Below are 40,976 nucleotides of genomic sequence, written 5' to 3' on the forward strand. Positions count from 1 at the left end.
ATGCAGCGCGTAGAGGGTACTGTTTGGGAAATGCCCGTTATTTTAGGCGGGCTTTACGGTATGCGCCGTTCTGAAATCTTGGGCTTGCGTTGGCGCAATGTTGACTTGGAAAACAACACCTTTGACGTTTCCGAACAGCTACCTTTTAAGGTGCCGCCGAAAACAAAAGTCATTGAGGAAATGGCACCGCCGAAATCCAACGGGCGAACGCTGCCTATCACAGAGCTTGCCCGCCCGTTCTTCCTCAAACAGTTTGCCATGCAGGAAACACAGCGCGAACAGGCAGAAAAGGACGAGAAACCTTACTATGACAACGACCTTGTTGTAGCGAAGCCGGACGGTGCGCCTATCGCCGCGTCGTGGGTATCTTCACAGTTTGGCAAGCTGCTTGAAGATTTAGAGTTGCCGCATATCCGTTTCCATGATTTACGCCATACGGCGGCTACGAATATGCACCAACTGACGGGCGACTTCTACACCGTAGGCGAAGTGTTGGGACACACGCTTGCGGGTATCGGCGTATCGCTTGGGCTGTCTATGAACTTTGAAGCTGTTACCGCCCGTTATGTGGACGTGCGGCTTGAACGCAAAAAAGAAGTCCTGGACGCTTATCATGGGGCTGTCAAACAGGCTGACCCGGCAAAGGCAAAGGAAGCCGAGCCGAAAAAAGCAAAAAGCGCGGCAAAGAAAAAGAGCAGTGAAATGGAGCTTTAACCGCCTTATCTCTTTACTGCTTCTTGCAGCCTTTTATAACCCCTCGTGGGATTTGGGCACCATTTGGGCACCATTCACCGAAAAAGCACCACCAACACAGGCGATAATAGAAACGCCGAGAACGCGCAAAAACGTAGTGTTTATGCGGGTTTCCGGCGTTTTCTAATCCCTCAACCGACCTAAAATCATCTTGTGCGAGAGAGAAATATTCTACTATTTTTTATTTTATCAGATGCCTTATTTATAAAATTTTTTCACATGTTATTAATCTTATTTAAATATTTATAATAATTTTTTATTCAGTGTAAGTAACATAAAATAAATAAGAAAAGTATCATTATTATCATAAAAATTCATTACATTTCGATTTTACTAATTATAAGTTGTAAATATCTAATTGTCTTTATAACAATTATTTGAGTAATAAAAATAATATAAATTGAGTAACAAAAAGAACATATACTTATAACCTAAAAGACTATAACTATATGTTCTTCATTTACATGTATAATTTATATTTATTTTGCAGTATATCCAGCTTTAACTAAAGTTTCAACTGCTAAATCCCCTTTAGCTTCATTTACTAAAACTATCGGACCTGTACAACCCATACCACTTTCAGCATAGATTCCATTTTTCCATAACTCAGACACTGCATCTTCTAAATCCATTATATCAACACCAGCTATTTGACGAGTAACAACTTCTTTATCTGGCATTTTAACTTCTACTTTCTCAGTTTTAACTTCTTTTTTAGTAAGAGATACTATAATATCATCAAATTTTGCTTTTTTAACCTTTGCAAATTCATTTCTTGCAACATTACTTATATCTCCCTTTACAACATCATAAGCATATTTTAACGCATTTGCTACTACTGGAGAACCTGATGCTCTTGATACTATAAGTACCTTTCTATCATAGTCTTCTCCAACCCCAGGACCATATCCAAATCCTTGAGCTTCATAATCCCCACCTGTAGTATATGAAGAGAATACTTTCATAAATATATTTCCAGATAACGTATCAGTAACCATAACATCAGGTGCACCCACAAGTAAATCATTACCTCTCATTACACATCCACCATCTGCTCTAATTGAATCAGCAAATTCCATATCATATCCATTATCTTTTAATTCTTTTAAACATTTCTCAACTTGTCTTGCTCCATCAACATTAAGTATTCCAACTTTTGGGCATTTATTACCCATTGATTTTGCTGTAACAATACCATAAATAGCATTTCTTACCATTGCTTCTATTCTATTAGTGGCACTTGTCCCTGTTGTTGTTGCAAGTATCATTTCTTTTCCTTTTGCTGGAGTTATTACTCTACCTACTGTAGACACTCCTATTGGAAAATTGTAATGCATAGTAACACAAGCATCAATATATCCTGAATCTAATAATTCTTCCATTTTTACATGCATTTCTTTTTCATCATTAACTTCAACCACTTCAAGGTCAGTTTCCACCTTTGGTCCAATAAGTACTATATCAAATAAATTAGATTTTGCTAATTGTGCACCATTAACCATGTTCTCTACACCATGTTCACTTCCAAGTGTAGTCACACCAATTTTTACTTTCTTGCCAAATTCGCCGCTTTCTATTGCATTAGCTACTTCTAAGAATACATCTGCGATTACTTTTTTTGACATATCCTCACCCCTATTCTTCTAACATATCTAATGCTAGTTTTTTCATAGATTCAGCTATTATCTTCTTAATTTCATCCTTAGATATTCCTGAAGTTTCTTCAATAATACCTGTATTTCTTTCAGCTATGAAAGATACTCCATCAAATAAGTTAGTCATTCTTCCTAAGAATAAGCTACCTTTTCCAACTATCATAGCTCTATTTCTATTTCCTGTAGTTAAATCATCTATTAAAAATCCTATATAAGGAGCTCCTGATGGTATATGACCTTGAGTTGGTGCCCATCCTGGTAATCCTTTATTAGAAACAAAATCTTTTAACGCTTTCTTTTCTAAATCTCCACGCTTAACAGCAAGTGCTCCTATCATTTTGTAGTTTGCTTCTGGAACATCTCCTGCTCCTGCTGGCTTAGTTATATCTGGGTTTTGCATTTCAACTGAATATACATCAACATCTGTTATTTTTAAATTAGCTCTATCAAGACCTGAAGTTATAAGTGCTGTCATAACTGCTTGAGGTGAAGAACCAGTTCCAACAGTATGCTTACCTGTTAAATCCGTTCTTATAACTGGATTTACACCATCATTTTCAGATACAAGTACTGCAAATCCTCCAACAACATCTTCAAGTACAGGAAGACCTTTTTTAACATGGTCTTTAGCATTCATTCCAAGTTTAGCACTTGCTCCACCAGCTACTACCATTACATTTTTATGTATTCCAGCTTTTACTAAAGCTGCTGCTTGAATTAATGCATGTGTTGGTGCTGCACAAAATCCTCTTGTGTCAGAGCCAGTTGCATTTTGAAGTCCTACTATCTCAGCTATTGATTTAGCAAAGTTTCCTCCACCTCTTTGGTTTATATCTCCACAAGCTTCTTCTGAACACTCAATAACATAATCTATTTCAGCAGGGTCTATTTTGCTATGTCTTAGCATTTGAATAGCAGATAAAACTCCAGATGCTTTTACTACTAGATTTTCAAACATTGTATGGGCATTTAAGTTAACATCTACGTCATGTGCTCTTTTTACATAACCAACGAATTTTCCATCATGGTATAATCCTTCTGCTATGTGTGTTGCTACTAATTCTTTACCTTCTTCTATATCATCACCCTTTAATTTGCCTACAAATGGTGCAATTTCAGGGTAGTTATTTTCAATTTTTGGTTTTACTTCATCAATAAATTCTTGTGATAATTTTACTAAATCAAATGCATCACTTATTTGCATTAAAGCTATGAACTCATCTTGAGGCATTATTTCTCCAAATTTACCATTTCTAGTTCCCTCAATCTTTTGTTCACACCATGGCATTGGTAAATCTCTTAATTCTTCTGGTCTTCTATTTCCTATATAAACTTGATTTGGCATGTAGTTAACTACATCTTCGTAACTTCTTATATGACTACTTACTTCTTTTAAAAATTCTGAATCTGGATTTGTTGCTCTTTCAACTGTACAAGTACTTCCATTTTGCACTATCATATCTGGAGTATGAATAAGTACATAGCCTGCCCCTTTTAAAACTGGATAAGTCATTTTGTGCACCTCCATAAATTTTATGAACACTTATTTTTTAATCTCATTAAAAACTCTAATTATTCTATTTTTATTATTGTATATTTAATTCTATTATTTTTATGTATTTTGGCATTTTTTAAGATTTCATGAATGAATAACTCCAATTTATCCATTCATGAAATCTATATTATTTTTTTGTGTATAGTTATTTTTTATTTTTAGTGTGTGTTTATATTTTTATCTATATAATGTATGTGTGTTATTTTTATTTTTCAAATACTGTTTGACCATCTACTTCTGTAGTTAAAGCATTTAATGCTTTTTCTACAAGGCCTCTTCTTAAGGCTTTTTCTTCTGTAGGGTCAAGTGCTGGATTTCCAAGTGGATGAGGTATTGCTATAGTTGGAACTATTCTATTAGCCCCTACTGTTAATGAAATAGGTACTACTGTACACATATGAACTACTGGAAGTCCAGTTTTTTCTATTTCTTTTACCATCGTTGCACCGCAACGAGTACAAGTACCTCATGTAGAAGTTAAGATTACTGCATCTACACCATCAGCCACTAATGCTGCTCCAATTTCAGAAGCATATTTTTTAGAATTTGCAACAGATGTACCATTACCTACAGTTGTATAGAAAGTCTCATGTAATTTTCCAATTACACCTTCTTTTTCTAAATCTCTAAGAACATCAACAGGTAATACTCTATCTGCATCTAAGTTTGCATACACTGGGTCATATCCACCATGTGCAGTTTCATAAGTCTCTTCTGTTAAATCCATAACTCCTGCTATAGAATAAGTTCCATATTTAGAAGCTGAAGAAGACTCTATTCTATCTGGATTTCCTTTTGGAACTATACCACCAGAAGTAACTAAAGCTATTTTGCATTTTGATAAATCTTTTATAGCTTTACTTGGGTCAACTCTATCAAAGTTTGGCATTGGGTATTCAGTTTCAAACGGTTCACCTTTTATTTTCTTAACTAACATGTCAACAGCTCTCTTAGAACCTCTGTCTTCATGGAAGTAGTTAACTCTTATTCCTCTAGCTATGTATCCTTCATCTTTAGGAGTTCCAATTTCTTCTCCATTAGCAAGTTTTACTGCAAGTTTAGCTATCTTAGGAAGTGCTTTTCTCATACCTGCTGCAGAATCAGAAGTTTCTACTACATAAACATCCTTTTTAAACATATCTGCTCCTGGATTTTCAATATACATACCTGTTAAAGCTGGTATATTTAAAGCATCTTTTACAACTTTAGTTATTGTTCCAGCAGCAACTCCATATCTACCAGCATTAAATGCAGGACCAGCTATGAAAAGTTGTGGTTCAAAACCTTTTACCATTGATAAAACTTCTTCACTTGCACTATCAATATTTTCATTAAAATAGCTATCTCCACAAACTACCGTTCCAACTATTTCAATATCTTCACCTAATAATTTATCAAGTTGTAAACTTATTGGAGGTAAAGTTTCTGCCACATGTGGCTTAGTATCAGCTTTCTCTTCTCCACCTATACCAGCAAAGAACTGATTAATATAATGTACTGCTTTTAGTTTTCCCATCTTTTAGTTTCACCCCTTTTGCTTTTAGGCATTAAAATTTACAAAATTCTTCTCTTATACCAGACATTTCTTCTTCTATTTCTTCAACTTCTAAAACCATTTCCATCATACTTATTTGGTCTTCATATACACTTTCATCAAATAATGATTTTATTGGTTCCTCAACAACGTGGTAAACACTTAATCCTAAGGCAACTCCAGCAAGTGGTCCAGCGAAAGTTGGATCTCCAGCAGTTACTGTTTCGGCTGCAAGACCTGCAGCTTCGGCTTCAGCAGCACCTAGTAAAATCACAACATTTTCAGCTCCGAATTTATCAGCAGCATCTTTAACTCTGTTTTGATTTTCTAAGTCCATAGCCCCAGCAGCTGTTCAGACAAAGCATTCTGTAGATGAGAAAACAACCTCTGCTCCTTCTACTGTTTTTACACATTCTTCTATCGCAGGTCCTGGTATACCATCACGGTCACCTATTATAAGAACCTTTTTATTACTAAGTAAACTCATAATAATCCTCCTTATTATATTTCTAATATATTTTTTTACATCTATAACACTTATTATAATATATCTATAATATGTTTAATTAACATTACTCAATCGTTTAATGGAATACTTTTTAATATCCTTTAGCAGTTAAATGACCAAATCCTGTTTCATTAGTTGCACCTGTTATAGCTTGGATTTCAACTTCAATAGTTCCATCAGCTTTTAAACTTCCATCAGAACCACCAGCTATTACATCCACTACTTCTAAATGACCAATTACTTTATCTAGCTTAGGAAGCACTACAACTTGGTTAGCATTTCCACCTGTTACAACAGCATCAGCTCTTACATCTGCATCTGCAAGTGATTGAGAACCTCCATCACGTCCAGCATATTCATCTGTAACTATAACTGTTTTAACACCTTGCATTTCTATCTTCTTACAGTTCATTATAAGGTCAGTATCAGGATTTCCAAAACCTTCTTGTGAAACTATAACTGCATCTAATCCTAAATATTTACATAATTTAGAAGTCCAGTTTGAAGATCTTTCTTTATCTGCTAGGTAAACATTTTCATTCGTTATAATTACACCCACAAAGTTTATATCTTTGCCATGTCTTGCATATAAATCTTCAACAACCCCATTATTTATGTGAACATAACTTGGGTTTTTATCACATGCAGAAACACAGTTACCACTTACAATTGCTCCGTCCATTAATTCTGTTGGATATAATAAAGTTGGTACTATTTGTTTTGCATCTACTCCATACACATAAGTATCATGTAATAAACCTTGAGTCTGAAGCATATAAACATATCCTACTTTTGGAAGCTCTGGATATTCTTTTATTGATTCAAGAAGAGGTTTAGTTTCATATACTGAAACTTCATCTGGAGTAAGATTTCTTGCTACTTCTCCTAAATACATTGCTGCTTTGAATCCTATCATTCTAACAGCTTTTTCATGAACATATTGTTTTAAACCATCAATAGGTTCAGCTATTACTACTACATTATTTAATTTAGAAAATGGAGTGTACTTAGCTCCTTCTCCAGTCATATCTATTATACCTTCTTGGAAACCTACTATTTTTCCAGTAGTTACAACAGCTACACCTTTTAAAGCATGAGTTTTTCCTTCTCCTACAGTGTCAACTTTAGACATGATGCCTGGGAATATTCCCCCATTACCTTCAACTTTTACTCTTGGCTCAATAACATCTTTTACAGGTGTTATTCTTACGCTTTCACCTGGACGAGCTAATTCTATATCTATAGATTTGATGTGCTCATCTCCACCAATTTCTTGTAGCATCTCTTGCTTATTGATGAATAATACTCCATCTTTTACTTCTGTTACATCACCAAATTGAATATCTTTTATAAAGATTTTCCCTAATTCAAGACGCATACTTGCACCTCCTGTTATTTAATTTGTGTATATGCATTTGAGTTTTTCTCAAAATTATATCATTTTACAACTTATCTTAAAGATATTTTTATATTCTGTTTTTATGTTTCAAATATTTATTTCATTAATAAAAAATATTTATTGTAAAAAAATTATTTTATCTAAAATTATTTTTTTAACAAACTTAGACATAAAAACACTTTTCTTTTATCTTCAGACTAAAATAAATTTTTTCTTTTGATGTTAATACTTTATCAATATATTAAAGATATTTTTTAATCATTTCTTCTATATTAGAAACTGTAGCATCATCCTTAGTAACTTCGTCTACTTTTTCCCCATCTTTGTATATAGCCATAGTTGGAAGACCTAATACTTTTTGTTTTATAGCTAATCTTCTAGCTTTTGTTGTATCCATCTTACAGAATTTTATCTTATCTCCATAAGTCTCAGCTAATTTATGAACATCTGGCATTAAAGCTTTACAAGGCTCACAACCTTCACTCCAAAAATCAACAAATACAAAACCTTCTGCATTTAAAACTTCTTCTTCAAATGTAGCCTTATCTAAATCTAACATTTTCTTATTCCCCCTTGAAATTTTTATTTTATTTTAAATATTATTTATTGAATTTAATTTACAGACTCTAGTTTCCAAATTTTTCGTCAATATATTTCTCAGCTACTATAGATGCAATTGCTCCATCATTAGTTGCTGTTACAACCTGTCTTAGAGTTTTAGATCTGCAATCTCCTGCTGCAAATACTCCTGGTATATTAGTTTTCATATCTTCATCAGTTATTATATAACCTTTTTCATCCATATCAACTTTGCCTTTGAATAAATCAGTTTGAGCATCTAATCCAACGAAAACAAATACTCCCATTGTTCCATCTTCTTCATCTGCAAAGTATTCATGAGTTTCTCCAGTAACTTTGTTTTTGAATACAACTGACTCTAATATTCCATCACCTTTGATTTCTTCTATTACTGTATCTAATAAAAATTCTATCTTTGGATTAGCTTTTGCTTTTTCTTCAACACTTTTAGCACATCTAAATCCTTGTCTTCTATGTACAATTGTTACTTTTCTAGCAAATTTAGTTAAATACATCGCTTCTTCTAATGCACTATCTCCTCCGCCTACAACAAATACTTCAAAATCTTCAAAGAAATCTGCATCACAAGTTGCACAGTATGAAACCCCTTTACCAGTAAGTTCTTTTTCTCCAGGACAACCAATTTTTCTTGGAGTTGCTCCTGTTCCTATTATTACTGCTTTTGCTCTATATTCTGCTTTTTCCCCTTTTAAAACTTTTATATCTCCATCTAGTTCAGTATCTACAATGTTGTCTCTTAGCATCTCTGCTCCAAACTCTTTACATTGTTCAACCATTCTAGCTATTAAACTTGGACCTGTTGCATTTGGAACTGACCCTGGATAATTTGCAATCTCATGTGTTATTACAATTTGTCCACCAGTCTTGTCTTTTTCTAGGATTAGAGTTTTCAACTTTGCTCTTGCTCCATAAAGACCTGCTGCAAGCCCTGCTGGTCCTGAACCAATTATTACTAAGTCATACACATTTTCCATTTTGACTTATCCTCCCCAATTAAATTTCTCATTTTATTTAATATTAAATTAGATTTAATATTTAGGCTACTTTAACAACTTTTTAACAAACTTATTTATTCATACTGCATTCTTTGTATTGTATTATAGAATATATCATAATCAATTACTCTAAAGTCATCTTGAACACTTTCTGTCCATTTTGGAGTCTTTTTATTATTCTGAAATTTACTTGCAGTGATGATTGCTTCTTCAATTAAGGTCAAAGAGTTTATATCCAAACGATTTCCTTTCTTTAGTATAACAGTTCTGTAAGGTGTTTCATTTGGTTTTACACTCCCATAGAGTGGATGAGATAAAAGTTCATACCCTTCATGTATCAAATCTCTACTTGCTTCTAAGATACCAATATAAGTTGTATCTTTAAACAAAACTTCTCTGTCTTGAACTTCTTCTTTTACTTTTGGATTATTTGTAATTATTATCATTTTTTACTCTCTTTCAAACTTTTATTTATTACTTGATAAATAAAAAACAGGAAAAACAAATCTCCCAATTTGCCTTCCCTGTTAAAATCATTTTCAGAGCCCCGTCCAAGTACAGTCATCTTTACCTGAGAATTTCATCTAATCTTTTGGGTAAATAAGATTAAATTTGTCCCTTCGGTCGCTTTTTTATAAAGCAGTCTCCCATACTCTTCAGCCGGATTATTATTTTTTCAGAAAATTGAAAATTAAGCAATTTATCCTTGTGTTTTTTATAAATAGCTTTTTTCTATCTCTGTTGACTTAAGTATATAAACATTCTATAAAATTTGCAATAGTTTTTTTATATGTATTTTGTATACATTTTCACTTTTTTTTCCAAGTGTTGATATTACATATTTCCTGTATTTTCTTTTTTTTTAAAGTTCAAACCTTTTTTGGTTTATTTTATCAAATTGGTTAAAAATAAGACTATTTTTAAAACAAATATTTATTTTTTATGTATTTTTTAATTTTTCACATTTATACAATAAAATTCTCATAATTTTTTATAATTTGCTGTCATTTACTTCATCAAACCAGGATTTAACATCACCTATAATAGATTTAATACAGTCATCATCAAATGGAGAATACAAATTTCCCATACTCACAATGTCTAAAAATGATTTTGTTCCTCCAACTTTACAGATATTTATATAATCTTGCCATCCTGCATCCCTATCTTGAATCATTTTTTTCCAAAATTGTAATGCACAAATTTGAGCTAGTACATAATCTATGTAATAAAACGGATTTTTAAATATATGACCTTGCTTAAACCACCAACAACCTCTCTCTAAAAAAGAATTATCATCATACTTTCTATGAGGTAAGTATTTTTTCTCTAAAAATTTCCAAATTTCTTTTCTTTTTGACTTATCCATATTAGGATTTTTATAAACATAATGTTGAAATTCATCAACAATTACTCCATAAGGTATAAATTTAATTGCAGATGATAGATGAGTGAATTTATATTTATCTGTATCTTCTTTAAAAAATAAATCCATCCATGGCCATGTTATAAATTCCATACTCATTGAATGGATTTCACAACTGTCAAGTGTTGGAAAATTAATTTCCGGCATATCAATCCATCTAGACATATACAACTGAAATGCATGTCCTGCTTCATGTGTTAATACATCTATATCATCAGCTGTTTGATTAAAGTTAGAAAAAATAAATGGTGACTTGTAATCTGGTATATAGGTGCAATACCCTCCAGCTCCTTTTCCTTTCTTTGTTTCTAAATCCATAAGTTCATTTTCTAACATAAAATTAAAAAATTCATCTGTTTCTTCTGACAACTCAGAATACATTGTTTTACCATTTTGAACTATGTATTTTGAATCTCCCTTTAAACTTGCATTTCCTGTTAAAAATTCCACGCCTTCATCTATGTAACTTAAATACTCTAGACCAATCCTTTTAGCTTGTTTTTCATAAAGTTCATTGGCCATTGGAACAACATATTTTAATACTTGTTTTCTAACATTTTTTATCATATCTTCTCTGTAGTCACTTCTCATCATTCTAATGTATCCAAGCTCTACAAAATCTTCAAAACCTAGTTTTTTAGATATCTTATCTCTAACTTTAACCAATTTATCAAATATATCATCAAATTTAGACTCATTTTCTTCAAAGAAATTATAATACGCTTTATTTGCTAGTTCTCTCGTTTTTCTACACTTAGAATACATGAATTTCCCCATACCAGATAAATTTCTTATTTTCCCATCAAACATTATCTCAGCTGATGCTAAAAGTCTGGTATACTCTGAGCACAATTTATTTTCTTCCTGCATTTCACTTATTACTTCTTTAGAAAAACTTTTTAAAGAATAGTCTACTATTGTGAAAAATTGTTCTCCAAACTCTTTTGTCAAATCATATTTAAAATTTGAATTTACTATTGCATTATAAAAACGTGAATTTAATTCTTCATATAAAGGCATATATTCATCCCAATAATTTTTTTCTTCTTGGTAGAATTTATCAAGTGTATCTATACTGTATCTTATTGATGCTATGTTTGACAACGTTTCTATTTTATTTCTCAATGAATTAATCTTATGTATATTTTTTTTCTGCTCTTTATAGTCATTAGAGTTATTTATATCTTCTACACATCCCAAAAACTCTTTTTTTATACTGTCATAATTGGGTCTTTCATACTTAAACTCTGAAAATTTCATTTAAAACACTCCTTTACAACTTTATTTTATTATATTTATAGATATAGCTTTACATATCCTATGTAACACAGTTTTATAAATTATTATATATATATTAAATATTCTTTATATTGTAACCCTGTTGAATAATAACATATGATTAATGGAATTACAATATTTTATAATATAAAACTAATTACTATAACAAATTCTCATCAATATATTTATTTAAAACTTTTAACTCTACAAAATAGATTTACATTAAATATGCAAACGATACCATTATTTGTAATTAACAATTCTGGAGTTATCAAAAATAAAATTTTTACATTATCATCTCACATAAGTAATATTTTTATCAAAAAATTAATATTATTAAACTTTCTAAATTGCTTATCTCTTGATATAATAGTATACAAAACAAATCATATTTTCCACTGAAATTTTGTTCAACACTAGTTGTGTCAACGTTTTCACAGGAAAATTGAGTATATAATTTATTGGAGGTTGATATGTACAAATTAATCGCACTAGATATTGATGGAACAATATTAAACACACAAAAAAGGATTACTCCTGAAGTATTTGAATCCATTCAAGAAGCAAAAAAGGCTGGAGCTAAAGTAGTTATAACAACAGGTAGACCTCTTCCTGGTGTAAAAGGGCTTTTAAATCAATTAAATCTAACAGATGAAGGTGATTACGTTATATGTTTTAATGGAGCCATTATTCAAGAGGTTAAAAGTGAGAAAATTATACACGATGTAGAAATGACTTTAGATGACTTTGATTTTATATATAATAACGTTTGTAAAAAATATAATACTAAAATACACATAAATACAATGACAAATTTAATTACACCAAATGAAACTCCTGGTAAGTATACACTTCATGAAGCGAAGTTAAATGATATAGAAGTCAAATATATACAAAAAGATAAAATTGATGAATCTATTAAAATCTGCAAAATTATGATAGTTGATGAACCAGAAAGATTGGAAGAAATCATACAGCAGCTACCTAAAAATTTATTCAATAAATATACTATAGTAAGGTCTGCTCCTTTTTATCTAGAATTTTTGGGTAAAACTACTAATAAAGGAACTGCACTTAAAACATTATGTGCTAATCTAAATATACCTATAGAGAAGGCTATTGCTGTTGGTGATGAAGAAAATGACCAGCACATGATAAGGTATGCAGGTCTTGGTGTGGCTATGGGAAATGCACGCAATAGCATAAAGGAAATTGCCGATTATGTTACTGATACTAATAATGAAAATGGAGTTGCAAAGGTTATAAATAAATATATACTTAATAAAGCTATCTAATCATGTAAAAAACTAAAAATATTTTTTATGTTTAAATATATTTAATGAGAGTGTCTCAAAATGAACTTTTTAGTTTATGAGACACTCTTTTTTGTATGAAATCAAATATATTTTCATCATTTCAACAATGAAAAAGAGGCTTATCTCTATTTTGAGACAGCCCCATATCTATAACTTTTATCTAAAGTTCATTTTTAGTTTTTCATATATGTATATCTATAATAATACTTTTTGTTTGAGTTTAAATATTTTATAGGATTCTACTATTGCTTCATTAATATCTAAGCAATATATATCTTCATCATCTGATAATCCCGCTTCATTTGTCCAAGCATCAAAATCACTCTTCGTCCAGAAGAAATTCATTATATTTCAACAGCTAGCAGCCCAATTTGAATGCTTATCAAGATTTATATGAAGCACTCTTAAGTTCGGATTATTCACATACTCAATCTTTTCATTTTTTATAACTATTTCTATTTCTTTACCTGTAGCACTACAAATAGAGTTTATTCTTACATCTTGGTTAAATGTGCAAGAAGTTCCTATAGCATCTATAGCACACATTGCACTAAAACTCCGATTATCTCTCAAGGTTACTTTATGATTAGTTGGCAATGCTGATACAGGATATATAAAATTTATACTATCTCCATCAACAACCATTATATTTTTATCAATAAAATATTGTAGTGTATTTTTCATATATTGTTTTTCTGTCTTCAACTTTTTACTTATATATTCAGTCGCTTCTTGAAGCTTAATACTAGAACCCTTATCTATTATCATATCCATAATAGAGATTCTTATTTTTTGTTGTGTGTTATCCAAACTATTATATTTTTCTATTTGACTCATACCTACTCCTCTTTAAACCTCATAACACTTTGATAAAGTATCAGTTAATTTATTTTTGTACTCTTCATATTTTTGACTTCCTCTAATCCTAGGTCTTGGAATATCTATATTTATGTCATCAAGAATTCTTCCTTTATCTCTCGACATTACTATAACTCTATCACTCATATATACAGCTTCATCAACATCATGAGTTACCATTAAAGCAGTTATTTTCTTTTTTATCCATATTCTTTCTAGTTCTTCTTGTAAGTTTTGTCTCATTTGAAAATCCACAGCTCCTAATGGTTCATCCATTAGTAATACCTCAGGATTACATGCTAAAGCTCTTATCATGGCTACCCTTTGTTTCATTCCTCCTGATAATTGATGAGGAAACAGGCTTTCTTTTCCTTTCAAGTCTGACATAACCAAAAGTTCTTCTAACATTTCTTCTCTCTTTTCCTTTGGTATTTTCTGCTGTTTCATAGGAAATAGGACATTGCCTCTTATAGTTTTCCAAGGAAATAAAGCATAATTTTGAAATATAAAAGCTCTATCTATTCCCGGTTTTTTAACTTTTTTATCATTTATAAAAACGTCTCCACTTTCTGACTTTTGAAACCCACCTATTATAGTAAGTAAAGTTGTTTTTCCACAACCTGATGGTCCTAAAAGGCAAACAAATTGTCCATTATCTATATCTATACTTATATCTTCTAAAACCTTTGTATGTACTTTATTATTTACAAATGTCTTATTTATCCCTCTTACACTTAACTTCATTAATCTGCAAACCTCCATCTACAAAGGATTTTGTTTATAAACTTTAATACCCTATCTATCATAAATCCTATTAAAGCTGCAAATATCATAAGTCCAATTAATACGTCTGTGTGCATTAATGTTTGGGCTTGTACCATTGAGTAACCGAGACCGGCACTCGTAGCTATAAACTCAGCTCAGATAACAGACATCCATCCTGTGCTTATAGCAATTCTCGAACCAGTTAGTATATCTGGAAGAGACGCTGGAACGATTACATTTGTAAATATCACAATTGGTGATGCTCCCATACTTCTAGCTGCATTATAGTAATCTTTTGATATCGCTCTTACTCCCTGAATAGTGTTTAAAATTATAGGAAAAACCCCTGAAAAAGCTATTAAAAATATTGTTGGCCCATCTCCTATACCAAACCACACTATAGTAAGAGGAACCCATGCCATTATAGGAACTTGTCTTACAGAATCTACTACTGGGGATAAAACTCTTTCAAAAGTTTTAGAAAATCCCATAATAAATCCTATTGGAAGTCCAAACAATAGTGCATACATAAACCCTTTAAGCACTCTCTGTAATGTTATAAAAAGATTCGTAACTGTCTCTGCATCTGTTACACAATAGAAGAAACCTTTTATTACATCTACTGGCATAGGAAGTAACAAAGAACTCCCTATATCTTTTGCTGCAAAATGCCAGACTAAAAATATAATAACTAATAGTATTATTTTATATAAAATATCCATACTACCATCAGATTTTTTCTTAGTTAATCTATCACTTTTATCTTTAGAAATTTTAATTTCCAATTGTTTATTTCCTCCATATCTATATTTCTTATATTCTTGTACTCTTTTAATGCTTTCTTAAATGTAGCTTTATTATTTAAATCATCAACACTTTTATTGTAAAGTTTTATAAAATCACTATACGCTTTACTTTTTTTAAACTCTTTACTTACAACTAATACATAGGTATCATAATCTCCTAATTCGGTCGTAGATTTTCTTTTACCTTCTAACCCAATCGACTTTATACAATCTATTACAAGACCATCTACTAAATTACTTTCTAATCCATATGCTAGTGCAGTCCCTAATAAGGAAGCTATTTCCACATTCTTGTAGTATTTTTTCACTAATTCTGACTGGTAATCTCTATTTTGAGTAACTCCCATTTTATTAGGATTATTGTCACTTAATAGAAATATATCTGAATTTTGAACTACTGTACCAACAATTTCAAATCCACTATTTTTATTTACATACTGTTTTGCAGCATCTTTACATATGATTGCTATATCTATTTCCTCTGAACTCAGAGCCCACTGCATTGTACTTGCTCAGCAATCATTAATTGTAAAAATATCCATTATATCGCTTACTTTTATATTTTCAAAATAATCTCTATTTTCCATATAATTTATTACAAAACCAGAGGTATCATCGGATACCCCTATTCTTAATTTTCCTTTTATTTCTTCTTTATCTTCAAAATTAAAAAATATTATAAATATACTTCCCAAAATAACGATAAAAAGTATTATTATATTTTTTATATTATCCATTTATTTATAATACCTTTGCTTTCCAATCTTCATAGCTCATACCTTCAGGAAACTCTGGATTAACTTTTTCTTTTATAAATTTGTCAAAATCATCAGCTCCACAAGAATCTAATAAACTTGTATCAATTGTATCTTCATATTTAGGTATATCATCTAATGCCTTTAAATCCTTATACATTTGTAAATTGTTTTTATACTCTTCTCCTGTAACTTTCCAAGTAAGAGTTCTACCCTCTCCAACTGTCTTTTTATAAATAGTTCTAAGTGCAACTTCTTCTTCTACATTATAATATTTTGCAAATATTTTAGCTGCTTCAGCTGGATTTATATATATATATTCTATTGCTTTTGTATGGGCTAAAACCAATTTTTTTGCTAAATCTGGATGCTCTTTTATAAAATTTTTATTTAATGAAAATGAACAACAGTTATATTCTTTACCATTAGCTTTTTCTTTATATTGAGTAGAAGCTATTATTTTTCCTGCACCATCATTTTCAGCTACAGAACCCCAAGGGTCACAAGATGTAAAGGCTTGTATTTTCCCAGTTTTAAGAGCTAAATATTTATCTTTATCTGAATCCATATTTACAACTTCATATTTTGATGGGTCAGTTGGTATACCTGTTTCTGGACCATAATCACTTGTCCATAAAAAATCACTCATATCTGTTGCAATTTTTTTACCTATCAAATCTTTAGGTTCTTTTATATCTTTTGAAACTATTAAATATTCAGAACCACCAGTATGATTATTAGCTGCTATTGTTATTGGCGAACCCTTAGGTATAGCTCCCACTAGACCTTTAGTTCCTATATAACCAGCATCCATTTTCCCTGCTGCCATAGCTTCAGGAACTTTACCATTTCCAACAGTTTTTACATTAAGACCTAAGTCCTTATATATTCCTGCCGCTTCTGCTACTGGTCCAGCAGTCATATGGTCACAATTATAATACCCTACTGTTATCGTATAATCATCCTTTCCAGCCTTTGCTTCTTCCTTTTCTTTTGGTTTACTACTACATCCTGTTAGTATAGATGCTCCCATTACACTAACTAATATCAATGCTTGAATCTTCTTAGATACTCTCATCTAAAATTCCCACCTTTATGTATTATTTTTATTTTTAGCAACATTTGTCCATATCTTCACCAAATAAGTCAACAAACTTCTTACCTTCTACTCTGTAAATAGCATATCCTACATTACCATTTTTAGAACCTGAAACTATTACTTCTATTGGCTGCTTATCGTCAATATTTTTAAAGGTTATAGTTTGATTCTCTATAGGTGCTGGTATTGGTTTTGTCATATAATGGCTATTTTTATTAGAAACTACAACTACCATTTCATTTGAACTATTGCTTTTTTTATATATAACTACTAAATCTTTTTTCTCATCGTCATTTAAGTCTTCTTCAGCACAAGTTATTATATCTTCTTTATAATTTTTTCTAAAGTATTCTAATGTTTCTTTACTTACATTTGGAATAGAGGCATCTTCTTTAAGATTATCATCCAATATTTTTGATAAAACTATTAATACAACTACTATACAGGATATTATAACTATCTTTTTAAGCATGATTTCCTATGACCTCTTTCATCTTTGGTATTATTGATTTAAGTGCAAATAAAATAATCAAAATCGTACACACATATTCAAAACTATTAGGTATATTTAACATTAGTTTATTTGCCAACTGTATAGAAGAATTTGTTGTATCTAAATTTACTGAATTGTTGTCCACTAAAAGTAGATTTGTTATATATCCAATTATTATTGAGGATAGTGTCAAAGTTACTGAATATATAATAACAGTTCTTTTTCCAATAAGTTTAAACATACTTATAAGTTCTGGTAAGTTTGTAGCTGCTCCAGCTATTAAAAATGTTATCGCTATCCCAGGAGCTGCTCCACTTGCAACAAGAGCTGCTATAAATGGGATATGTCCTACAGCACATACATACATGACGCAGGCAAGTATTGATATACTTCCAAGAGATAGTAAACCTGGGTTACCTAAATATTTTTGAATTATACTATCTGGAAAAATTGTTGTTATAAAACCTGCAAAAATCATTCCCATTACCACATATTTACTAATAGTAAGAGCTAACTCTCCAAAAGACCATTTAAGACCATCAATCATATTTTCTATAAAACTTCTTTTTTCTTCTTCTAATTCTATTACGTCTTCATCTGAATCACTATGCAAAGATAATTCTTCTTTCCCAAAACAATTTCCTAAAAATCCTACTAAAAACGGCACTAAAAAACCAGATATTAGATAAATGATTGTAACTTTAGGTCCTAAAAGACCCAGACAAAGAACTACAGCTATTGGATTTATTATTGGAGTTGATGTCATAAAGGCAAGTACTGGTCCTAAGTATGCTCCTGAATAATACATACTTATACCTAATGGAATTACCCCACAACTGCAAATTGGTAAAAACATTCCTGAAATAGTACTTTTAATCAACGAAGAAAATTTCTTATTTCCAAGTTGTTTTTGAAACCTTTTGGGAGTTAAAATATTATGAAGGACACCTGCCAATATAAAACTTATCATAAGCCATCCTGATGCTCCATTCAATGTAACTATAGAAGCTACTATAGTCTCTTTAACTCCGTTTAAAACAATTTCTAATATATTCATTTTGCTGCTCCTAATTTTTAACTATTATTTATAGCTTCTACTATTGCCTTTTCAATTGTATCTTTATTTAATCTATCATATTTCTTTTTTTGATTTATTATTAAAGTTCCTTTTGTTATAATTCCATATTTTTTTACATATGAAAAATCTTTACCTACTTGATATAATTTTATTTCCAATTTGTCAGTATACTTTTCTGACATTTTTTTTATAAACACTCCATGCTCATCACAAGACGGTCAAGTATTTATAAATTCAACTAAAATTTTAGACATTTATTCATCCCCTACTCTAAATAATTTTCCTTTTACTTAAAATAATCCACAGAAAATAAATTTTTCTATGGATTGTATGCTTCACTATTTTATAATGTTATAACTTGGTCTACACCTGCACTACCTAAACAAGCATATAAGTTTGGGAAACATCCAATTGTAGCTCCATCAACCAAATTATTCTCTATACCTCTCTCTATAGCACACTGATCACAAGCCATTATTATCATATCTGTTTTTTCATGTAATTTACTTAGTTTTTCTCCTACAGGATTACCTTTAGATAAAAATAAGGTGTTATCCATAAAGAAAAACATCCCTAAAACATCTACTCCGTGAGTTCCTTGTTCCAATTGTGGTATTATCATTTTGTCTAGAATTTTATGTGTATTAGTACTATTAAAAATATACGCTACTTTCATTTTTATTCCCCCTATATTTTTTACATTTATACAAAATTTTACATATACAAGTATATTATAAGTTTATTCTTATTTATCTGTAAAATAGATAATAACTATATCATCAAAATACAACATAGCATTTATCTATATATATTTAATTATTTTTTAATTTTCGTTAATTATAGTAAATAAAAAATAGATTACTTAAAGGTATATAGTGCCCTTAAGTAATCTATTTTTTATTTACTATATCATTAAACTAAATCCATTTTAATATAAAATTTATATATTTCTTAAATTTTTCATACTTATATCAAGAGCTTTAACAGAATGTGTAAGTGCTCCTACAGAAACAACATCCACACCAATTTTTCCTATAGATTCTATAGTATCTAAATTTACATTTCCAGAAAATTCTACAATTGCTCTTCCATTTATAATATCTACAGCTTGTTTTGCCATTTCTAAACTCATATTATCCAACATTATTATATCTGCTTTTGCTTCTATAGCTTCTTTTACCATATCTAAAGTTTCCACTTCTACTTCTATCTTTCTGACAAATGAAGTGTTTTTTCTAGCTAATTCAACTGCATTCTTAACACCACCAGCAGCTCCAATATGGTTGTCTTTAAGCAATATTCCATCAGATAAATTAAATCTATGATTGCATCCTCCACCTACTTTAACAGAATATTTATCTAATATTCTAAGATTGGGTATCGTTTTTCTACTATCTAACAACTTTGTATTTGTACCTTCAAGCTTTTCAACATACTTACTTGTAATAGTAGCTATACCGCTCATTCTCTGTAAATAATTTAATGCTACACGCTCTCCTACAAGTAATTTTCTAGTATTACCAGTTAATACAGCTATTTTTTCACGATTCTTTACCATATCACCATCATTTTTATATAATTCTACATCCACATCTCCAAGTATCTCAAAAACCCTCTTAAATACGCCTAGACCAGCTATTATACCATCTTGTTTGCAAATTAAATCTACAGTAGATTTAGAATTTTCATCCACAATAGAATTAGTTGTTATATCTTCACTTGGAACATCTTCTATTAAAGCATCCTGTATCATTCTATCAATAATCAAATAATTCATCGCCAAAATCCTCACTTGTTCTTTCAATTTCTTTTATAACTAATATTTTATTCTCTTTTTTTACCTGTTCTATATCTATATCCATATCTGGTATATCCATAAATTTAACTTTTATATTATCTATAACTGAGTTTATATTTTTAGCTGCTCTCTTTGAAAATACAAGCCCTTCAAGTAATGAATTACTTGCCAATCTATTTGCTCCATGAACACCTGTACAACTAATTTCACCAACTGCATACAAATTTTCCATAGATGTTTTTGAATCCAAATCTACATGTATCCCACCCATAAAATAATGTTGTGCAGGAGATACCTTTATATATTCTTTCGTTATATCTGTTCCTCTAGCTAAACATTCATTGTAAATGAAAGAAAATCTATTAATTAAGTACTCACTTCCTAGATGCGTTGCATCTAAACACACATAAGGCAAATTGTCTTTTTCCATTTGTTCAAAAATAGCTTTTGAAACTACATCTCTAGGAAGAAGTTCATCGACAAATCTTTCTTTATTTTTATTTAAAAGCTTAGCTCCCTCTCCTCTTAATGATTCAGATATAAGCATTCTCCTACCTTCACTATTCTCTTCATAAAATGCTGTAGGGTGTATTTGAATATACTCTAAATTTTCTATTTTAATATTATTTCTTAGGGCTATGGCAATTCCATCCCCTGTAAGATGTCTTTGGTTAGTAGAGTTTTTGAAAAGCCCACCAATTCCACCTGTAGCTAAAACTACTACTTTTGAAAAAACATGAATCTCTTTTTGGGACTTGAAAATTCTAGCTCCGATACATTTATTGCCATCTTTTAATATATCTAAAAGATAGGCATCTTCTATAAGAGTTATATTTTCTCTAGCTCTAGCTTCTTTTAATAGAGTCTTAAAAACAACCTCTCCAGTATTATCCTTGCTATGAACTATTCGATTTACACTATGAGCTCCTTCTCTTGTGTAATCTATCTCTCCATTTTCTTTGTCTAAAGGCATACCATACTCTACTATCTGCCCTACATTTTCTATAGATTCATCTGCGAGTACTTGAACTGCCTCAACTCTATTTTTATACTGTCCAGCCTTCATTGTGTCTTCTACAAAAGATTCTATATCATCAATATTTCTAGCAGTTGAAATTCCACCTTGTGCAAGATATGTATTGTTGTTTTCAATTGTTGATTTTGATACTACTAGTACATTTAAATTTTCATCTAAATTTAATGCACAATATAATCCTGAAACACCACTTCCAACTATTAAAACGTCTTGTTCTAAATTCATAAGTCTATCCCTCTATCCTTCTGCTAATCTGTGCATGTTAAGCAGTGAATTTAAAGCCTTTTCCATAATTTCATCTTCTACAATAACTTCATTTTCCATATTTTTAAGTATACTGTATAGATTTTCTAATGTTGTCTTTTTCATATCTGTACATAATATTTTCCCACCAGGAATATAAAAGTTTTTATTAGGATTCTTTTTCTTTAATTCATGTAATATCCCTTCTTCAGTTGCTATTATAAAATCTTTATTTCCACTATTAGTAGCATATTTTATTATTCCTGATGTACTACCTACATAATCTCCTAAATCCCTTATCTCTTTTTTACATTCTGGATGCACTAATACTTCTGCATCTTTATACTTATCTTTTAACTCAATTATTTCTTCTACCTTTATATTGTTATGGTATTTACAATATCCGTCCCAAAATATAAAGTTTTTATCTGGAAATTTCTCTGCAATATATCCTCCTAAATTTTTATCTGGAAGGAATATGATTTCTTTATTATTTATATTTTCTAATATTTTAATTGCACTAGACGATGTAACGGAAACATCACAATGTGCTTTAACTTTAGCTGTAGAGTTTATATAACATACAACCAAAGCATTTGGATACTGTTGTTTTAGTTTTATCACGCCTTCTTCATCTACCATATCTGCCATAGCACACCCAGCGTTACTTACTGGCATCAATACAGTTTTTTCAGGTGATACTATCTTAGCACTTTCTCCCATAAATCTTACTCCACAAAATACAACCACTTCTTCTTTACAATCTCTAGCAATCTCACTTAAATAATATGAGTCGCCAACTGCATCTGCTAATTCTTGTATTTCTGGTGGTTGATAAAAATGGGCAAGTATTATTGCATTTTTTTCTTTCTTTAGCTCTTTGATTTGATATGTTAAATCTTTATCCATAATTGCACCGCTTTCTATATGTACTAGTGTATATACACCTGTAAACTCATTATATCACTTGACTATTCTTTCTTCAATAATTTTAGACCTCTTAATATTGTTAAGATATAGACATTTACATTATCAATTGATTTATCTTTTTTCCTTGTCTATTTAAACTATTTTTTATGTTTTTTAATTTTTTTGTAATATATTATCAGAATTTTGTTTATATTCTTTATTAGTATAATATTGAAAATTTTACTAAATACATGTATACTAAGTACATGGTTATGTATATGTATTTATTCCTGAAATTATATTAGTTTTAATACTTTATAGAATTTGTAGCTTGTCTAGAATTAAATTTTATATAAGCCTACACATTTAGACAATATGTATACAGAATCCAAAAAATTTTATAAATGGGGTGATATTATGACAACATTCTTAATCGGCTTGGCTATACTACTAATAGGAGGTGCTTTATACGGCGCTTATTGTGAAAAAGTATTTGACCCAGATGACAGAAAAACACCTGCACTTGCTCAAAGTGATGGAGTAGACTATGTTCCAATGAAAAAGTGGAAAAATAGTCTAATTGAGTTGCTTAATATAGCTGGTACAGGACCAATTTTAGGGCCTATCCAAGGTATATTATTTGGTCCAATAGCATTTATACTAATCCCAATTGGTTGTGTATTTGGGGGAGCTTTACATGACTATATGAGTGGAATGATTTGTATAAGAGAAAAAGGAGCACAAATGCCTTCCCTTATCAGTAGATTTTTAGGTAATAAAGTATTTCAAGTCTATAATATATTCCTTTGTCTTTTAATGCTTTTAGTTGGTGCAGTTTTTATTTACACACCTGGGGATTTAGTTGTTACTCAAATATTAAATATGAAATCAACTATAAATAATCCAGTTGTCTGGATAGTTTACGGAATTATCTTTCTGTATTACCTATGTGCAACACTATTTCCAATTGATAAAATTATAGGAAAGATATATCCAATATTTGGAGCCATTCTGCTTTTGTCTGCTGCTGGTGTTGGAATTGGTATATTTACACAAGGTTATGATTTAGCTAATCTAAGCATTGCAAATTGGAAGGGTATTCATCCTGAGGGAATTCCTCTTATACCTACATTCTTCGTTACAGTTGCTTGTGGTATAGTTTCTGGATTCCACTCAACTCAAGCTACTCTTATAGCAAGATCCGTTTCAAATGAAAAAGAAGGAAAGACTACTTTTTATAACATGATGATTTTAGAAGGTTTAATTGCAATGATTTGGGCTGCAGCTGCTATGGGTATTTACAATAAAGGAATACCTAAAGAATTAATAGGTTCTCCTGATGTAATAGGTTTAGTTGCAAGAGATTTACTTGGCTCTATTGGGGGTATCATAGCTATAATAGGCGTTATTGTTTTACCAATAACTTCTGGAGATACAGCTTTAAGATCTCTAAGATTGATGCTTGCAGATTACTTTCATTATGACCAAAAGGAAAAGAAACATCGCGTTATATTATCAATCTGTATATTTATTCCTGTCATAGCCATCCTCATATTTGCAAAGCTTAGCGCTTCTGGATTTAATATATTGTGGAGATACTTCTCATGGAGTAATCAAACTATTGCTATATTCGCATTTGCAATGATTACAGTTTACCTTATAATAAAAGGAAAGAATTATATTATAAGCTTAATTCCAGGCATGTTTTATTCTTTTGTTATATTCAGTTATATATTTAATGCTCAAATTGGATTTAATTTAAATATAAATATATCATATGTTTTAGCTGCTATATTTACTGTATTGTATGCTGTTTTAACTGTACGCTCTGGTAGAAAGTTAAAAAGCAAAGCAGATACCAAACTAGCTGACTAAAGTTAGGTAAAATAACATTTAGACTAAATTTTAATAAAAAATGATAAAAAATAGGCATCTCAAGTTAGAGATTGCCTCTTTTTTATTTAATACAGCAATAAATATTTAAGTATTTACTCCTTGTTGGAATATTTATCCTATATTTCTAATATAAATAAATAAAAGTTTTAAAATAATCTATACATTTATATACTTAAAATAAATTTTTTGGAGGAATACTTATGAATAATAAATTACATGAACTAGAAAAAAATCTACCAGAAACATCTTGCTCTTTTTGCACACATCTTTCATTTAAGGGGCCTAGCCTAGACTATAGATATGATATTAGATGTGTTATTTCAGATACAAAACCTGACTTTAGAGGATGTTGTGAATATTTTGAACCAGAATATACAGAGTTAAATACAGGAGATTTAGACAATTTATACATAAACTTTCTTGAGACATGCCTCAAGGTAAATTATAATGATTACATCAATTCTATGTACTGGAAGTTATTTAAAGAAAGAACTTTACTAGAAAACAATTTTAAGTGTTCTATATGTGGCTCAACTGAAAATGTTGATGTGTATCATGTTAATAAAAATTTAGGAAGGGAAACTTCCGAAGATGTAGTTGTTAAATGTAATAAATGTAATTGTAAATAAGTGTATAAAATTTAAATAACTTCACATAATAAGTTTAAATAAAACTTAGGAGGTTATTTATGAAAAATAATAATTTAAATTGTGCTGCTACTAATTGTGCTTATAATACTAGTGGATACTGCTATGCTGGTAGCATAAAAGTAGACGGAATGCAAGCAACTACTACAGAAAATACTTACTGTGCTTCTTTTGAAGACAAATATACGTCTGGAATAACTAGTCGTTCTAATGAAACTAACCAAGTTGACACAGATAACATTCATTGTGAAGCTGTAAAATGTAAATATAATAAAAATGAACTTTGTAAAGCTGAAAAAGTTCATATAAATGAAAGAAATGCAAGTTGTGAAACTTTTGAAATGAAATAAATTTCTTTTTATTTAAATTTATAGTGTTATAAAAATCAAAATGGAACCTATCAAATAGACGTCTTTATTAATGATGCCTAATTATAGGTTCTTTTTTAAAGCGAATCATAATCCATATATACAAATAAATTATTATTTTGATATATTACCTAGAAGTAAATTTAACACCCAAAATATCCATAAGGAACATAAATATTGGAACTCCAATTAATAATCCCCATACCCCTAAATAGCGCTCTCCACAAGTAAAATAATAAAAATACTTATTAATTTTTCATAAAACAATATTAAAATTTAGAGAAGATAAATTTTAAATACTCATACTTATACTGAAATCTGCTCCACATCATATGTTTAATTTATTATTATCTATATCAGATAGTAATTCGTATATTTCTGGATACTCAAAAAACAAACCATCTTTTAGCAATTGTCTTATTTCATCTGTACTTACCCATTTTATGTCACTTACCTCTTCTTCCTGTAAAATAGCTTTTGATATATCATACTCCTTTTTAACTAAATATACATCCCAAAAAGTATCACCATGAATCATACTCCTAAAAATCTTCATTTCATCTTTAGATATATCTATCCCTATCTCTTCCTTTGCTTCACGAATTGCACCTTCTAAACTATTTTCGCCAGAAACAATACATCCTGTTGTCATTCCCCACATGTTAGGTAGTGTCTTTTTATTTTTAGACCTTTTCTGAATTAAAATTTGAGAGTCGTTATTTAAAATCCATACTTCAACTGCTAAATGGTAATAACCTTTTTTAATAGAATTACCTCTCTCTATAACATTTCCTGTTTTAATTCCATCAGCATTATATAAATCCCATAACTCCATTCTAAAATCTCCTTGCCTTTACTATAAATTAACTAAACTACAAATATATTTTATACTAATTAATTTTGCTCATTTTTTATTACAATACTTGATTTACATTTATGCTCATCACTTTTCTTTTCCTTCCATTCTTTTATATCATCTATAATAAATCTATGTTTCAGCGATTTTGTATCAAATTTAAATATCCTAAATACTATTTGCAATACATATCCTAACCCCAATGCACTTACAAGTGTACCAATACCTACAGAACCTCCCAACAACCAACCAACAACTAGTGCTAGTATTTCAAGAATCGTTCTAACAAGACGTACAGATTTATTAGTTTTTTTCTGAAGAGCAATCATAAGCCCATCTCTCGGTCCACTTCCAAGACAAACACCTAAATATAGAAAACTTGCTATTGCTGCCAAAATAATTCCTATAACAACCATAAATACACCTACATAAGTGTTACTTGCATGAGGTATCACTCCAGAAAACATTACTAAATCAATAAAAATTCCTATAAATGTCATGTTAAGTAAAGTACCCCATCCTATATTCTCACCAAAAACTGCATCCAATATAACGATTATAACTCCTGCCATTATAGAAGCCTGACCTATAGTTATACCTAGCTTTATAGATAAACCTTGATGAAGTACATCCCAAGGCATAAGACCTACATGTGCATTAACCATAAGCACAGAAGAAATTGCAAATATAAAGAAACCTGAAAATAATCTTATCATACTTTTTAAATTTATTTTTCCCATCAAAAATCACTCCTTATAATAATAATAACAATAAATACCAATAAAATATATATATAAATACGAAATTTTACAGAATTCTTCATTAGCTTAAGATAAAATTTTAATTATAAAAAAGTGGTAATCCACATTTTATACATTTTCACCTATACTCTAAGCTTTCGTGTATAAAAAACGGATATACCACTTTTTTAGTATATAAACATTTTTAGTTTTTCTTATTAATTTTCACTATAAACTCTAGCTTCTTCTTCTCCATTTAGTACTCTTAGAGTTCCAAAAGCAAGTGATTCCAACTCATTTTCTCCTGCCATAATTTCTACAGGTGCTATAAATTCAACTTTCTTTTTGACCATTGAAGTAAACATTTCAGAATATGCAATTCCACCTGTTATAATTATAGCATCTACTTTTCCATCTACTACAGTTGCCAACTCTCCAATACCTTTTGCCAATTGATAAGCCATTGCTTCATAAATAATTTTTGCTTCTTGATTTCCTTCTGCTATCATTTTTTCAACTTCTCTAGCATCTACAGTATTTAAGTATGAAACTATACCACCTTTACCTCTTATCTTTTTAGTCATTTCTCTTTCTGAATATTGACCTGAATAACAAACAGCCACTAATTTTGTGGCAGGTACTCTTCCTGACCTTTCTGGAGAAAATGGTCCTTCATCATCAGATAGCATATCAACCATTCTTCCTTTTTCATGAAGATAAATACTTACTCCTCCACCAATATGAGCTACTATTAAGTTTAAGCTCTTATAATCTTTTCCATTATCTTTAGCATATTTCAAAGCCATGGCTCTAGTATTCAATGCGTGCCCTGCACTTGCTCTATCCATCCCACAAAGACCAGATATTCTTGCTACATCTATTAGCTCATCTACTGCAACAGAATCATAAATATATGAGTTTATTCCAAGAGGTTCTGATATTGCATGTGCAACAACAGCTCCTAAATTTGAGGCATGTTCAAGCACGGGTCTATGTCTAAGTACATCAATCATTTCTTCATTTACTAAATATGCTCCTGATTTTACTGGTGGTAAAACTCCACCTCTTCCTACTATTGCACTAAGAGATTTTAAATCTATACTATTTTCTTTAAGAATATTCAAAACTGCTTCTTTACGCATTTCAAATTGGTCTTGTATTGTATTATATTTTGCAATCTCTTCAGCTGGATGGTCTATTGTCTTCACAAGAATTTGTTCTTCTCCATCATATACTGCTATTTTTGTAGAAGTAGAACCTGGATTTATGGCTAATATTCTGTAAGTCATAATTTTCTTCCTTTCACCTTAATTTCTATAGTCTATTTATATCTATTATAAACTATTTGCTAACCATTTCCATACCTTCATGGAAAGCTTTTATATTTAATTCAACAAATTTTGGTTTAACATTTTCACTTATAATTTTTTCCCAATCAATAGACTCTAGTTGCATAGATTTAACTAGACATCCTAATAAAATAACATTCATTATTTTTGAATTTCCTAATTCTTCAGCTTTATCAGCAGCATTTATAACTTTTGCATTTAATCTATTCAACTCTGCATCTATATCACTCTCTAGATATTCAGCTCCTCCGATTAAAACAGTCATAGAGTCTATTCTATGATTATTTACTAAAGCTTTTCCTTCTGGTCTTAAATAATTGAACCATCTTAAAGCTTCCATCTTTTCAAAAGATACTAATATATCTGCTCCACCAATTTCTATAACCGGAGAATGGACACAGTCTCCATATCTAACTTGTGAAGAAACTGAACCGCCTCTTTGACTCATTCCATGTATTTCACTCATTTTTACATCATATCCAGCTTCCATCAATCCCATAGTTAATAATTTACTAGCAAGTATAGTTCCTTGACCTCCTACACCTACCAAAAGTATACTCTTAGTCATATTATTTTTCCTCCTTAACTATTGCTTGTTTTGGACAAACTTGTGAACATACTCCACATCCTACACACTGATTTCTATCTATATTTGATAATTTATTTTCTTTATCAAATGATAGGGCTGGACATCCAGTTTTCAAACATAATTTACATCCTATACATTTATCATGGTTAACTTTACACTTAGTCTTAAATGGATTATTGAATTCTTCTATATCTTCTTTAGAGAATTTCTTAAGCACACATGGCCATCTTGTTATTATTACTGATGGTTCATCTTCTATAGCTAAAGCCCAATCTAATGCTTCATTTACTTCTTTTAGATTGTTAGGGTCTATAACTCTTACATGTTCAACTCCACAAGCTTTAACTAATCCTTCTATATCAACTTCTTTAGTTTTAGCACCTTGTAAAGTATATCCTGAACCTGGATTTTCTTGGTGACCTGTCATTCCAGTTATTCTATTGTCTAATATAATTGATATAGAATTACCTCTATTGTAAACTACATCTAAAAGTCCATTTATTCCTGTATGGAAGAATGTTGAATCTCCAAGTACACCTACTAATCTTTTTTCATTACCATCCTTCATATTAAGAACTTTTTGAGCTCCATGTGCAGTTCCAAAAGCAGAACCCATACAAACAACATAATCTATTCCATTATATGGAGGAGCAAATCCAAGAGTATAACATCCTATATCTCCACCAACTATTAAATTTTTTCTTTTTCCAAGTTCATAAAAGAATCCTCTATGTGGACATCCTGCACAGAAACTTGGTGGTCTTGGCGTTACTAATTCAGCTTTGTATTCTATAGTATCATTTGTTTTTCCAAATATAGCTTTTCTTAAAACATCTGGTGTCATTTCTCCATATGGAGGTATTACATCTTTTCCAATACAATCTATTCCATACGCTTTTATTTGTTCTTCTATAAATGGGTCATTCTCTTCTATAACATATATTTTATCAACTTTATCTGCAAATTCTTTTATTTTTTCATAAGGTAATGGATTTGTAAATCCTAATTTCATATATGATGCATTTTTTCCAAAGACTTCTTTAGCAAAATTACAACACATACCTGAAGCTATAACACCTATTTTTGTATCATTTATCTCATAGTAGTTTAAATCAGTTTCATTTGAGAATTTTTTAAGAATTTCCATTCTTTCTTCAACAACGCCTCTTCTTATTTGAGCATTTGCTGGAACAGTTACCATCTTCTTAGCATTTTTAATATACTCTTTAATTTCAATTTCTTCTCTATCATAGCATTCTACTAATCCTTTTGAATGACAGAGTCTTGTTGTAACTCTATATAAAACTGGTGTATCATATTTTTCACTAACTTCAAAAGCTTCTTTTATCATATCTTTAGCTTCTTGACTAGTTGATGGTTCAAATAAAGGTATCTTTGCAAATTTTGCATACATCCTATTGTCTTGCTCATTTTGAGATGAATGCATTCCCGGTTCATCTGCTGTAATAAGTACCATACCACCATTTACTCCTGTATATGCATAAGTAAATATTGGATCAGCTGCAACATTCACACCAACATGTTTCATAGAAGCCATTGTTCTTGCTCCTGCAATTGAACCCCCTATAGCAGCCTCAAGTGCTACCTTTTCGTTTGGAGCCCATTCTGCAACTATTGCATCTTTATATGTTGCTATATTTTCTAATATTTCTGTACTTGGAGTCCCTGGATATGCAGATGCATATTTAACACCAGCCTCATAGGCTCCACGTGCAATTGCTTCATTACCTGTCATCAATTGTTTCATATAAAATTCCCTCCATCTACAATTATTAAATTCATAGTCCACCCAATTTGTTCAATGAAATTAATTATTTATTTTTACTTCTAAACTTTCAAGTGCTTCTTTTATAATACTTGGAGCTTTCTTACATTTTTCTTCTGAAACTGCACAAACTGCAAATCTTAAGCCCATTTTTAATGGAACTGCAAATAAATTATGTTTAGTCAATTCTTCACATACTTCTCTTGGATTATCACATGGTATACTTACAAAGAAACCTGCTATATATGGAAGAATTTCTAATCCTACTCTTTCAGCTTCTTTTACAAATACATCTGCTCTTCTAGTAAGCATGTTTTTGTATATTTCTTTTTCATCCTCATATTCTTTGAATTTTTTAGGGTCATTTACAATGTTAGATAATACTGCCATAGCACTTCTATTACAATTTGACCAGTTTGCTCTACATGAATGAACACATGAATAATGGAACTCTTCAGCTACATCCTCACTTGAAGAGATACAAATTATAGCACCCATTCTCATACCATAAGCTGTAAATCCTTTTGACATACTGAATCCAACTAATACGAGAACGTTTTCAGGTAAATTAGAAAATTTCTTAAAAAACTTTCTACATACATCATCATCACCTGCAAAGTCAATATATGCTGAATCTACGAAAAATATTATCTTTTTATCTTTATCTTTTGCAACTTCTTTTGATAAGTCTAATATTTTATCCCATTCATCATCTGCAACACTATATCCAGTTGGATTGTGAGCTGGTGTGTTTATAATTGTAAAAACTCTATCTTGTTTTTCTGCTATATTTATAAAATTTTCTTTAAATGATTCAAAATTAAACCTTCTATTTTCATCAAACAATTGGTAATTAACTACTTTTCTATTAGCTTCTTCAGCTATACTTACATATGGACTCCAGAACCAATCAGATGTTAAAACCTCATCACCTTCATTAGTATAGTTCCATACAGCTAATTTTATTGCACCACTTCCTCCTGGTGAAGCTAATACTCTTATATGTCCTTCTGGTAAGTAATCTCTGAAAAATACTTTTTTAACTGCTTCTAAGTAATCTGGCTGACCTTCAAGAGCCGCATATGCACCTATCTCACAGTTGTCTAATGCCTTATATTCTTCATATACAGTTTTCATTGTTATTAATTTTCCTGAATCATCCATTAGAGCACCTATTGTTGCATTTATTACATTATCCATGCCCAAAGCTTTTTCTGCTGCTTGAGCTCTACCAGATAAGCTAAATATAACATCATTTTCTTTTGGCCACATTGCATGCTTACCAACCATACTTTGACTCATACCATCACCCCTAAAATTGTATTTACTCTCACATTATATATTAAGCAATTAGCATGCCAATAAATTTTATTTTATGTAAAACTGGTTTTGTTTAGAATTCTGATTTTTTTCATTATTAAATTAAGTATTTTAGTTGTTTCTCTTATGAATATATATGCTTGTCTAAAAAAATAAAAATTAAGAAAAAAATAATGTTAATTTTTATTAACACTTGTTTCAAAAAATTAACATTATTTTTAAAAGAATATATGTAGTTGTATTTAAATATTTTTGTTATATTTTTTCCATAAAGATGTCCTGCTTATTCCAAGAACTTGTGCAACTTCATTTTTAGAAAGCCCCTGAGCAAAAAGCATATTTATTATTTTTTCTTCAACATACTTATTTACTTCTTTTATATCAATACTTACCTTACCATCATGTATTTTACTTATATCTATAGCCTCATCTTGAACTTCTGCACTTGCTGTCGTTTCAGAATTAAATTTATCTATTTCAGAATCAGGTGACATTTTTTTAGTTCTAAAATCTTGATTTTGTCTTAATTTAATTTTACCTGTCACAACATATTTTTGAGCTATTGTCTTTAGCTCTCTTACATTCCCAGGCCAACTATAATTATATAGATTATCCATTTCATCTTTGGGCAAAACAAAATTTTCATCTATGCTGTTTATTCCATTAAGACCATCATCTTTTAACACTTCATTTACAAAATTATTAAATAATGGTATTATATCTTCTCTTCTATCTCTTAAAGGAGGTATATTTATCTCTAAACTACTCAATCTATAAAATAAGTCTGCCCTAAATGTGCCCATAACTATTTTTTCTGTTAAAGATTCGTTCGTTGCTGCTATGATTCTTATATCTAGAGGTATTATATAATCAGAACCTATTCTCATTATTTGACGTTCCTCTATTACTCTTAGTAGTTTGGTTTGAATATTAAAGGATAGACTATTTATCTCATCTAGAAAGAGAGTCCCTCCATGAGCAAGTTCAAACAATCCTCTTTTTCCACCTTTTCTAGCTCCAGTAAATGCACCTTCTTCATATCCAAAAAGTTCACTTTCAAGTAAATTTTCTGCTATAGTAGCACAGTTTATAGCAACAAAAGGTCTGTCTTTTCTTTTACTTATATTATGTATACTGTGGGCTATAATTTCTTTACCAGACCCACTTTCTCCATAGAGTAAAGTTGTGTAATCACTTTTTCCAATTTTTTTAGCTTCTTCAATAAATTCTTTAGTTAATTTATCTTTAAATAAAAAATCATCAAAAGTATATCTAGCATAAAGACCTTTTTTATTCAAATCAAATCTTATTTTTCTTTCTAGGTTTTGTAGTTTAGTTATATCTTGTATTATTCCTAAAACTCCATAAGTACTATTGTCAACTTTTATCAATGTCGTTCTAGTATTAACAATTAAGTTGTTTATATTTCTTATCTTTCTATCTTCTACATCATCTTTTTCATGTAAACAGTCTAACATCCACTCCATTTTTGGGAATACATCTAGTATATATTTATTGAGTGCACATTTTCTCTCTACTTTAAGCATGTTTTTTGCACTTTCATTGTATAAAATTATACTACCATTACTATCTATTGCAATTACTCCATCTTTTATACCATCAAGTATATTCCGTAACACTTCATTATTAAATTTTTCTTCACCTAATGTATCTAATAATTTTTTGCAATACTCGACAGCTTCTCTTATAGATTCATCACTAGCAGTTGCAAATACACTATCAATTCCATATTGTCTTGCAAAAGAACATGCTAGACCTCCACCTACTATTACGACTTCATCTTTTTGGTCTATATATTTTACAACTTTACTTCTTATCTCATATTTAGATTCAAACCATTCTTCAGTTATTTCAGTACTTATAACATTTCTCCAGCCAACATAATCAAAAGAAACTTCATTATCTCCCAAAATTAATACTACTTTTTTGGAATACCTTTTTGCTATTTCTATCGCTCTTAAAAGGTCAGTTGACTTCATATTCATAGGTATAACAGGTACATTTACTGTATCTATTACTAAACTATAACCTCCTCCTCTACCAATTATAGCTTGAGCACCTTTTTCAACAAGTATACGTCCTTGATTTTCCATTAAGTCTAGATTAAGTATGTCGATTATTATAGTTCCATTTTCTACGTCTTCTCTATATAATTCTTCTATTCTTTCTTTTAATTCAATATCAGAGGCTATAATTCCTATTTTTTTTCGCAACAAAATCACCTCAATTTTAAATTATAATGTATTGATTTCTACCTGCTTTTTTTGATTTATATAGTTTTTTATCTGCATCTTCAATTAATAGTTCAATATCTTTTCTACTACGACATCTTTTTATACTTACTCCAGCACTTATAGTTATATAGTTTTTTATTTTAGAATATATATGTTCTATACTCTCAAATTCAAGAAGTTTAAAAACTCTTTTAATGTATAATTCTATTTTATCAATCTCTTCAGCATTTATTGATTCTATAGAATCTACTAGTATTAAAATTTCTTCTCCTCCATATCTGATTATGTGTTCAGTAATATCTATAAATACATTCCTTATAATATCAGTTACCTTAATTATAACTTTATCTCCTGCTATATGACCATAGTTATCATTATAACTTTTAAAATAATCTATATCGACCAGTATTGCGACCATATTTTTATCTCTAGTCCCATTAAATAAATCCAACTGTTGTTCCAAATACCTTCTATTATACAGTTGAGTGAGCCCATCTTTTAAAATGTCATTTTCTAGTTTCTTATTATCATCCACAAGTACTCTTAAACTTTCTTGCTTTTGTCTAAGTTCATATTGTTTGTGAATTCCTTGAGACGTTTTATAGGAATTATTTTTTTCCCATTTATCAGAATACCAATCCATACTTTTATAATATTCTATTGCAAGTTTAAACTCTTTTTTTAACTCATATCCATTTGCTATCAACCCATAAAATATAGACATTTTTTTAGGATTTAATGAACTCTTTTTAACTAAATTTAGACCCTTTAGGTAATAGCTTATACCTTCATCTATATTACCAAATTTTATATATAAATCTCCATACAACTTATATATATAATCTAGTTTGGAATTATATATAAAAACATCTCCAAAGCTTTTATATATATTTTTTGATAAAATTAAATATGCGTTTACTCTTTCAAAATTACAATTATCTTTCTTTAACTCAATTTCTGCTGAATATAAAAATATAAATGAATACAAGTAATCCTTATACACACCTTCAACAACTTTCATCAATTTTATAGTCTTTATTAGAACAGCTTCTGCTTCTTTATTCATATCTTCTTTTAAATATGCCCAGATAAGGTCTATTTTTATAGCCACTCTTTCAGTTAGTGATATTGAGTTATTATTATGTGCAACATCTAATACATTATTTATATATTTTATAGCTTCTACATTATTTCCACTTTCTAAATAACACAAGCTTATTATACATTTACAAAAAGCTTCTATAGAGTATAAGTTATTTTCTTGAGCTAGCCTTAAACATTCAATCAGGTACTCCATACTCTTTATAAAGTTATTAAATAAATATAGATAAACTCTTCCAAATATATAGTTTGCTCTACTTACAAGGGGTTTATTTTTTAAATTTTTAAAAAAAGATACTTCTTCCACTAAAGCTATTATATCAGTTTTATTCTGATATAATGCACTTATTTCTACACACAAATTCATATTAAACAAGACCAACAACTCATTCAGGTTATTTTGTCTTATAATTTTTTTTGCTGATAAATAAAAGTTATTTGCCTTATCATATTTTCTTATAGAAATAGATGATAGAGTAAGATAAATATAAATCTTAGATATTATATCTGCATCATCTTTCAATGATAATTTTTTAATATATTCTAATGACTCTGTCAAATAATTGTATGATGCTTCTCTATCTTTTTTTATATAGTTTATAAGACTGATTAGATACAAAACATAGACTCTACTCTTATTTTCTAGTTTTGTACTTAAAAGGTCTTCGTGATAATCCAAGATGTAGTTTAAATCTGTCAAATTTAGATAAAATTTAGTCAACATATCATATTCTATCTTGTTTATATTTCTCTTTAAATCTTCTATTAAACTCCTTTTCAAGTAAATCACCAATCCTATTTCAACAGTTAAAAATTCTTAAAATCATGATAATGCAAACATCTATTTCGCCCACTTTGTTTTGCTTTATATAAGGCTTTATCAGCATTTCCAATTATTTCTCTTATATCTATACTACTATTTTTACATGTATCAATACCAATACTAACTGTCAAATTATTTTTTGAAAGTTTTTTTACAATCCTACATAACTTTCTTCCAAATATTTTACTTTTTTTATAATCTTTACATATAGATAATATCAAAAATTCTTCTCCACCATACCTTACCATAAGCATGTCTTTTTTTAGATATTTTTTTATTATTATAGCTATATTTTTAAGAGCAATATCTCCACTATAATGTCCATAAGTATCATTATATTCTTTAAAATAATCTATATCTATCATAAATACAGTACTGTATTCACTGACTTCTTGTTTTTCTAAAAACTCCTTCAAAAAAGCTCTATTATATACACTTGTTAAATGATCAATATACTTTTTCTTATCTAAATCAATCTGTACTTTTCTCATGTTATTTATTTCTTTTTCTATATATTCATGTCTATAATTTAAAGAATCTATATAATTTCTATTTCTAGCTTTTACATACATCATTTTTAATTCATAATACATTTTAAAATATTTCATACTCATCTCATAATTTTGAATCTTTTCAAAACACAAATATATATTCTTGTATGCTAACTTCACATAATTATAGTTTGTAGCATTTTTAGATTTTTCAAGGAGTTTTTTATTTGTACTTAAGGCATTCTCATAATCTCCAAAGACATAATATATTTTTGCCTGATGATAAATTACTTCCAAAGCATACATTGTATATTCTTCTATATTTTTTATCATACTTAAGATATTTTTAGCCCTATCTAAATAGCAAATTGACTGTTCAAACGATTTCTCATTACTTTTTGCGTAATACATGGATAAATTTATAAATAAATCAAACTTTTCTACTTCTTTTAAACTTTGATTCTTAATTTTTTCCAAATATACTTCAGATTTTGCTAAATTATTTATTGCTACAGAATAATTTTTAGTCTTTATTAATATTTTGGTTATATTATTTGACGCTCTATATTTTTGAATTATATTTACATTTCTATATTTTTTATTGCTTATTGCTTCATTAAAATATTCTATCGAACATTCATAATTTTCAAATGAACATTCACATTCACCTATCTTTATATTACATAATGAAGACATTTCCATGTCCTTTAGTAAATCTGCATATTTTCTTGCTTTTAAAAAATTTACTTTAGCAATTAGAGCATCATCTAAAAACAAAAAATATATTTTACCAATAATAAAAAAATATTTTTTTTTACAATTAAAATCGTTAATTTTTTTTACCTTTATATACAAATCTTCTATTTCTTTAATTATTATAGAAGATTCTATGCACTTACTTGCCTTAATGTAAATAAGTTGTGATTTAAAAATAATTTCTTCAACTGGACAATTATTTTCATCACAAAGAAGGTTAAATTTGTCTATATACAAATTTGCCCTATTTACATCTTCATTTTTTAAACTTAAAATAGCTACTTGTGAATAGAATCGTGCTAAAAATTTATAATCTTTAGGTAAGTATTGCTCAATATATTTATAGGAAATCAAAATATACTCTTTCATTTTTTCACTAAGACCTTGAATACCGTATAATAAAGCTAGCAAAAAATTTGATTTTAATAACATCAAACTATTTTGTTCAGTTTTATAGCAATCGATTGAATTCTTTACTATATCAATTTCATTTTGAATAAAATCATTATTATTCAATAATCTTTCATTCAAGGTTAGCTTAAACATTGAATCTAAAATTGTATCATCTATCTCTTCCAAATATTTACTATATATTGTAACTCACCTCCGACTTACATTATCTCATAAATTTAGTACTTTTCCATACTATTTTTGAAAAAAGTTGATGTCTCAATTTAGAAATTTCTCTTAAATTAAGACATATATTACACTAAACTATACAATTTTCTATCTGAACTATATAATCCTGACAATTTTCACAAATTATCAAACTTACAATATAACTATTATCAACTTTATTTGACCTTGATAATTTATTAAAAGATAATCCTTTGTAATCAATAGATATATTACTTATTACATATTCTCCATCTTTACTGAAAATATAAAAATGATATTCTAGAAAAGGAAAGAATTTTTTCTTTTCTTTTACTCCTTCTAAACATAATGGACATGCTTCTTGATAATATTCTATATCAAAATCAACTTCTTCTGCTTCATTAAGTATATCAATTATTTTTGAAATACTTACTCCTTGAACTGGATTTTCTTCATCATTTATTAAAGCACTACAATTTTCCTCTTTTAATAAATATTCTTTATCATCATATATAAATTTGTATAAACTCATATTATATCCTCCTTACAATTATTAATCTCCAAGTTATTCTACCACTTAAACAAACTTAATAAAAGTAATTGTTTAAAATCTTTACAATTAATTAAGTCATATGTACCATATGTCGCTATATATCTACCTTAATTAATTCTTTTAAAATCCAAGTTTACGTTTTGAGCATCCAGTTTTCCAAAATCCATTGTCAAAACTCACTTTAACTATTATTATAAGTATATAAATATAGAACTGCATAGATGTGACACACTTAACTATTTAATATGATACGATTTAGTATCTAAATTTATATATTGTATATAGGGGGAGATATATATGTATAAAGATAAGAGTGATGAATGTATACACTTAATGACTGCATACATAGATAGTGAAAGTGGATATTATTCATTTATTGACACACAATTAGAAGATTTTATTGTTAAATATGGTGAAAACATTGTTGATTCAAATTTACACAGCATAATGATGTTGCTCTGTAAATGGGGATTGTCTTAGCATTTTGAGAAATTTTTTTATATATTGTATTCTGTATTATTTATTCATTAGTAAAAAAAGATTGTCACAAACTTAAAGACTATATATAGATTTTTAAAGAAATCTATATATAGTCTTTTTAAATTTCCACAAAATGTATACTTGAATAAGTTAAATTTATTTTTCTAAAATTTACCTATATTATATGCTATAATTTAAGTACCTACAACAATAAAAAATATCTAATATGTATTATCTAGTTTAACTCATCATAATATCATCTCTACATTTACAATTAAGATATTTTCAATATAGTAATGCTTAATTTTAATATTATAAAAAGGAGAGTTTTTGTATGAATTATAATGACTTATTAAAATCAGCTAGAGAGAACTTTAATGGAACATGTAAAGTCTGTAAAATTTGTAATGGATTAGCTTGTGCTGGAAATGTTCCTGGTATGGGTGGTAAAGGAAGTGGTTCATCTTTTATTGAAAATAGAAAGAGTCTAGAAAAAATAAAGATAAATATGAGAGTAATACATAATGTTTCAAAGCCAAATACATCAATAGAATTATTTGGTAGAAAAATGAGTTCTCCTATATTCGCTGCACCTGTTTCAGGAACTATATTGAATATGGGTGGTAAAGTTTCTGAAAGAGAATACATAGAGCCTGTTGTTAGAGGTTGCTCCAATTCTGGAATTTATGCTATGGTTGGAGATACTAATGTAGATACTTTTTTATTGGATAATTTAGATGTGTTAAAAGATAATGATGGAAATGGAATTGTATTTATAAAGCCTTGGAAGAATTCAAGGATAATAGAAAAGATTAGATTGTCTGAAGAAGCAGGTGCTTTTGCAGTTGGTGTAGACCTTGACGCTTGTGGATTGATTAATAATCAGCTTCAAGAAAATCCTTTTTCTCCTAAGACAATTGATGAAATTAGAGAATTGGTTGAGTCTACTAGATTACCTTTTATTATAAAAGGAATTATGACTGTAGATGATGCTTTGATGGCTGTAGAGTCTGGTGCTAGTGCTATTATAGTTTCAAATCATGGTGGAAGAGTGCTTGATTATACTCCTGGTACTTGTGAGGTACTACCAGATATAGCTAAGGCTGTAAAGGGAAGGATAACAATACTTGTTGATGGTGGTGTTAGGACTGGTGTTGATGTAGTTAAGATGCTTGGTTTGGGTGCTGATGCTGTTTTGATGGGAAGACCTTTTGTTACTGCTTCTTTTGGTGGTGGTATTGATGGTGTGGAGTTTTTTATAGATAAGATTAGAAATGAGTTGTGTGAGACTATGATTTTGACTGGATGTCAAGAGGTCAAGGATATTGATGGTAAGGTTATATGGAAGTGATTGTAAAATAAATTTATAGCATTTATATTTAAATATTATGTCATTTCACATACACAAAATAGTGTCTCATTTAGTATTTAAGAAATCCTATTGAGACACTATTTTTATATATTTTTTAGATTTTAAGGTAATGTAAAATAATTTGTGCTTCAAGGTTAA

The 40,976-nt window shown here is 29.4% G+C and carries 38 protein-coding genes and 1 riboswitch; of the genes, 7 read left to right on the top strand and 31 right to left on the bottom strand.

The window, feature by feature from the left end; genetic code table 11:
* The coding region (gene xerC / locus KGF39_RS11140; RefSeq protein ID WP_227822359.1) for a site-specific integrase at positions 1-714 on the top strand (714 nt) is incomplete at its 5' end.
* Positions 715-1,232: 518 nt separating this feature from the next.
* On the opposite strand, the gene grdD is transcribed toward xerC, so the two are convergent.
* The 9 genes from grdD to KGF39_RS11185 form a co-directional block, all read right to left on the bottom strand.
* Complete coding sequence (gene grdD, locus KGF39_RS11145; RefSeq protein WP_227822360.1) at positions 1,233-2,378, bottom strand: glycine/sarcosine/betaine reductase complex component C subunit alpha; 1,146 nt, start codon at positions 2,376-2,378, stop codon at positions 1,233-1,235.
* A 10-nt stretch (positions 2,379-2,388) separates the two neighbouring features.
* Positions 2,389-3,921, bottom strand: coding sequence for a glycine/sarcosine/betaine reductase complex component C subunit beta (grdC, locus tag KGF39_RS11150; RefSeq protein ID WP_227822361.1), 1,533 nt, complete (start codon positions 3,919-3,921; stop codon positions 2,389-2,391).
* Between the two features lie 247 nt (positions 3,922-4,168).
* Positions 4,169-5,479 (bottom strand): glycine reductase complex selenoprotein B, encoded by a 1,311-nt coding sequence (gene grdB / locus KGF39_RS11155; protein ID WP_227822362.1) that lies wholly within the window; start codon positions 5,477-5,479, stop codon positions 4,169-4,171.
* 31 nt (positions 5,480-5,510) lie between these two features.
* Positions 5,511-5,984 carry a glycine/sarcosine/betaine reductase complex selenoprotein A gene (gene grdA / locus KGF39_RS11160; protein WP_011861535.1) on the bottom strand — a complete coding sequence of 158 codons (474 nt, stop codon included), beginning with the start codon at positions 5,982-5,984 and terminating at the stop codon, positions 5,511-5,513.
* A 112-nt stretch (positions 5,985-6,096) separates the two neighbouring features.
* Positions 6,097-7,383 (bottom strand): glycine/sarcosine/betaine reductase component B subunit, encoded by a 1,287-nt coding sequence (locus KGF39_RS11165; RefSeq protein ID WP_227822363.1) that lies wholly within the window; start codon positions 7,381-7,383, stop codon positions 6,097-6,099.
* A 262-nt stretch (positions 7,384-7,645) separates the two neighbouring features.
* Positions 7,646-7,963 carry a thioredoxin TrxA gene (gene trxA, locus KGF39_RS11170; protein WP_107595020.1) on the bottom strand — a complete coding sequence of 106 codons (318 nt, stop codon included), beginning with the start codon at positions 7,961-7,963 and terminating at the stop codon, positions 7,646-7,648.
* Between the two features lie 67 nt (positions 7,964-8,030).
* Positions 8,031-8,978, bottom strand: coding sequence for a thioredoxin-disulfide reductase (gene trxB / locus KGF39_RS11175; protein WP_054274358.1), 948 nt, complete (start codon positions 8,976-8,978; stop codon positions 8,031-8,033).
* 95 nt (positions 8,979-9,073) lie between these two features.
* Positions 9,074-9,445, bottom strand: a complete 372-nt coding sequence (locus KGF39_RS11180; protein ID WP_009903157.1) for a GrdX family protein — start codon at positions 9,443-9,445, stop codon at positions 9,074-9,076.
* A 102-nt stretch (positions 9,446-9,547) separates the two neighbouring features.
* Positions 9,548-9,659, bottom strand: a riboswitch (glycine riboswitch).
* A 331-nt stretch (positions 9,660-9,990) separates the two neighbouring features.
* On the bottom strand, positions 9,991-11,685 hold the full coding sequence (locus KGF39_RS11185; RefSeq protein ID WP_227822364.1) for a M3 family oligoendopeptidase: 1,695 nt from the start codon (positions 11,683-11,685) through the stop codon (positions 9,991-9,993).
* 491 nt (positions 11,686-12,176) lie between these two features.
* Between KGF39_RS11185 and yidA the strand changes: the two genes are divergently transcribed.
* Entirely contained in the window at positions 12,177-12,998 is an 822-nt protein-coding gene (gene yidA, locus KGF39_RS11190; protein WP_227822365.1) for a sugar-phosphatase, read from the top strand.
* A 216-nt stretch (positions 12,999-13,214) separates the two neighbouring features.
* Here yidA and saoL read toward each other — a convergent pair whose 3' ends face one another.
* The 12 genes from saoL to nadA form a co-directional block, all read right to left on the bottom strand.
* A complete protein-coding gene (saoL, locus tag KGF39_RS11200; protein ID WP_255643319.1) occupies positions 13,215-13,856 on the bottom strand; it encodes a MerB-like organometallic lyase SaoL in 642 nt (213 codons plus the stop codon).
* 12 nt (positions 13,857-13,868) lie between these two features.
* Complete coding sequence (gene saoA, locus KGF39_RS11205) at positions 13,869-14,621, bottom strand: ABC transporter ATP-binding protein SaoA (protein WP_227822367.1); 753 nt, start codon at positions 14,619-14,621, stop codon at positions 13,869-13,871.
* Entirely contained in the window at positions 14,621-15,364 is a 744-nt protein-coding gene (gene saoP / locus KGF39_RS11215) for an ABC transporter permease subunit SaoP (RefSeq protein ID WP_255643327.1), read from the bottom strand. Before saoP ends, saoA begins: the two co-directional genes overlap by 1 nt.
* A 23-nt stretch (positions 15,365-15,387) precedes the next feature.
* On the bottom strand, positions 15,388-16,176 hold the full coding sequence (saoB, locus tag KGF39_RS11220; protein ID WP_308463834.1) for an ABC transporter substrate-binding (seleno)protein SaoB: 789 nt from the start codon (positions 16,174-16,176) through the stop codon (positions 15,388-15,390).
* Between the two features lie 13 nt (positions 16,177-16,189).
* The gene (gene saoX / locus KGF39_RS11230) at positions 16,190-17,281 is read right to left on the bottom strand and encodes an ABC transporter substrate-binding subunit SaoX (protein ID WP_227822370.1); all 1,092 of its coding nucleotides are present in this window, start codon (positions 17,279-17,281) and stop codon (positions 16,190-16,192) included.
* 34 nt (positions 17,282-17,315) lie between these two features.
* Positions 17,316-17,774, bottom strand: a complete 459-nt coding sequence (gene saoC / locus KGF39_RS11235; protein ID WP_227822371.1) for a Cys-Cys-COOH (seleno)protein SaoC — start codon at positions 17,772-17,774, stop codon at positions 17,316-17,318.
* Positions 17,767-18,852 (bottom strand): efflux transporter SaoE, encoded by a 1,086-nt coding sequence (gene saoE / locus KGF39_RS11240; protein WP_227822372.1) that lies wholly within the window; start codon positions 18,850-18,852, stop codon positions 17,767-17,769. The genes saoC and saoE overlap by 8 nt, the downstream gene beginning before the upstream one ends.
* A gap of 17 nt (positions 18,853-18,869) precedes the next feature.
* Positions 18,870-19,127 (bottom strand): thioredoxin-like (seleno)protein SaoT, encoded by a 258-nt coding sequence (saoT, locus tag KGF39_RS11245; protein WP_255643321.1) that lies wholly within the window; start codon positions 19,125-19,127, stop codon positions 18,870-18,872.
* 89 nt (positions 19,128-19,216) lie between these two features.
* Entirely contained in the window at positions 19,217-19,549 is a 333-nt protein-coding gene (gene saoD / locus KGF39_RS11250) for a DsrE-related protein SaoD (protein WP_054274375.1), read from the bottom strand.
* A gap of 264 nt (positions 19,550-19,813) precedes the next feature.
* Positions 19,814-20,650: a carboxylating nicotinate-nucleotide diphosphorylase gene (gene nadC, locus KGF39_RS11255; protein WP_227822374.1), complete on the bottom strand. Its 837-nt coding sequence runs from the start codon at positions 20,648-20,650 to the stop codon at positions 19,814-19,816.
* Positions 20,631-21,932, bottom strand: coding sequence for an L-aspartate oxidase (locus KGF39_RS11260; protein WP_227822375.1), 1,302 nt, complete (start codon positions 21,930-21,932; stop codon positions 20,631-20,633). Before KGF39_RS11260 ends, nadC begins: the two co-directional genes overlap by 20 nt.
* Positions 21,933-21,944: 12 nt before the next feature.
* A complete protein-coding gene (gene nadA / locus KGF39_RS11265; protein ID WP_227822376.1) occupies positions 21,945-22,859 on the bottom strand; it encodes a quinolinate synthase NadA in 915 nt (304 codons plus the stop codon).
* A gap of 417 nt (positions 22,860-23,276) precedes the next feature.
* Here nadA and KGF39_RS11270 point away from each other — a divergent pair, with 417 nt between their 5' ends.
* The 3 genes from KGF39_RS11270 (at position 23,277) to KGF39_RS11280 (ending at position 25,752) form a co-directional block, all read left to right on the top strand.
* Positions 23,277-24,734 (top strand): carbon starvation CstA family protein, encoded by a 1,458-nt coding sequence (locus tag KGF39_RS11270; protein ID WP_227822377.1) that lies wholly within the window; start codon positions 23,277-23,279, stop codon positions 24,732-24,734.
* 221 nt (positions 24,735-24,955) lie between these two features.
* Complete coding sequence (locus KGF39_RS11275) at positions 24,956-25,384, top strand: hypothetical protein (RefSeq protein ID WP_227822378.1); 429 nt, start codon at positions 24,956-24,958, stop codon at positions 25,382-25,384.
* Positions 25,385-25,443: 59 nt separating this feature from the next.
* Entirely contained in the window at positions 25,444-25,752 is a 309-nt protein-coding gene (locus KGF39_RS11280) for a DUF1540 domain-containing protein (RefSeq protein ID WP_003430798.1), read from the top strand.
* Positions 25,753-26,098: 346 nt separating this feature from the next.
* On the opposite strand, the gene KGF39_RS11285 is transcribed toward KGF39_RS11280, so the two are convergent.
* The 10 genes from KGF39_RS11285 to KGF39_RS11330 form a co-directional block, all read right to left on the bottom strand.
* The gene (locus tag KGF39_RS11285; RefSeq protein WP_227822379.1) at positions 26,099-26,605 is read right to left on the bottom strand and encodes an NUDIX domain-containing protein; all 507 of its coding nucleotides are present in this window, start codon (positions 26,603-26,605) and stop codon (positions 26,099-26,101) included.
* A gap of 59 nt (positions 26,606-26,664) precedes the next feature.
* Positions 26,665-27,366, bottom strand: coding sequence for a hypothetical protein (locus KGF39_RS11290; RefSeq protein ID WP_227822380.1), 702 nt, complete (start codon positions 27,364-27,366; stop codon positions 26,665-26,667).
* A 218-nt stretch (positions 27,367-27,584) separates the two neighbouring features.
* On the bottom strand, positions 27,585-28,655 hold the full coding sequence (gene buk / locus KGF39_RS11295; protein ID WP_227822381.1) for a butyrate kinase: 1,071 nt from the start codon (positions 28,653-28,655) through the stop codon (positions 27,585-27,587).
* Positions 28,656-28,707: 52 nt separating this feature from the next.
* The gene (locus KGF39_RS11300) at positions 28,708-29,283 is read right to left on the bottom strand and encodes an indolepyruvate oxidoreductase subunit beta (RefSeq protein WP_227822382.1); all 576 of its coding nucleotides are present in this window, start codon (positions 29,281-29,283) and stop codon (positions 28,708-28,710) included.
* A 1-nt stretch (position 29,284) separates the two neighbouring features.
* Positions 29,285-31,072, bottom strand: a complete 1,788-nt coding sequence (iorA, locus tag KGF39_RS11305) for an indolepyruvate ferredoxin oxidoreductase subunit alpha (RefSeq protein WP_227822383.1) — start codon at positions 31,070-31,072, stop codon at positions 29,285-29,287.
* Between the two features lie 60 nt (positions 31,073-31,132).
* Positions 31,133-32,392: an aminotransferase class I/II-fold pyridoxal phosphate-dependent enzyme gene (locus tag KGF39_RS11310; protein WP_227822384.1), complete on the bottom strand. Its 1,260-nt coding sequence runs from the start codon at positions 32,390-32,392 to the stop codon at positions 31,133-31,135.
* A 260-nt stretch (positions 32,393-32,652) separates the two neighbouring features.
* On the bottom strand, positions 32,653-34,653 hold the full coding sequence (locus KGF39_RS11315) for a sigma 54-interacting transcriptional regulator (protein WP_227822385.1): 2,001 nt from the start codon (positions 34,651-34,653) through the stop codon (positions 32,653-32,655).
* 7 nt (positions 34,654-34,660) lie between these two features.
* A complete protein-coding gene (locus KGF39_RS11320; RefSeq protein WP_306800922.1) occupies positions 34,661-36,490 on the bottom strand; it encodes a GGDEF domain-containing protein in 1,830 nt (609 codons plus the stop codon).
* 83 nt (positions 36,491-36,573) lie between these two features.
* Positions 36,574-38,415 (bottom strand): GGDEF domain-containing protein, encoded by a 1,842-nt coding sequence (locus KGF39_RS11325; RefSeq protein ID WP_227822387.1) that lies wholly within the window; start codon positions 38,413-38,415, stop codon positions 36,574-36,576.
* Positions 38,416-38,545: 130 nt separating this feature from the next.
* Entirely contained in the window at positions 38,546-38,965 is a 420-nt protein-coding gene (locus KGF39_RS11330) for a DUF3785 domain-containing protein (protein ID WP_107595041.1), read from the bottom strand.
* Positions 38,966-39,283: 318 nt separating this feature from the next.
* On the opposite strand from KGF39_RS11330, the gene KGF39_RS11335 reads away from it, so the two are divergent.
* Together KGF39_RS11335 and KGF39_RS11340 are read left to right on the top strand one after the other, a co-directional pair.
* On the top strand, positions 39,284-39,466 hold the full coding sequence (locus tag KGF39_RS11335; protein WP_054274392.1) for a hypothetical protein: 183 nt from the start codon (positions 39,284-39,286) through the stop codon (positions 39,464-39,466).
* Between the two features lie 334 nt (positions 39,467-39,800).
* Positions 39,801-40,817 carry an alpha-hydroxy-acid oxidizing protein gene (locus KGF39_RS11340; protein ID WP_227822388.1) on the top strand — a complete coding sequence of 339 codons (1,017 nt, stop codon included), beginning with the start codon at positions 39,801-39,803 and terminating at the stop codon, positions 40,815-40,817.
* The last annotated feature ends 159 nt before the right edge of the window (positions 40,818-40,976 follow it).

Source organism: Clostridioides sp. ZZV14-6345 (genome assembly GCF_020657775.1).
Lineage (GTDB): Bacteria > Bacillota > Clostridia > Peptostreptococcales > Peptostreptococcaceae > Clostridioides > Clostridioides difficile_D.

What these genes read in the sequence shown, in the direction of transcription:
- saoA (WP_227822367.1), bottom strand. Translation starts at nt 14,621, where the DNA reads ATGAAGTTAAGTGTAAGAGGGATAAATAAGACATTTGTAAATAATAAA.
- saoE (WP_227822372.1), bottom strand. Translation starts at nt 18,852, where the DNA reads ATGAATATATTAGAAATTGTTTTAAACGGAGTTAAAGAGACTATAGTA.
- KGF39_RS11290 (WP_227822380.1), bottom strand. Translation starts at nt 27,366, where the DNA reads ATGGGAAAAATAAATTTAAAAAGTATGATAAGATTATTTTCAGGTTTC.
- saoC (WP_227822371.1), bottom strand. Translation starts at nt 17,774, where the DNA reads ATGCTTAAAAAGATAGTTATAATATCCTGTATAGTAGTTGTATTAATA.
- KGF39_RS11285 (WP_227822379.1), bottom strand. Translation starts at nt 26,605, where the DNA reads ATGGAGTTATGGGATTTATATAATGCTGATGGAATTAAAACAGGAAAT.
- yidA (WP_227822365.1), top strand. Translation starts at nt 12,177, where the DNA reads ATGTACAAATTAATCGCACTAGATATTGATGGAACAATATTAAACACA.
- KGF39_RS11335 (WP_054274392.1), top strand. Translation starts at nt 39,284, where the DNA reads ATGTATAAAGATAAGAGTGATGAATGTATACACTTAATGACTGCATAC.
- KGF39_RS11185 (WP_227822364.1), bottom strand. Translation starts at nt 11,685, where the DNA reads ATGAAATTTTCAGAGTTTAAGTATGAAAGACCCAATTATGACAGTATA.
- KGF39_RS11310 (WP_227822384.1), bottom strand. Translation starts at nt 32,392, where the DNA reads ATGAGTCAAAGTATGGTTGGTAAGCATGCAATGTGGCCAAAAGAAAAT.
- grdC (WP_227822361.1), bottom strand. Translation starts at nt 3,921, where the DNA reads ATGACTTATCCAGTTTTAAAAGGGGCAGGCTATGTACTTATTCATACT.
- KGF39_RS11165 (WP_227822363.1), bottom strand. Translation starts at nt 7,383, where the DNA reads ATGCGTCTTGAATTAGGGAAAATCTTTATAAAAGATATTCAATTTGGT.
- trxA (WP_107595020.1), bottom strand. Translation starts at nt 7,963, where the DNA reads ATGTTAGATTTAGATAAGGCTACATTTGAAGAAGAAGTTTTAAATGCA.
- KGF39_RS11275 (WP_227822378.1), top strand. Translation starts at nt 24,956, where the DNA reads ATGAATAATAAATTACATGAACTAGAAAAAAATCTACCAGAAACATCT.
- nadA (WP_227822376.1), bottom strand. Translation starts at nt 22,859, where the DNA reads ATGGATAAAGATTTAACATATCAAATCAAAGAGCTAAAGAAAGAAAAA.
- KGF39_RS11270 (WP_227822377.1), top strand. Translation starts at nt 23,277, where the DNA reads ATGACAACATTCTTAATCGGCTTGGCTATACTACTAATAGGAGGTGCT.
- nadC (WP_227822374.1), bottom strand. Translation starts at nt 20,650, where the DNA reads ATGAATTATTTGATTATTGATAGAATGATACAGGATGCTTTAATAGAA.
- saoD (WP_054274375.1), bottom strand. Translation starts at nt 19,549, where the DNA reads ATGAAAGTAGCGTATATTTTTAATAGTACTAATACACATAAAATTCTA.
- buk (WP_227822381.1), bottom strand. Translation starts at nt 28,655, where the DNA reads ATGACTTACAGAATATTAGCCATAAATCCAGGTTCTACTTCTACAAAA.
- KGF39_RS11330 (WP_107595041.1), bottom strand. Translation starts at nt 38,965, where the DNA reads ATGAGTTTATACAAATTTATATATGATGATAAAGAATATTTATTAAAA.
- saoX (WP_227822370.1), bottom strand. Translation starts at nt 17,281, where the DNA reads ATGAGAGTATCTAAGAAGATTCAAGCATTGATATTAGTTAGTGTAATG.
- KGF39_RS11340 (WP_227822388.1), top strand. Translation starts at nt 39,801, where the DNA reads ATGAATTATAATGACTTATTAAAATCAGCTAGAGAGAACTTTAATGGA.
- grdD (WP_227822360.1), bottom strand. Translation starts at nt 2,378, where the DNA reads ATGTCAAAAAAAGTAATCGCAGATGTATTCTTAGAAGTAGCTAATGCA.
- KGF39_RS11260 (WP_227822375.1), bottom strand. Translation starts at nt 21,932, where the DNA reads ATGAATTTAGAACAAGACGTTTTAATAGTTGGAAGTGGTGTTTCAGGA.
- KGF39_RS11320 (WP_306800922.1), bottom strand. Translation starts at nt 36,490, where the DNA reads ATGTTGACTAAATTTTATCTAAATTTGACAGATTTAAACTACATCTTG.
- iorA (WP_227822383.1), bottom strand. Translation starts at nt 31,072, where the DNA reads ATGAAACAATTGATGACAGGTAATGAAGCAATTGCACGTGGAGCCTAT.
- KGF39_RS11180 (WP_009903157.1), bottom strand. Translation starts at nt 9,445, where the DNA reads ATGATAATAATTACAAATAATCCAAAAGTAAAAGAAGAAGTTCAAGAC.
- KGF39_RS11300 (WP_227822382.1), bottom strand. Translation starts at nt 29,283, where the DNA reads ATGACTAAGAGTATACTTTTGGTAGGTGTAGGAGGTCAAGGAACTATA.
- KGF39_RS11280 (WP_003430798.1), top strand. Translation starts at nt 25,444, where the DNA reads ATGAAAAATAATAATTTAAATTGTGCTGCTACTAATTGTGCTTATAAT.
- trxB (WP_054274358.1), bottom strand. Translation starts at nt 8,978, where the DNA reads ATGGAAAATGTGTATGACTTAGTAATAATTGGTTCAGGACCAGCAGGG.